This window comes from Microbulbifer guangxiensis, from assembly GCF_021729075.1.
Classification (GTDB): Bacteria; Pseudomonadota; Gammaproteobacteria; order Pseudomonadales; family Cellvibrionaceae; genus Microbulbifer; species Microbulbifer guangxiensis.
This window is the reverse complement of the sequence record NZ_JAJSAQ010000001.1, coordinates 823,926-881,249: the sequence shown is the minus strand read 5'-3', so window position 1 is coordinate 881,249 and position 57,324 is coordinate 823,926. Positions and strand designations below refer to the sequence as shown.

The following is a 57,324-nucleotide window of genomic DNA, read 5'->3' as shown; positions in this document are numbered from 1 at the left end:
GGCGGGATGCCTTCCTGAGCCTGCTGCTGGCTTATTTCGTTGCCGCCACCCTGTTCGTATTCGAACAGACCATTCCCTACGCGCTCTATGGTGTGCTTGCAACGGCGGTCGTGACCGCGGCGCTGGCGGCTCAGCTGGGCGGTTTCAGTGCCCGTCCGCGCCGGGCGTTCGGTCTCTCCCTGCGCCTGCTGGCGCAGTCGGTACCGTTGATGCTGTTGCTGTTTGTGGTGATGCCGAGGCTGGAGCCGCTGTGGGCGGTGCCACAGAACAGTGGTGGTGCCAGTACCGGTATCAGCGACTCCATGACCCCGGGGGACTTCACCCGCCTGTCGAAGTCCGACCAGCCGGCGTTAAGGATCGCTTTCGACGGCCCGGTACCACCGCCGGAGCAACGCTACTGGCGTGGCCTGGTCTATTCCCACTTCGACGGTCGGCGCTGGAGCCAGGGTTTTGGGGTGGATCCCCGCGAGGGCGCGCGGGTTTCCTGGAGGGAGAATGAGCAGCCGCTGCCGGAGGTGGGGCCACGGTATCGCTACCGGGTGATTCAGGAACCAACCCGCAACCAGTGGCTGTTTGCCATGGCCCGCCCCCATTCGGAAACGGACGGGGTGGGGGAGACCGGCGACGACCGCCTGGTGCGCTCCATCCCCGTTTACAGCCGTTTTGCCTATGACGTTCGCTCCTGGCCGCGCAGCAGCCTGACCCCATCGTCGGTACTCGGTGATTTCGAGCGCCGGCGCAACCTGCAGCTGCCGGCTGAGGGCAATCCGCAGGCGAGGGCGTGGGCCAGGCGCCTGGCGGAGGAGCACGGGGACGGCGACTCGATATCCGCGGCGGTGCTGGCGTTCTTCAACCGGAGCTTCACCTACACCCTCAAACCGCCGGCGCTGGGCGCCGACTCCGTCGACGAGTTCCTGTTCGAGAGCCAGCAGGGATTCTGTGAACATTTCGCCGGCAGTTACGTGTTCATGATGCGTGCCGCCGGTATCCCCGCGCGGGTGGTCGCCGGATACCAGGGCGGCGAGTGGGTGGAGCAGGAGGAGTACCTGCTGGTAAGGCAGTATGACGCACACGCCTGGGCGGAGATCTGGACGCCGGCGCGGGGCTGGCAGCGGGTCGACCCGACCGCTGCCGTATCCCCGGAGCGTATTCGCGATGGCCTGCAGACTGCCGCCGCGGAAGAATTCATGGAAGATGCCCTGCTGCCGCTGCACCGGATTTCTGTGCTGAATCGGCTGCGCCTGGAGTGGGACATGATCAACTACCGCTGGTACCAGACGGTGGTGAGTTTTGACAGCGACAGTCAGCAGAACCTCCTGCAGCGGGTGCTGGGAGAGGTCTCGCCACTGCGTCTGGCGATCCTCCTGCTGGTGCCGGCGGGCGTCGGGCTGGTGCTGCTGCTGGCGTGGCTCTGGTGGACCGGTCGCGGTGCACGGCTGCCGCGGGCACAGCGCCTGTACCTGCGCTTTTGCCGCAGGATGGCCCGCGCCGGGATCCCGCGCCGCCAGGGTGAAGCACCGCGGGACTATGCCGCACGAGTCGCCAGTGAGGCGCCCCGGCTGGCGGCGATGGCTGCGGCGGTCACCGCCGCTTACGAGCGCGCGGCCTACGCGGAGGAGCCCGCAGCTGAGCGGCAGCTGGCTCGGTTACTGCGTCAGTGGCGGCTGACGGCGACATCCCCGGTCGCCAGTGCCACTGCCACCCCCGGGCTGGACAGTGGTGGCACGCAGGCCTGAGCATTCCCCGGCGACTCTCCAATCCCATACGACCCGTTGGCAAAAAGGCACGATGACGGCAAGACTGACCAGATTCCTACTCGGCTATGGTGGCACCGCGCTGGCCACCGGACTGCAGGTGATCCTGTTGCCCTGGATCGCAGTTGCCGTGGTGGACTTGCCGGCCCTGCACCTGGGGTGGGTACAGGCCTCTGTGTTGCTACCGAACCTGGTTTTCCTGCTGTTCGGTGGTGTGCTTGCCGACCGCCGGGACCCGGCCCTGGTCGCAGGTCTCGCGTGCCTGGGGCTGGCACTCTGCCACGGTGCGCTGTTGCTGTATTTCGCTCACAGTGTGCCCAACCTGCCGGTACTGATGCTCTACGGAATCAGCCTTGGCACCTGCACTGCATTCCTGCAGCCGGCACGGGACAATCTCGTCCACCGCAGTGCACACCGCCCGGTGGCGCGGGGCGGACACAGCGGGGTGCAGCACACCGTGACCTGGATGATGCTGGCCCAGTATGGTGGTCAGGCGGTGGGCATGCTGCTGGCCAGTCGCTTTGACCAGTGGGGGGTGGAGCGGCTGCTGGGGATCCAGGTCACCGTGCTGCTGGTGGCGGCACTGCTGCTGTTCTCCCTGCGCCTCCGCTCAAGGGAGCGCCGTCCGCGGCCGCAGTTACCGCTGGCGTTGATCGTCGATGGCATGGTTCAGGCCTGGCAGCGACCGGCACTGCGAGAGTTGATCGCACTGGTGGCCTTCAACGGCTTCGTTCACATCGGAGTCTTTCTGGTGGTGCTGCCGTTGCTGGCAGAGGACTATGGCAGGGGAGCCAGTTATTACGCCACGCTGCAGCTGGCATTCATCGCTGGCACGGTGGTAGCGACGGTGACCATGCTGCGGCGCGGCCAGGGACAGGAGCCGGGGCGCGGTATCCTGATGTGTCTGCTCTACAGTGCTGTCCTGCTGGTGGCGATCAGCTTCGGTCCAACGCCACTGGGGCTGCTGTTGCTGTGTGCCCTGTGGGGCGTGGTGGCGGCGGCCTCGGCCGCGCTGGGGCGCGCGGTGGTGCAGATCCTGGCGCCTGAGGAGTACCGCAGCCGCATCATCTCCATCTACCAGCTGGCCCTGTTCGGCTCGGCCGCCCTGGGCGCACTCGCTGCCGGGGTGGTCAGTGAATATGCTGCGCCGTTCACCACCCTGCGCTGGGCGGGCATCGCCAGCCTGATCGCATTTGTGCTGCTGATCCTCAGTGGCGATTTGCGTCGCTACCGGGTCGAGAGCCATGAGAGCCACGATTGAGCCCGGCGAATCCCCCGCGCTTTACCAGCGGTTGGTAATCCACATGGTCTGGTAGGGCGCGAGGGTGATCTCCCCGATCATATCCTCGAACACCTGCCCACTGATGACGTCCTTCCACTGGTCGATACCGATCAGGTTCAGGCTCGACAGCAGCACCGTCTGTTCGCGGTCTGAAATATTGTTGAGGCAGAAAATGCTCTGGCGGCGGTCGAGGCTCTGGCGCCAGAATGCGAATATCTGTTCCCCCAGGTGGAGGGTGAACTGGGTGGCATTGGGATGAAACGCGGCCTGTTCCCTCCGTAACTGAATCAACTCGCGCAGACGGTAGAACACCCGGTGGTGATGGCTGCCGCGGTCGGCGAGTTTCTCATTGAGCTCCTCTTCCTGCCACTGGCGGCGGTTGATGGCGCGGTTGTGGCCGTGTTCCTCGACCCGTGCATAGTCATTGGTGGAGCCCACCAGACTGTGAATATAAAAGGCGGGGATACCTTCAAGAGCCAGCATGATGGCGTGGGCACAGATAAACCGCTGCAGCTGCCACTGGTCCTCGCCGGCGGTGGTGCCTTTAAGGGCATCGTAAAGTGCAATGTTGATTTCGTAGGGTTTTGCACTGCCATCATCCAGCGCGCGCCAGGAAATACTGCCACCAAAGTTTTCCATCGTCTGGATGAGGGCCTGCTGCTCATCGTCGCTGAGTAACCCCTCCACCGGGCGCAGGCCGATGCCGTCGTGGGAGGCGATAAAGTTGAAATAGGTGGTGCCGTTCTGTGCTGGCGGCATGCTCATGAGCCAGTTTTTCAGGTGGTGGCAGTTGCCACTCACCAGGGTGTGCACCAGTAGTGGCGGCAGCGAGAAGTTGTAGATCAGGTGCGCTTCGTTGGCATTGCCGAAATAGGACAGGTTTTCCCGGTTCGGAATGTTGGTCTCGGTGATGATGATGGCATTGGGATCGGCGTGCTCGATCAATGTGCGCAGCAGGCGCACAATCTCGTGGGTCTCTTCCAGGTTGATGCAGCTGGTGCCGATTTTCTTCCACAGGAACGCCACCGCATCGAGCCGGAAAATACGCACACCCATATCCAGGTAAAGGCGGATGATGTCCACCATTTCCAGCAGGACTTTCGGGTTGCGGAAGTCCAGGTCGATCTGGTCGTGGCCGAAGGTGCACCAGACACAACGGGTTTCCTCACCGTTCTGTACTGATCTCAAAAGCGGGGTAGTGCGTGGCCGGACCACCCCGGTCAGGTCCTCGTTCGGGTGCACGGTGAAGAAGTAATCCCGCCCCGGATCCCTGTCCTGCTGGAAGTTGAGGAACCACTGGTGCTGGGCGGAGCAGTGGTTGATGACCAGGTCCGCCATCAGGTGAAAGTCAGTGCTGATGCGCAGGATGTCACTCCAGTCGCCGAGGTCCGGATCCACCTGCCGGTAGTCGATCACTGCAAAGCCATCGTCGCTGGAGTAGGGGAAAAACGGCAGTATGTGCACGCTGTTGATCAGCATGGTGAAGTGGGTCTTGAGGAAATGGTGCAGGGTCTTCAGGGGATGCTGGCTGCCGTTCTGGATGGTGTTGCCGTAGGTGATCACCACCATATCGGTCTCGTCCCACAGGTTTTTGTGGTGCAGCGGTGTCTGGCAGTCCTCATGCAGGCGCATGACCTGCACCAGTTCCCCGGCCAGGCCGCAGTCCTGCAGGTGCGGGTAGATGACCTTCAGGTGGTCGCAGACTTTCTGTTGCAGCAGTTCCCTGATCGGTAGCTCGGTGCTGTGTTGACTGCTCATGGGGTTCTCTCGTTCAGGGACTGTATTCGTGGAAGTCCGCCTCGACCGCCTCGTTAAGCTCCAGCAAAAATTCCGGCGCGGCACTGGTAATCCGACTCCAGCTGGGAATAAATGGCGTTTCCATCGGGTTTTCCAGGAAGGTCTGGCCCGCCTTCATGAGGTTGCGGGCAAACAGCTCTACGGTCTGTTCTTCTTTGTGAATATCGAATGCGAGTCCGTTCATGATGGCATCGTTACGATAGGTCTCGACAAAATCCAGCGCGATGCGGAAATAGGTGGCCTTGATACTGCGGAAGATTTCCGAGGAGAACACGATGCCCTGGGTGGCGAGCTTGCGGAACAGGGACTTGGAGATATCGATGGACATTTTCGACAGCCCGCCCTGTTCGTCATGGAAGGAAACGGATTGGTGCTTGTGGTCGTAGGCGTGCGCGATATCCACCTGACACAGTCGGTTGGTGGAATAGTTGCGATACATTTCCGACAGCACGCCGATCTCCAGTCCCCAGTCGCTGGGAATGCGCAGGTCATTGATCACATCGCGACGGAAAGAGAACTCTCCGGCCAGTGCATAGCGGAAACTGTCCATGTAGTTCAGGTAGTCCGTGTGGCCGTAAATTTTTTTCAGGGTGCGGATCAAGGGAGTCACCAGCAGCCGGCAGACGCGGCCATTGATTTTTCCCGAGGCTACCCGGGAGTAGAAGCCCTTGCAGAACTCATAATTGAAGTTGGGGTTGGCAATCGGGTAGAACAGCCGCGCCAGCAGAGAGCGATCGTAGGTGACAATGTCGCAGTCGTGCAGCGCCACTGCCTCTCCCCGGCGCGAGGAGAGGATATAGCCGAGACAATACCAGACGTTACGCCCCTTGCCTGGTTCCAGAGGTGCCAGTCCGCGTTCCTGCAGTTTGGCGTCCAGGTTGCGCAGACGCGGCCCGTCGTTCCAGAGCACCCGCACATGCTGCGGCAGTTTGCTGAAAACACGCATGGCCTCCCGGTACTGGCTCTCATCGGCGCGGTCGAGCCCGATCACGATTTCGGAGAGATAGGGCACGCGGGACAATTCATCGAGAATCTTTGGCAGCGCCTCGCCCTCCAGTTCTGAATACAGCGAGGGCAGTAGCAGCGACATGGGGCGCTGGCGGGAAAATTCGATCAGTTCCCGCTCCATCTCCTCCAGTGGTCGGCGGGAGAGATTGTGCAGGGTGGTGATGCTGCCATTCTGGAAAAAGTCTGTCACATTGCGCTCCTGGGCTTTTAATGGTCCGGCTTTTCTTCTCTTGGGTTGGCCGGGGGTTTTCTCTCGAGTACGCGGTTTACTGGTGGTTATTGTTGTCTTGCGGTGGTGTCGGGAAAGACCAGGTCGCCGATGACCTCGCGCCAGCCCAGGGGGCCCTCGGCACTGCTGTGGATCACCCTTCGTCCGGGAATCGATTCCAGTTGAGGTGGCGGGCGGTCTGCCGCACGGATAATGACTGCCACATCGGCCACGGCCAGCATGTCCAGGTCATTCTCGCTGTCACCGGCGCAGATCAGGGGCACCTGTGCGTTGCTGTCCTGTTGGTAGCACCGGCGCAGTACTGTTGTCGCCTGCCCCTTGTCGGTAGGGCCCTGCAGGTGCAGGAAACGCCCACCCTGCAGCGTGGTCAGGCCCGCATCCCGTGCGCGCTGGCGAAAAGCGGCTCTTTCGTCATCCGTTCCCCGCCACAGCAGGGGCTCGGAGTAGCGTCGCTGTTGCGCCAGTTCGGCCTGCTCCGGGGAGAGGCCGGTCGCTGCGACAATATCCGCGGTAGAGGCCTGGGAGAAGGCGAGATAGGGCGCACCGTGCTTGATGGCGTCCGCCTGAAGATAGCGCACCAGCACATCGCGGGTTCTGCCGGTCTCCAGGATCAGCAGGCCGGTATTGCCGGGCTCGGGTTTCGCTTCGGCAGGAGGGCTGGAGAAGTAATCCTCGGGAATCAAGATGGCGGAGCCGTTTTCACAGATAAAGGGATGCCGGTTACCCAGTTCCTGTCGTAGGGCAAGCATCTCCGGAATCGTCTTGCTGCTGTTGAGTACCACCGGCACGGTGGCTCGATCCAGGGCCCTGAGCAGCGGATCAACCGGCTCGTGGGAGTAGTCGTGGTGGTCCAGCAGGGTGCCATCCAGGTCGCTCACAATCAGCCAGGGGTGGTCCGAAACCTTGTCTGCTCCGGGAGCACTTTGCCTGTTCGATGGATCCGCTGTCATCACTGCCCTGTCTGTGTGCGTCTTCTGTATCAGGTAATCCAAATTTAGTGCCAGAACCGTTTTGCGCGAAGAAATCCCCGCTGTACGGCGTGTATTGCCGCAAATCCCCCATGCCCCTTCGGAAGCCGCAGGTGGTGGCGGAGTTGTTGCCAGAGCGGTATTGGGGCCGCTACCGGTTGATGGCATTCAGCAGTGCACCGAATTGGTGTTCACTTCTCTGCAGGAAAACTCTAATGCGTCACGGCGGTGCAGGGGAGTTCGTAGACCTTACCGAGGTAGAAAGTGGCGCCACTGTGGTGCGGGCAGCGGATCAGAGGAGGATGGTGGGTACGACGTGGGATGATAGTCGGGAGCAGGATGGCGGTCGGGCAGGGAGAGGATGTGACGCCGGCCCGTATTCGGGCCGGCCTGGCGGCTGGTATCAGCGCGCGTGATCAGAGTGACTGGATCCAGGTGCCATCCGGCTGGCGACAGGCGGAGCCCTGGGTGGCCTGCGGCTGCCCGCCACTGATGACCTCTGCGGTGTAGGAGCGGCAGTATTGGTCTCCATGCTGCCGCACAGGACCGGGGGTCACTGCGTATTGCTGCTGCCCCTGGTCCCCCCAGGTGATGCGCTGCCCTTCCGGCGCAAACTCCAGTGCCTGGGCGACACAGGCCTGGTTTCGGGCGTCCATGCGCCGGCCCACCTCACCACCGATCAGGACACCGGCAATGGCGCCGCCGATGGTCGCCGCAGTTTTACCGCGGCCGCCGCCGATCTGGTGACCCAGTACGCCGCCGATCAGCCCGCCGAGAACGTTACCGACCCTCTCACTGTTACAACGGGTGCCGGTGGGTTGCGGCGCCGGTCGCCATTCAGGACGGTACTCCGGCTCGGGTGCGCGGTCGTCAAACCAGGGCGGCAGCACCACGACGGCATGCTGGTGGTGGCGGCGACTGGGGCGGCATTCCCGCTCCTCTTCGTAGCTTCCGTCGCTGTACCACTCGCGCTCTACCTTGCAGTTGCCGTCCCAGTATTCTTCCTCTGCTACGGAGTATTTATGGTGCTTGTGCTTGTGTTTATGCTTCTTCCAGCCCCGCCCCTCCGGCGGCTCTGCCACGGCCGCAACGGCAAGGCCGCAGGACAGCAATACAGCGGCCATTCTGGTCAATGTCTTCATGTCTTCCTCGATTCTTATGCTTCTGTCCGGGCCCGATCCGGCATGTGCCATCCGGCGGGGTGGACAGTTTACCAACTCGGCGAATACAGACAGCCTTTACTTCGAGAAGTTGCGATTGGCGTCACGGCGGGAATGTGGTGTGTGCAAGAGGGGCCCGGCGATGACCGGGCCCCGGGACAGGTCAGGGTGCCCGGCAGGGCAGACAGCGGGCATAGATGGCGCGGGGATCGCGGTAGCTCTGCAGTTCGGCCAGCGGTTGCAGGGCCGGCTCGAGGCTGCTGAGCCAGGCTCCCAGCGTCAGGTTGGCCTGGATGCTGGCCGCGATGCGGGCATCGACATTGTCCGACAGGGCGCGCATGAAGCGCTCTCCCGGTGACAGCTGGCGTTTGATCTCGATCAGTTCGTAGTCCTCGAGCTCGGCTAGCCTGGCAGCACCGGCGATAGCGTCGTTGAGGTTGCCCAGCTCATCAACCAGACCCAGCTGCTGCGCGGTACGCCCGGTCCAGACCTGCCCCTGGGCGATCTTGTGGACCTCCTCAGGAGTGCTGCTGCGGGCCTCCGACACAATGCGCACGAAGCGGTCGTAGGTGTTCTCCACACCCAACTGAAGCACCTCCGCCGCCGGCTCGGGCAGGGCGCGGTCGAGCCGCATGGTGCCGGCCAGGTCCGAGGTGCCGACGCCGTCATTGAAGATGCCGACGGATTCCAGGGACTCCTCGAATGTGGGGAAGGCACCGAACACACCGATGGAGCCGGTGATGGTCGACGGCGTCGCCCAGATCTCGTCACCGCCGGCGGCGATCCAGTAGCCCCCTGAGGCGGCCACGCTGCCCATGGAAACGACTACGGGGATTCCGGCTTCGCGGGTGGCCAGCAGTTCCTGGCGAATGGCCTCGGAGGCGAATGCCGAGCCGCCGCCGCTGTCGATGCGCAATACCAGCGCCGCCACCTTTTTCTCCCGTGCCTCGGCAATCAGGTTGCCGAGGGTGACACTGCCGATCTGGCCGGCGGGAGCCTCGCCGTCGACGATGGCTCCGGAGGCGCTGATCAGGGCGACCTTGTTGGTGCCGGGTTTGGGCGCGATCTCCGTCAGGCGCTGGTGGCGCAGGTAAGGCAGTGCATCGATGGACTTGTAGCTCTTGTCGTCTTCGCCAATGCCGATTTTTTCCTGCAGGTCTTTCACCGCCACGCGGCGGCTGGCGAGCTGGTCCACCAGCTGGTTGCTGAGCGCGACTTCAGCCCAGCTGCCGTTCTGTTGCCGCAGGTTCTGGGGCAGTTGCTCGATAAAAGTATCGACAGCCTGTGGCGGGAGGTTGCGCAGGCCAGTGACCTGTTCCGTGTACTCGCTCCAGAGTTCGTGCAGCCAGCGCTGGTTGTTTTCCCTGGAAGCCGGGGACATGTCATCACGGGTAAAGGGCTCGATGAAATCCTTGTAGTCGCCGACCCGGAACACGTGGAAATTGACCTTCAGTTTTTCCAGCGCGGACTTGAAGTAGTTGCGGTAGGCACCGAAACCGGTCAGGAGCACTGACCCCATGGGGTTGAGGTAGATTTCATCGGCATGACTGGCGAGAAAATACTGTGCCTGGGTGAAGTTGTCCCCGACCGCATACACCGGTTTGCCGGCAGACTTGAAACGCTGCAGGGCCGCACCGACTTCTTCGAGTTTGCTGAGGCCGCCTCCCATGAGGTAATCCAGCTCCAGTACGATGGCCGAAATGCGCTTGTCTTTCGCCGCAAAATCAATGGCATCCACCAGGTCCTTGACCCGCGTTTCCACCGGTCCGGGCGGGCCACCCAGGAATGCAGGCAGGCCGCTGGGCGGGGAGCGCTCATCCACCAGGAAGCCGGTCGGGGCCAGCTTCAGCGCCGCACCCTGGGGCACGATCAACCGTTCCTCCTTGCCGAAAATCGCGGCAAGGACAAACACCAGGATCAGAAGGAACAGCAGGTTGGTAAACACCCGCCGCAGCCAGGTGATGGCACCGCCAATGGCGCCAAAGAAGCGACGGATGAATCCCTTTTTATGTGTGTTGTCAGTCAAACCTCACTCCTTAGTGCGCGGGGATCTTCAGCCCGGGGCGCGTTGCTGCAATTGCGAAGCCGCGGCGCCTGCCACGGCCTGTGTCGTAGCGGAACTGCGTGTGGTCACTGCAGGCAGTCATGATCTGCAGTGGAAACTCTCTCAGCCAGCCCTCTGCCAACGGCTGGTCATCATGGCGGAAAAGAACAGAGTAAGGCTCAATACCAGCATTACGCCATGCTGCCAACCGCGTTGCGGGGCATTTACGTCGAAAACAATCGTGGCTGAGGCGAATATGTAGATCAGCAGGATAAAGCAGAGCCATAGCAGACTGCGCGGCCGGCCTTTCAGCATGCCCGGCAGCACCAGCAACAGCGGCACGGTCTGCAGAAGCCAGTGTGCGATTGTCCCGCCCGGCAGGAAAAGGTTCCAGGCTGCAAAAAGCACCAGCATTCCCGCGTAACAGATCCAGTTGAGCCGCCAGCCGAGCGCCGCCTTGCGCTGCATGTTGTTACTCACTGTCCGCCCTCCAGTTTCTGCGCCAGTTTGCCAATCCTTGCTCCCAGGGCGCGGCAGAGGCTGCGCTCTTCCTCGCTGAGCCCGGTCTCCCCGGTACCCGACCAGTGGGAAGCGCCATACGGCGTGCCGCCGGTACGGGTGTGCATCAGTTCCGCCTCGGAGTAGGGGATGCCGGCGATCACCATGCCCTGGTGCAGCAGCGGCAGCATCATCGACAGCAGGGTGCTCTCCTGGCCGCCGTGCAGGCTGCCGGTGGAGGTGAAGACACCGGCGGGTTTGCCCGCCAGGCTGCCGTCCAGCCACATGTCCCCGGTCTGGTCGAGAAAATAGCGCAGCGGCGCCGCCATATTGCCAAAGCGGGTTGGGCTGCCAAGCAGCAGGCCGGCGCAGTGTCGCAGGTCGTCATTGGTACAGTAGGGCGCGCCCTCATCAGGCACCGGTGGCAGGCTGGCCTCGGTATCCGGTGAGACACTGGGCACAGTGCGCAGTCGGGCGGGAATACCGGCCGACTCCACACCACGGGCGATCTCCGCGGCCATGCGCGCGGTGGCGCCGGTGCGGCTGTAGTAGAGAACGAGAACGTAGGCTTCCCCGCCTGCGCTGGATGACATCAGAGCAGCTCCAGCACGTTTTCCGGGGGGCGGCCCAGAACGGCCCTGTTACCACTGACCACGATCGGCCGCTGGATCAGCTTGGGGTGGCTGGCCATGGCTTCGATCAGTTGCGCATCGGACAGTGCATTATTTTTCAGGCCCAGTTCCCGGTAGGCATCCTCACCGGTGCGCAACAGATCGCGGGCGCCGATGCCAAGCTTCCCGAGCAGGTCCGCCAGCGTGCTGGTATCGGGCGGGGTTTCCAGATAGAGGATGACTTCGGGCTCGATGCCATTTTCCTGCAGCAGTTGCAGGGTCTGGCGGGATTTTGAACAGCGTGGGTTGTGGTAAATCGTCCACATATCAACGGTATCCTGTTAAGGTTTGCCGTATTCTAACCGAATAGCTGCAGCGAATTCACAGTGGACGGGTGACCTGTGAAAGGTGGGTCAAAGTCCCCGGCCCGGTGAGACCCGCAGGCGGGATTCCGGCGGTTGTGGAGTGTCGGGGGACAGAAAAGGATCAAACGGCCGGGCAGGGGGGTGGGCTGAGGTACCGCACCGCACTCCGGCGGCCCTGGAAGGGCAGGAAAAACGGAAGACACCATGACGGAGACCGTACAACGCTGGCGGCGCTTTCTCGTATCGCTGTGGGCACTCTTCAACGAGAAGAACTGCCGCCAGAGCGCAGCAGCCCTCACCTATATGACCCTGTTCGCCATCGTGCCCCTGGTGACGGTCAGTTATGCCATGCTCTCCCTGTTCCCGGACTTTGCCGGCCTGGAAAACAGGCTGCAGGAGCAGATCTTCTCTCACTTCGTGCCGGAAAGTGGGCGGGAAGTGCAGGAATATATCAGCAATTTTTCCGCCCAGGCGCAGCGCCTCACGGGGCCGGGTATCGCTATCCTGCTGGTGACCGCGGGGCTGATGCTGCGCAACATTGAAGATACCTTCAACGCGATCTGGGATATTCCCCGCGGGCGCAGCGGCGTGTCCAGTTTCCTGCTCTACTGGGCGGTTCTCAGCCTCGGTCCGATCCTGCTCGGTGCCGGGCTGGCAGCCACCACCTACCTGTTCTCCCAGCGGGTGTTCCTGGAAGAGAGTGACACCCTGGGGCTTCTGCCGATTCTGCTCGGTATCCTGCCGTGGATATTCAATGCCATCGCCTTCACCCTGCTGTTTATCGCCGTACCCAATTGCCGGGTGCCATTTCGCCACGGCATCGCCGGCGGGATCATCACAGCTTTCGCCTTTGAGGTGGCGAAACACCTGTTCGGCATCATGGTGGCTCGCAGTTCGGTACAGGCAATCTACGGAGCCTTTGCATTCGTACCACTGTTTCTGATCTGGATTTACCTGATCTGGATGATCGTGCTGGCCGGTTGTGTGCTGGTGAGGACCCTGTCTGCCTATCACGCCGCGAGCCAGGGGCGGCAGTATTCGGATGTGATGGCCTCGATGGTTCTCTTATGGGAGACCTTCAAACGTTATCAGCAGGGGCAGCCTTTGCGGGAGTCCGATATCTCGAGGGCGGGGATCAAGCCATCACAGTGGCGCCGGATCCGTAAAGTCCTGCAGGACGAAAAAGTCATGACCCAGACCGAGCGCAATGACTATGTGCTGCTCCGCGACCTGGACGCAATCGAACTGATGGACCTGGTCAACTGGCTGCACCCCAGCCCGATCTCCGGGCGCAGTCATCGGGATTTTCATGGCCAGCCCTGGTATGACGCCGTTGAGGAGCGCTTCAGCGAATCCCAGGATTTCGCTGATGAAAAACTCTCAGTGAAGCTCGGTGACCTGTTCCGCGAGGCGTGGGAGCAGGATGGTGGTTCTCCCGCGGCACCGCAGGAGCCGCCATCAGGCAAGAAAACAGCTCAGACAAAATCCAGTAAAACCGGTGATAACAAGCGTGGAGGAAGGAGTGGCAAGTCGAAGTCTGAACAGGACTCCGTTGGTAGTCTGTCTGTTGTTGGCCGCGGTGATAAGCGGCTGTGAGCGCGCAGATAACCCGGCGTTCCGCACCGTGTCCGGTGAAACTGTGGATACCGGCGGAAAGACGCTGCTGATCAATTACTGGGCGGAGTGGTGCAAACCCTGCCGGGAGGAGATTCCGGAGTTGAATTTCATTGCCGCAGAGCACGACGACGTGCTGGTACTCGGGGTCAACTACGATCCACTGACCGCAGAGGAAATTGCCGCACAGGCAGAAAAACTCGGTATTGAATTCCCGGTACTTGCCAACGACCCGGCCGGCCTGTGGCAGCGCCCGCGGCCGCAGGTGCTGCCCACCACTCTGGTGATTGGGCCCGACAACCGCTGGCGGGCGACACTGGTTGGCCCGCAGACGGCGGACTCGCTGGAGTCTGCACTGGGACTCGGGTCCGGAAAGGAATGAAATACGGGGCGCATAACGCTATAACCAATGTGTATTAAGTGGTCCGCGCCGTGACTGTTAGGATGCCCGCCAACATTTTTCTGCTCTCCCGGGAAGATCTTCAGCGGAATTGAATCCTATGCAACTCAGCTCCCTACTCTTGCTGGCCGCTTTCTTTGCCACATTCTGGCCGCTCTTTTTGTGGCAGCGCAGCCGGCAAAGCCTGGCGCCGGCAGTGTTCGCCGGTCTGTTGCTGGGGGTGTTGTTCGGCGCCCTGGTGCAATTCTCCCGCGAGTGGGGCCTGCGCCCGGAGGCGCTCCTGCCATGGATCGAACTGGTCGGCGAGGGCTATGTCCGCTTACTGCACCTACTGGTGATGCCGCTGGTTCTGGTGTCCATACTCGGTGCGGTGGTGAAAATGCACAGCGCCGAGTCCCTGGGCAAGATCAGCCTGTCGGTGCTGTCGATACTGCTCGCAACCACGGCCGTGGCCGCACTGATCGGCATCCTGATGGCCGAACTTTTCGGATTGAGCGCTGCCGGCCTGGTGGAAGGTTCCCGCGAAACTGCGCGGGCGGAAGAGCTGGGTGAGCGCATCGGCCGGGTCGAGGGAGTGGGTCTGGCGCAGATGTTACTGACCTTCATTCCGAAAAATGTTTTCCTCGACCTCACCGGGGCCCGCGATACTTCCGTCATTGCGGTGGTGATCTTTGCCGTACTACTTGGGCTCGCTGCCCTGGCGGTGCGTCGGGAGAGCCCCGAACAGGGCAAGGCCATCGAGCACTTCGTGAGTATTGCCCAGGTGTGGATCATGAAGCTGGTGCGCCTGGTGATGGCCTTTACGCCCTATGGGGTCATGGCGCTGGTAACAGTCCTGATTACGGAGTCCAGCTGGGCGGATATCCTGAATCTTTTCAGCTTTGTGGTGGCCTCTTTTGTCGCCATTGCACTGATGTTCGTGGTGCATGGTCTGTTGCTGCTGGTGAACGGTGTCAGTCCGCGACAATATTTCGCCCGCGTGTGGCCGGTGCTGATTTTTGCTTTCAGTTCCCGCTCCAGTGCGGCGACCATTCCGCTCAATGTGGAAACCCAGGTCGATAAACTGGGTAACAGCCCCGCCATTGCCAATTTCTCCGCCTCTTTCGGTGCGACCATCGGGCAGAACGGTTGTGCCGGACTCTATCCGGCAATGCTCGCGGTGATGGTCGCGGTGCCAATGGGGGTCGACGTGCTGGATCCGCTGTGGCTGCTGACCCTGGTGACGGTGGTGGTGATCAGTTCGTTCGGTATTGCCGGTGTGGGCGGGGGGGCGACGTTTGCCGCGCTGGTGGTGCTGCCGGCCATGGGGTTGCCGGTGACCATCGCCGCGTTGCTGATTTCGGTTGAGCCGTTGATCGACATGGCCCGCACTGCCCTGAACGTCAATGGCGCCATGACTGCGGGCACACTCACCCAGCGCTGGCTGGGCAATCCGGGAACCGATGGTCCCGCTACTCAGGAGACTGCCGATGGGCCCCAGCCTGGCTGAGCTGGCTGAGAAAGCAGCACTGTTTCGATAACGGTCAGAACCAGAATGAATACTGTCGACATGAGCGCGACTGAGGGCACGAAGACACCGCTGCACATGATTCCCGGAACCATGTGTGATGAGCGGCTGTGGGAATCGCTGTTGCCGGAACTTCCGGGTGTGGCGCCACATCATATCCCCATTCCCGCTGGGGATTCCGTGGCGGCACTGGTCGAGGGGCTGCTCTCTCGTCTGCCGGAGCAACCGGTCAACCTGTTCGGTTTTTCCCTCGGTGGCTACCTGGCCGCGGCCCTGGCGACAGCTTATCCGCAGCGGATCCGGCGGCTGTTCATCTGCTCTAACACGCCCTGCGCCCTGCCAGAGGAAGAACTGAATCAGCGGCGACAGCTGCTCAACTGGGTCAGGCGTCACGGTTATGGCGGCATCAGCGATCGCAAGATTGCCGCCATGCTCGGCCCCGAAAGTCGCGAGCGCGCGGATATCGCCCGAACGATGCGTGCCATGGATGCAACACTCGGCGAGGCGGCCCTCATTGCGCAGCTGGGGGGCACCTCCGAGCGGAAGGACCTGGCCGATGCCCTTGCGAGTCTGCCGCTACCGGTCACCTTCTGCTATGGCGAGCACGACACGCTGGTGACCCGCTCATGGCTACAGGGGCTGCGGCGCCGGCGACGGGATCTCACCGTGCGGGAAATCCCTGCCGCAGGGCATATGCTTCCCCTGGAGCGCCCCGGCGCGCTGGCAGATGCCATGCTCACCTGGCTGTCCTCACCCCTGGATAACTTTCCCGGATAACTTTTCCGGCGGATGTTGTCGGGCAATTGCTCCGGGCTGGCAGAAGCCGGCTGCGCAGTTCAGCTTTGATTCAGTGACGCCCCCCTAAAGTGCTCCCATTGATACCCGAAGGGAGACGATCCAATGCACCTGCACCGAAAACTGGCCGTCCCGGCGCTGCTGGCGGCCCTTGCCAGTGCCAGTGTCCAGGCTGGTGGCAGTGGCTACCACCACGATGGTGACGGCTACGATTTTGCCCGGGTCACCGATGTGACGCCGATTTACCGGGACATCCAGGTACGCCGCCCGCGCACCGAGTGCTGGGAGGAAACCGTCGCCTATCCGGGCCCCGGTTCTGCCGCCGGTACCGTGATCGGCGGCCTGATCGGCGCGGCTGTCGGTCGGGAGGCGGGGCACCGGCACCGGGGGCGCAATGCGCGGACACTGGCCGGGGCTGCTGTGGGCGCGGCTATCGGCCACGAAATCAGTCGTGCCGGCAAGGTCCGCTACGGTACCGAACAGCGGTGTCAGGTGGTGGACCAATTTACCACGGAGCGGGAACTGGTCGGATACGATGTTCGCTATCGCTATAATGGGCGGCATTATCTGACTCGCACGGATACACATCCGGGCGATAGAATTCGGGTGCGGGTCGACGTGACACCCGCTTGGTAACCGTCATTGGCCCTTTTTCTGCAATGCCCCCGGGAGCGCAACTGTGAAACTGACCGGTAAGTCCAAAAGTATTGCCACTCTGCTGGCTCTGGCACTTTGCGGTGTCGGCGCAGCCGGGGTGGCACCGGTACAGGCCGCTGCCTGGCAGCCACTGATGGAGCCGGTGCGGACGGCTGCGCTGCAGCGCTGGGCGCCGGCGCAGCGCGGGGAGGTGTCGCGGGATGAGGCGGCGGCCATCGTCAAACGGCGTTTCGGCGGCAAGATTCTCGCGGTTTCCGCAGTGGAAAAAAATGGTCGCCCCATGTACCGGGTAAAAGGCCTGTCGGATAAAAGTCAGGTTTACGTGGTCTACGTGGACAAGCGAAACGGACGCATCGTCCGCTAGATTCGGTTTTTCAGGGGGAGGGGAGCTATGCGCGCTCTGTTAGTGGAAGACGAGGTGCTGCTGCGCCAGCAACTGGCGGCATCGCTACGCGAAGCCGGCTACACCGTGGACGAGGCCCCGGATGGAGAGGAGGCTCTCTACCTGGGCCGTGAGTTTCCCTACGATGTGGCGGTGATGGACCTGGGGTTGCCGAAGATGGACGGCATCGAGGTCATCAAAACCCTGCGCGGCGAAGACCGCCACTTCCCAATCCTGATCCTGACCGCCCGCGGCCACTGGCAGGAGCGGGTCAACGGGCTGGAAGCCGGTGGCGATGACTATCTGGTAAAGCCCTTTCACACCGAGGAATTACTGGCCCGTCTCAACGCCCTGGTACGCCGCTCGGCCGGCTTCTCCTCACCGGTGGTCAAGGCCGGTCCTATTTCCCTCGATACCAGTTCCCACCGGGTTGCCGTGGGTGACGTGGAACTGGATCTCACTTCCTTCGAATACAAGGTGCTCGAATACCTGATGCTGCATCCGGACGAGGTGGTGTCAAAGACCGCACTCACGGAACATATTTACGAACAGGACTGTGACCGCGACAGTAATGTGATCGAGGTGTTTATCGGCCGCCTGCGGAAAAAATTCGACGTGGCCGGCGGACTCAAACCGATCGAGACACTGCGCGGCCGCGGCTACCGCTTCGTGGCTCCGGCCTGACCAGCGGCGCTCGTACTTTGGGCTTTTCCAGCTGGTTACACTCCCTCAAGGGGCGCCTGTCCCTGCTCACCTCTGCCGTGCTGGTGGTGTTCCTGTTACTCATTTCCGGTGCGCTGGAACACGCCTACCGCACATCTCTGGATGCAGCCAAGCAGCGTGAGCTGCAGTTGCATATCTATACCCTGCTGGCGGTGGCGGAGCTCGATGGGAATTCGCTGTGGTTTCCGCCGGTACTGAGGGAGCAGCGTTTCAACCAGCCGGACTCGGGACTCGTGGGGGCAGTGATCGATGCCCGCGGGCGGGTGATCTGGCGCTCGGAGTCGGCACTGACGCTGCCGCAGCTGCCCTCTCACCCCCTGCCGCAGGACCGCGAGGCATTCGGCACGGTGGGCATTCCCGGGGCCGGTGATTTCATGAGTTTGCGCCAGGGCATTGCCTGGGGACTCGACAACGAACCGCAGTTCACCTTCGTGGTGCTCGAGGATGCGGAACCCCTGCGGGGCCAGGTCGCCCAGTTTCGCGGCACCCTGTGGCGCTGGCTCGGCCTCGGTGCCCTGTTGCTGGTGCTGAGCCAGTGGCTGGTGTTGCGCTGGGGACTGGCGCCGCTGGGCCGGGTGGCGGCCTCACTGAAGGAGATGCAGGAGGGTGGCAGCGACCGGCTGGAAGGCCGTTTTCCGCGGGAGCTGAAACCGCTCACGGACAACCTCAACCTGCTGATCGAGAACGAGCGGCGGCAACGGGAGAAGACCCGCCACACTCTCGCCGACCTGGCCCACAGCCTGAAAACGCCGCTGGCGGTGCTGAAAGGACTCAATTTCAGCCGCGACCACCGCGCTGCCTATACCGCACTGATCGAGCAGGTGCAGCGGATGGACAGCATTATCAGCTACCAGCTGCAGCGTGCCGTGACCAGCTCACCGAAGTCCATCCTGCGCGGGGTACCCGTGGCGCCGTTGTTGCAGAAGATTCTCGATGCCCTGGAAAAAGTTTATCGGGACAGGCCGGCCGATGTGCGAGTGGAGTGCCACGGTGAGCCACTGTTTTACGGTGACGAGGGCGACCTGATGGAGCTGCTGGGCAACCTGCTGGACAACGCCTACAAGTACGGTAACGGCAAAATCCAGGTACGGCTCGCCAACGGCGAGGAAGGCCGCCGGCTGCATATTGACGTTTCCGATAATGGTCCGGGCATCGATGCCGAGGCCTGGCAGTCGATCACCCGCCGCGGTGTGCGGGCGGACCAGCAGCAGCCGGGGCAGGGCATCGGGCTGGCGGTGGTGGTGGATATCGTCTCCAGTTACGAAGGTGAGATTGCGGTGCGTGCTGCCGAACTGGGCGGGGCGCAGATCTCCATCACCCTCTGACTCGCGCCCGCCTCCCCGGGCCCGGTTTCGTCCAATAAAACTCCCGCTTCAGAACCAGGCGTCCTCCATGTCGTACGGGGTGCTGTTGCCCGCTGCCAGCAAGGCCAGCTGCGGGCCGACCTGTGGCAACTCCCACTCGCTGAAATAGTGCGCTGCCTGTAGCTTGCCGCGATAGAAATCCTGCTCCGAATGGCCGCTGGCTGATTCGAGGCCTCGCTGCGCCGCCAGCGCCTGTCGCAACCACATCCACGCCAACACCACGCGTCCAAAGGCATCCAGGTAGAGGCTGGCGTTGGCAAGGCCCCGGTCGACATCCGTTTGCAACTGACCCATCAGCTGCAGGGTCGTCTCGCCCAGCTGTTGCAAGGAGTGTTCCAGCGCCTCTGCCTGAGCCACCAGTGCCGGGCAGTCCCGCGCCTCCATCAGGGTCTGGCCGATTACCTCCTGAAGAAGCTGGAAAGCGGCCAGCCCGCCCGCGGGTATTTTGCGGCCGAGCAGGTCCAGCGCCTGGATTCCCTCGGTGCCTTCATGGATTGGGTTGAGCCGGTTGTCCCGGTAGAGCTGCTCCAGGGGATATTCGCGGGTATAGCCTGCGCCGCCCAGCACCTGGATGGCGAGATCGTTGGCGACGACGCCGTAGCGCGAGGGCCAGGACTTCACCACCGGCGTCAACAGGTCCAGCAGCAGGGCGGCACTTTCCCTCTGCGCCGCATCGGCAGCGGTGTGCGAGTCCTCGTGCAGGGATGAGGCGTAGAGGCAAAGTGCCAGTGCCCCCTCCACATAGGTCTTCTGGGCCAGCAACATGCGGCGCACATCGGCGTGACGGATGATCGGCACCTGCGGTGAGGACGGATCGCGGTTCGACGGCGGGCGGCCCTGGGGTCGCGAGCGCGCATAGTCGAGGGCGTGGTTGTAGCCCTGGTAGCCGAGTACCGTCGCCCCCATGCCGACACCGATACGGGCCTCGTTCATCATCTGGAACATGTAGGAGAGGCCGCGGTTGGGTTCCCCGACCAGGTAGCCCACTGCACCGCCGTGCTCACCGAAACTGAGCACTGTGGAGGTGGTGTTGCGGTACCCCATTTTGTGCAACAGGCCGGCCAGCTGCACATCATTGCGCTCACCGACCTGCCCCTGTTCACTGACCAGGAATTTGGGTACCAGGAACAATGAGATCCCCTTGAACCCGGCGGGTGCACCATCGATTCGCGCCAGCACCATGTGCACGATGTTGTCGGTCAGGGAGTGGTCGCCGCCGGAGATATACATCTTCTGGCCGCGCAACCGAAACCTGCCATCTTCAGTTGGTGTGGCAGTGGTGCGGAGGTCACCCAGTGCCGAGCCCTGGTCGGGCTCGGTCAGTGCCATGGTGCCGGCAAAACGTCCCTCCAGCATGGGCCCCAGAAAGCGGGACTTGAGTTCTTCCCCGGCGAATGAGCGGATCAGGTTCGCGGCACCGATGGTCAGGAAAGGGTAGGCCGCGGAGGCCACATTGGCGGCACTGATATAGGCCATTGCCGTGCGCAGGATCACCTCCGGCAGCTGCAGCCCGCCCTCTTCCTCGTCACAGTGGGCGGCGAAGAAGCCCGCCGCGGCAAAAGCGTCCCAGGCCTGCTTGGTCTCGGGTATCAGGTGTACCTTCTCGCCATCAAAGTGGGGTTCGTTGGCATCGCCACTGGCATTGTGGTTGGCGAAATATTTTCCGGCGATGGCGCGCGCGGTATTCAGGGTCGCATCGAAAATTTCCCGCGAGTGTTCCCGGTAACGTGGCCGCTGCAGCAGGGATTCGGTGTCGAGAAGTTCATACAGCAGGAAGTCGATATCCCGCTCGTTGAGTAGGGGTGTATCCATGTGCGCTCCACCGTTGATCGTCATTTCGCCGGCATTCACCCCGCGGCACGCGGGGTGAATCAGGGACAGACGTTAGCGGGGCAGGGGCCGGGCGGCAATGATGAATCGGGCCAGCGGGCGGGGCGGATACGGACAGTCAGTCCAGGGCTACTCCTGTTGCTTCGACGGCGTTGGTGCGGCGGCCCGGTACCACCTGCTCCCACAGACCATCCGCGAGCTCCCCGGCAGTTTGCTGGCGACCGGAAGCCAGCCACTGGGCAATGCTGCCCGCCACGTCGGGCCACTGGATCTGCACGCCGGTGGGTTGGCAGTCGAGCCAGCGACGAATACCGGTGGCATCAATCGCTGGCACCACCGTGGCCAGTTGCAGTTCGTTCAGTGCGCGGGCGTTTGCCTCCTGCTCGAACTGGCCACTCAGGGGGCGGGTGAGAATCGGTTTGCCCAGGGCCAATGTCTCCGCAATCAACTCGAAACCACTGTTGCAGATGACCGCGCGGGCACTGGCGAGGTCCCGCTGGAATCCATCGATTGAGGGTGCCTTGAGCTCGAGGTTATCCGCCGCCGGCAGCTCTTCAGGGGCGCCGTAGACGATAAATCGTTGTGGCAGCCTGGCGAGCTCCTTGAGCAGTTGCGAGTGGTTCTCGAATGGCAGGTAGACGAGGATGTGCTCACCGTTGTCTGGGCTGTGGTGAGGCTGGGCGATAGGAGGCAGTATCGGGTGGCCGAAGTGATACCAGTGCATGCCGAGGCTGTGTTGCGCGGGGGCAAAAGCCCGCATGATGGCCCGGGCCATCCAGTTGAAGCGCGGCGCGGGAATGGCGAAGTTGAATGCGTACTGATGGCCCAGGCCAAGGCTGGGGACGCCAGCCCGTTTGGCCGCCCAGGCGGTGACCGGTTCAAAGTCGGTGATCATCAGGTCGAAGTCCCTGACCGGCAGCTCGCGTATATCGCGGATCAGCTGGCGTGGGTTCAGCTGACGGGCAGTGGCGAGCTGGTCGATCCTGCCTCCACGGTGCACGAATGTCAGTCCCTCGCGCCACCAATAGTCCCCGAAGGGTTCCATGCCGAACAGTTTTTCCGGGCTGCGGCCGGAGAACAGCCATTGCACCTGCAGTTGCGGGTGAGATTGCAGGGCGCGGGCCATCGCCCTGGCGCGGGAAATATGGCCGTTTCCGGTGCCCTGAACGCCGTAGAGTATCTTCAAAGCATTGCTCCGCTGATCAACAGGCCTACGCTGGTGCCGAGGGCAGCACCGGCGCAGACATCGGTGGGAAAGTGAACGCCCAGGCCAACCCGGGAAGCACCCACCCCCGCAGCCCAAAAGTAGCCCAGTAGCCACAGGGGGCTGAGTAACTGGGATAACAGGGTGATGAACAGGAAGGCCCCGGAAGTATGTCCGGAGGGCAGGCTGAAGCGATCGCTGGCCACGACCACCGAGCGCAGGCCGGGAATTGCCTGAGGCGGGCGCAGGCGCCGGGTGGTGTTCTTGATGGTCCAGTAGAGGGAACGTTCCAGCGCGAAGGCCGTACCGCAAACGGTAAAGAACTGGGCCGCCGCACTGGCGGTGTTGGCCAGTGCCACCAGCAGCGGTGATATCAGGTAAAGCCAGCCGTCTGCAGACCTGGACAGCCACAGGAAGCGCTGTCGGGAGGCGGGGCGCGATGCCCGTTGTGCCATGTGCAGTACCAGTGACACATCGAATGCTTTCAGGGTGACGGGTAAGCTTTTCATGCCGCCAAGTTACGAACGCAATATTGCGCTGACTTGAACGATTTATGTCAGGAACATGAAAGATGGCGGGATTCGCGCCGGACGGCGCTGGTGCCCGGACAGGAACGGGGCTCCGGGCGCCTAGCGCGCCCGTCGAACTCTGCCCTGGTTGCGGGCGGTCAGTCGATACCGATCTTGATCATACTGGAGCCGGGCAGTCGCTCCACCAGCTCCCAGCCGCACAGCGCTGACGGGGTAAAGTAGCCGCCGTCGCCCTTGTAGCTCAGCAGGAACTCCATCACCGCCAGGGATCCGTGCACGGTGACGTCGTAACCGTTGGCGGTCTCCACGCGGCCGATCTTGCGCTCGCCGCGGCGGTCGTTGCGGATTTCGCCCCACACCCAGGTTTTCTGTCCGGCACGCTTTTCCTCGCTGGGACCCTGCACCGATTTGTCGACCTTCTGTTTCAGCCAGTTCTGCACCCAAGGCATTTTCAGCAGCCAGCGGAAGGCATTGAGACGCTTCAGCTTTTTGGCCCTGCGGGGGCTCATGGGAATGTATACCTCGATGTTGGGAATCCGGGTGGTGTAATAGGCGGTGGCCACATCCCCCCAGGGAATGGCGACGGCGAACTTCTCCCCGCGGCCGAAGTCGATGGTGCGGGTCAGTTCGCCGTGGCCGATCACCTCGATGGAACCATTGCGCCGCACGGCGCCGCCGACGCCCAGGCTCTCGATGGATGTCTTGGCTGTCCCCGGGCTCAGGCCGGAATCGGAGTCAAAGCCCAGGGTCAGGTGGGTGGCGGTGGGAATGGCCTCGTGCAGGGCCGCGGCCAGGCAGTCCGTGGGAATCACGTCAAAGCCGGTGCCGGGGCAGAGCACGATACCGGCTGCCCTGGCCTCTTCATGCAGGTTGTGGGCCCGCTGGTATACCTGCATCTCGCCGGTGATGTCCTGGTAGTGGGTGCCGGCAGCGATACAGGCGCGCATCATCGGTTCGGCAGTGGCAGAAAACGGTCCCGCGCAGTGAATCACCACGTCCATATCCCGCAGGGTGCGCTCCAGGGTTTCACTGGCGTCGAGGGAGATGGCCATGGCCGCCAGGCCCAGCTCCTGGGCCAGGGGTTGCAGTTTCTCGGCGCTGCGACCGGCCAGGATGGGCTGGTAGCCACGGGATACGGCCTCACGGGCGATCAGCTCCCCGGTATAACCGTAGGCGCCGTAGATCATGATTTTTTTATTGTTCACCGATGGGCCCTGCTCTCATTGGGGGTTTGGGGGTGGAAAATGGTGACGCAACCTTACTGGCGAGTCAGCGAACTAGTCAAATGCCTGTACCAGCGCAAAGCGCGGCTCCAGGGCACCGTCGCGTTCCACGGATCCGGTGAACATCGACAGCGGGCGCGCCCAGACACCGTATTCCCCGTAGAGTGCCCGGTAGACCACCAGCAGCTCGCCGGTCTCGCTGTGCCGGGCGACTTCCATGACTTCGTAGAGCAGGCCCTTGTAGTGGCGGTAGATGCCCCGCGGGCAGGTGCAGGTCGCCGTCATCGCCGGTCCATCGTCACGCCAGGTGGTGGGGGGACAGCTGCATCTGGGTGATACGCTGGCCGTGCAGGGTGACTACGCCGCTGTAGCGCCTTTCACCCGTGGAGGTGAACTCGAATTCGTAATTGCGCTGCAGCCGCAGTTGGCCGCGGTCGTCCCGGCGCAGGCGGGTGCGCACCAGGACGACGGTGTCGTCCAGCAGTTGCACACCCAGCTGCATACAGTGCCTCGCGGCGGCGCGGCGCACCTGTTCCTTGGCAGCCATGCCGTTCCACAGGTACCAGCCAACCAGAGCAAGCAGGAATAGCCAGAAAAGATCGCTCAATGAGTAAAGCATCGACACTCAGTTGTTATCATTCAGGGACGCGAGAATAACACGAAGGAGTTGTGATGCCGGGAACGATTCTGATTACCGGGTGCAACCGCGGCCTTGGCCTCGAGTTGACCCGCCAGTTTGCCGCCGATGGCTGGAAGGTCGTGGCGACCTGCCGCGACCTGGACCGGGCCGAGGAACTCAAGGCGCTGGAGCGGCAGTACCCGAAGCTGCAGGTCTACACGCTGGATGTGACCGATTACCGGCAGATGGCGCAGCTGGCGGAGCGCCTGAAGGACCAGCCTATCGATATCCTGCTCAGCAACGCCGGCTATTACGGCCCCAAGGGAACCCTGTTTGGACGGGTGGACCGGGACGAATGGCGCAAGGTGCTGGAGGCCAACACCATTGCCCCCTATATGCTGGCAGAGACCTTCTGCGCCAATGTCGCCGCCAGTGAGCGCAAGCTGATTGCTGTCATCAGCAGCAAGGTGGGCAGTATTGCCGACAACGCATCGGGCGGGGGGTATATCTACCGGACCTCGAAAACGGCAGTCAATCAGGTGGTGAAAAGCCTGTCGGTCGACCTGGCTGAGCGCGGCATTACGGTCATTGCCCTGCACCCGGGCTGGGTGCAGACGGATATGGGCGGCCCCAATGCGCTGATTTCCCCCGAAGAGAGTGTCAGCGGCCTCAAGCAGGTGCTGCTCACCACGAAGTCAGAAAAGAGTGGCTCCTTCCTGAACTATGACGGCAGCCCGATTCCCTGGTAGCAATGCCTGTCACGGAACAAAGTCGGATATTCAAAGCTAGGTCACTGTAATAATCCCCCTGAACCGGACGACAGAGCAGGTTGAGGTAGCGAAGGCTCACTGACCGGCCGCGTTACCGGATAGCAAATCAGCCGGTACCCGGTTGTGGGGGCTCAGTGGCACGGCACCGGAGGACAAACGGTGGTAGAGGATTCAGGCACCAAATCCGGGGAGGTGGGCCGCAATCTGGCACACGCCGCACAGGGAGAGGCGGCGCACCTGCAGGATCCCGTATACCTGGAAGAGCTGAGGCGACAGTTGCAGCGCTTTGCGGTTCTGCAACTGGGCGATGCGGACCTCGCAGAAGATGCGGTTCAGGAGGCCCTGCTCGGGGCGCTGAAGAGTGCGCGCAGCTTCAATGGCCGCGCGGCGCTCAAGACCTGGGTGTTCGCCATCCTGAAGAACAAAATCGCCGATCTCCTGAGGGCCCGCGGCAGGCAGCCTGACGCGCAGAGCCTGCTGAGCAGCGATGAGGAACACCGGGACCTGGACGAGCTGTTCAATGCCCGCGGCCACTGGCGACGCGATGAGCGCCCTGCGCACTGGGAGGATCCGGAGTCCGCTGTTCACGATCGCCATTTCTGGCGAGTGTTCGAGGCATGCCTCGACCGGTTACCGGGGCAGCAGGCACGGCTGTTCATGATGCGGGAATTCATCGAGCTGGAAACACCGGAAATCTGCGCCGCTGCGGAGATCTCGGTCAGTAACCTCAATGTCACCCTGCACCGGGCGCGCATGCGTCTGCGGGAGTGCCTCGAGAACAACTGGTTTCAGGCCGGTGAGGCCCGGGAGGAATCGTGAAGAACTGTCGAGAAATCACCCGACTCCTGTCAGAAGCCCAGGAGCGAGAGCTGAGCCTGTCCGAGCGCATGGGCTTGCGTATGCATCTGGCCATGTGCCGCGGTTGTCGCAACTTTGCCGAACAGATGGCCACACTGCGAAAAATATGCCGTGCTTACGCCCGTCGGGACGAGGGAAACTCCGGCAGGGAGTGAGCCCCGGGGTGTCACCCTCAACATCGTTCATAGCCCGGTTGTCCCGGCCTCGGGCAAGGTGATGTCACCGCGCACCAGCGCTTCTTTTCTGGCTTTCTGCCATTTCTTGATTCTCGCTTCCACCACCAGTGCCGTGGAGTGGTCCGGCAGTGCGCACTGGAATACCAGTTCCAGTGGGCCGCGCCCGCGCAGGGCCTTGGCCGCCTTCAGGCCACCGCCGCTGTGCTCCCTGAAGCGGCGCTCCACATCGCGGGTGATGCCGGTGTAGAGGGCACCCCGCCCGGTGCGGATCAGATAAACAAACCAGTCGCTCAATCGCCTGTCCTCCGTCGCCACATTGTCCGCAATTCGCCGTGCTTTTGAAAACACCCGGGGCGAATTGACGGAGGTTCTCTAGAACAGCGATTGCTGGTCGCCGGCCCGGGGTGGTAGGGCAAAGCGGCTGCAATCGAGATCGCGGCGGCGCCTGTTGAGGCCCAGCTGTCGGCAGGCAACACGAAAACGCTGTTGCAGCAGCTGGGCGAAAACCCCGCTGCCGGTTTGCCGCTGAGTAAAATCGCTGTCGTAGTCACGGCCGCCGCGGCTCTGGTTCACGAGACTCATCACATGGGTCATGCGCTGGGGATAATGTTCCTGCAGCCACTGGCGAAAGAGCGGCGCTACCTCGTGGGGAAGGCGAAGCAGGATATAGGCCGCTTGGTCGGCGCCCGCATCCCGTGCAGCCGAGAGGATCGCCTCCAGTTCACCGTCATTGATTGCAGGGATCATCGGCGCGGCCATCACCGCCACCGGGATGTCGGCACCGCTCAGTGCCTCGATGATACGCAGCCGTGCCGCGGGGCCGGCGGTGCGCGGCTCCAGCCGGCGCTTGAGTTCGCTATCGAGAGTCGTGACACTGATCGCCACCCGGCACAGGTTTTCCCGGGCCAGTTCTGCCAGTAGTGGCAGATCGTCGAGGATCAGCTGTCCCTTGGTGACGATGGTGACCGGCTGGCGGAAGCGCAGCATCACCTCCAGCAGCTGCCGGGTAATACGGTGCTGGCGTTCCAGCGGCTGATAGGGATCCGTGTTGGAGCCGAGCGCGATGGGGCTGCAGCGGTAGCCCGGTTTGCGCAGCGCCTGTTCCAGTAGTGCCGGTGCATCGGGTTTGAAGAACAGCCGGGTCTCGAAGTCCAGTCCCGGCGAGAGGTCCACGTAGGCGTGGGCCGGGCGGGCATAGCAGTAGATGCAACCGTGCTCACAGCCCCGATAGGGGTTGATGGACTGGTCGAAGGGAATGTCCGGGGAGCGGTTTGTGGCAATGATACTCTTTGCCCGTTCCGGCAGCGCCATGGTCTGCGGCCGTCCCGGCAACGCTTCCTCAAGATCCCAGCCATCATTCTCGAGGGTACTGGTAGAGGAGGCGAAGCGTCCGGCCAGGTTGCTGACCGCACCGCGTCCCCGATGGTACCGGGTGGGGTTGTCCGGATGGTCGTTGGCCAAGGCGTGCAGTCCTGAAATCTGTATGGATGTACAGTTTAGGTTGGGCGGGTCAGCTGGTGCAAGTGCGTGGACGCCACATACAATAGGGATTCGACAGACCAGGGAGCAGCGGAATGGACTTGAAGGCAGTTGCGGCGATACGAGCGTTTGCGATGCAGGTGCTGGAGGTTTTCGCACTGTTGTTCGCCTTCGCACTGGTGGTGCTGGTGCTCTATGTGCTCTACATGTACCTGTCGGACATCAGCCAGTCGAAACACGCCATCCGACGCAATTTTCCGGTGCTGGGCCGTTTCCGCTACAAGTTTGAGCACCTGGGCGAGTTTTTCCGCCAGTATTTCTTTTCCCTCGACCGGGAAGAGCTGCCGTTCAACCGCGCCCAGCGCAGCTGGGTTTACCGCGCGGCCAAGAATGTGGATTCAACCTCCGCTTTCGGCTCCACGCGCCCGCTGAACCAGCCGGGTGACGTACTGTTTCTCAACCATCCCTTTCCCACCCTGACAAAGGACGCGGTGCCACCGCGGGAGGTGACACTGGGAGAGGGCTTTGCGGAGCACCCCTATACCACCAGTGCTATCGTCAATATTTCCGGCATGAGCTTTGGCGCTCTGTCGGTGCCGGCGGTGACAGCCCTGTCTCACGGCGCGGCAAGGGCCGGGATCTGGCTCAACACCGGTGAGGGCGGACTGTCCGATCATCACCTGAGCGGAGGCTGCGACATCGTGTTCCAGATCGGCACCGCCAAATACGGCGTGCGCGACCTGAAGGGGAGCCTCAGCGATGAAAAGCTCCGCAGGGTGGCGGAATTGCGCCAGGTGAAGATGTTCGAGCTGAAGCTTTCCCAGGGCGCCAAACCGGGCAAGGGGGGGATTCTGCCCGGCATCAAGGTGACGAAAGAGATCGCCCGCGTGCGGGGTATTCCGGTGGGGCAGGATTCCATCAGCCCCAACGGTCACCCGGAATTCAGGGACGTCGATGGCCTGCTGGATATGATCCACCGTATTCGCGCGGTCACCGGCAAACCCACCGGATTCAAGTGTGTGATCGGCACCAGTGACTGGCTGCACGAGCTGTGTGAGCGCATCCAGCTGCGGGGCCTCGAATACGCGCCAGACTTCATCACCATCGACAGTGCCGATGGGGGCAGCGGCGCCGCACCCCAGAGCCTGATGGATTACATGGGGCTGCCCATCAACCGCAGCCTGCCACTGGTGGTCGACCTTCTGGCCCAGTACGGGCTGCGGGACCGGATCAGGGTGATTGCGTCCGGCAAGTTGCTGACGCCGTCAATGGTGGCCTGGGCCCTGGCGATGGGTGCGGATTTCGTCAACTGTGGTCGCGGCTTCATGTTTGCCCTGGGCTGCATTCAGGCCATGCAGTGCAACAAGAATACCTGTCCCACCGGCGTGACGACCCATAACCCGGACCTGCAGCAGGGTCTGGATCCGGTGGACAAGGCCGAGCGGGTCAGCAATTACGCCCGCAATCTCGCCTACGAGGTGGGCACCATCGCCCACTCCTGTGGTGTGCGTGAGCCGCGGCAGCTGCGGCGCCATCACGTGGAGGTCATCAACGAGCGCGGGCTGGCCACACCGCTGGCCGAGCTGGTGCCGGAGGTAAAGCCCAAATCGGTGATTGCCTCAGACCGGGGCGCCGAATAATCAGCGGGCCGCGACGGGAATTCGGGGCAGTCGGAGCAAAAGGGAGAAGGCAATGGAATCTGCCAATGGTGTGATCACGCTGGTTGGGCAGGGGCTTTACATGGCACTGGCCGCAGTGGTGGGCCTGGCACTGGCGCGGATCCTGCGTACGGACAACACCCTCGGTTGCCTGATTGCCGGAGTGCTCGCGGGCATGCTGCTGCCGGCCATCAATTTCGATACCGGCCTGCGCGCCCACAACATGCGTGAGCTGGTGTTCTTCGTGATCCTGCCGGTGCTGATATTCGAGGCCGCCTGGCAGATCGAGCCCGCCGTGCTGAAACGCTGGTTGGGTCCGGTGCTGCTGTTCTCTACCCTTGGGGTTCTCATCTCAGCCATCCTGATCGGACTGCTGACTTATTACGGTATCGATCGCCCGCAGGACTTTCCCTGGATTGCCGCCTTCCTGACCGGCGTGATTCTCGCCGCAACCGACCCCGTGTCCGTGGTCAACAAGTTGCGTACGGGGGAGTCTGGCGAGGACCTGATTACCCTGGTGGAAGGGGAGAGCCTGTTCAACGACGCCGCTGCCATCGTCCTCTACAGCCTTACCCTCGGCGTTGCGCTGCATACGGTGATGGAAGGCGGCGCAAGCACCGGTGATGCGCTTGAGGGATATGGCGCCGTGACGGTGTATTTCCTCGCCACTTTCTTTGGCGGGCTGGCAGTGGGGCTGGTCTGTGGCCTGCTGACGGCAATTGTGGTGTTGTTCCTGCGCTCCGCCGGCGCTGCTCTGGTGGTACTGCTATTGGCAGCCTTTGGCAGTTTTTACCTGGCGGAGCGTATGGTGCATGTCTCCGGCATTCTGGCGGTGATGACCTGCGGCATCGTGGCGCGAGCCTGCCTGCGGGAGCAGCGCGACACTTTCCTGGCCCATGCGGCGCCGACCTGGGAGTGGCTCAGCCTGATGTTCAGTGCCCTTATTTTTGTCATCATGGGACTGGTTATTACGTGGGAGATGTTCAGCGAGCGCTGGCTGGCGATGATCATTGCCGTCGCCGCCGCGGTCGGTGCCCGTGCGCTGACCATTTTCATGTTGGCACCGGCCGCGCGTTTTATCGGCCCGCCGATTCCCAAGGAGTGGCGCCTGGTGATGGGGTGGGGTGGACTGCGCGGAGTCGTGGCGGTTGCGCTGGTGCTGTCCCTGCCGGAGGAGTTGCCCTACTGGTGGACCATTCAATCCATGGTATTCGGGGTGGTGCTGTTCTCCCTGCTGGTGCAGGGCACCACCTGTCGCTGGCTGCTGAATAAACCTGCGGTCGGCGCGACCAGTAGCGAGTCGTCGAAAGATACCTAGAGACCGAGGGTAATCACCAGCTCGTCGCCCTGAACCTCTACCTTTCGCAGCACCATGCGTGCTGCCCGCTGGCGGATATCGCCGGGTTTCAATTCGTACAGGGGCTGAAGGGAGAAATATTCTTCGAGCGCTCTCTGAATGAGTGTGCGTACCCGCTCAAGGGTCGGCTCTTCCAGGTTTCCAAGTTCCAGCCGTTCGATCCGGGGCTCATTGAGGTAGAAGGTTCCACTGCCCGCTTCATATCGGACCAGCCCAGTCATATCCACGGTGCCTTGAATCTGCCGCGTTTTGTTCGGCGTGCGGAGTTCCACCTGGATATCCATGCCGGCGCCGATGCGTCCGGTCTCTTCCTGTAGCTGGACACGGGGATTTTCCAGCGTCACATCGAAAATCTTCAGATAGGTTTTTGTCAGCGGCAGGCGCTGTTCAAATCGTTGCTGAAGCCGTGCTTCGGGAATACGGATCTGGTGTTCGCGATTGGCGTAAAACAGATAGCCGACCGCTGCCAGTAGCAGCAGGGCGATACACAGGGTGACAAGACCGGTTTTCATATTGCGTCTTTCCATCCCGGCTTGCGGCTGACTTTGCCCGGCGTGCGTGAGGGGGTAGGGCAGTCTGCTACAGAAAAATGCAGCGCCATCGGCTTCAGATTGTGCGCCAGGTCAATCAAACCGCCGCCATCTACGACCTTGGTCGGATACTGCCCCGAGCCCATCCATGCCATTTCTGTCGGGTGGGAGGGCATTCGCTCCATAAGAGCCGGGTTGCCAACCCCGCGCAGAGGGACAGGACGCTGCCAGCGGTAGGGTTGCGCCACATAAAAATAATGAGAGAAAACAGAGGAAAACACCATGTCATACCGCTCACTGACGGTGCGCGCCGTCGGCATTATTGGCTTTCTGGGTTCATGGTTGCTGGCAACAGCCGGTTATGCTGCCTGCACAGACAATATCGTACTCGTGCACGGAAACTCCGGCTCGCCTTCCGACTGGGACAATACGGTGCAGGAACTGAAAAGCCAGGGTTTTTCCACTGGCCAGATCTACCTGCCGAACTGGGGTTCCAAAAGCTGTGCGGCCTGTAACGATCACAACGGCTCGGAGGAAACACCGGTGCGCAATGCGATCCAGAGCGCCATCGCTGCTTCCTGCACCGGCAAGATCGATGTCATCGGCCATTCCATGGGGGTGACACTGGCGGCGCAGCAGATCGTGAAAGCGGGTGTGAAGGACAAGGTCGATGCCTTCGTCGGGATTGCCGGTGCCTACCGCGGCCTCTGGAGCTGTGGTACCTATCCCTTCAATGTCTACAACAGCACCTGCGGCTACTACGGCCTCTCGGTATCCAGTCCCTTCCTCGACTGGCTGTACGGCAAGACCATCGCCAGTCGTGTCTATTCGATCAAGAGCTGGTCTGACCAGATCGTCTGTACCACCGGGGTGTGCACCGTAGGCGGGGTGCACTCGAGCCAGATTGCCGGGGAGCGTGCAAGTTACACCTACCCCTATGGCCACTTCGGACTGCAGTCGTACACCTATGATCGCCAGGTGTCCCTGATCCAGTGAGGGTTAAGCGCGCCGGGCTCATCGGCCCGGCGCCAGCACGGATCTGTCGGGAGCCGGCACACTCCGGCTTATCTCATCCCCGCTGGCCTCACGCTCGCCCTTGGTGCACTGCTGAATGGTGCCGGCAAGGGCCAGCAGGAGCACAGCGATCAACAGCGGGATGATGATGCGTTTCACTGCGGCTCTCCGCTTCTGAACTTCCCTAGCGCACCACGCCACAGGCGACCCGCGAGCCGCCGCCGCCCAGGGGTTTCGGTTGATCCGAGTAATTGTCGCCGCCGGCGTGAATCATCAGTGCACGACCCTTGAGGTCGGAGAGTTTCAGTCGCGGTGCCAGGACGGGGCTGGTGGCTTTACCGTCCATATCGACATAGAGCGCCGGCAGGTCACCCAGATGCCCGGTGCCCCATGGAAAACTGTGGCGGTTGGTCTTCTTGGGATCATAGTGTCCGCCGGCGGACAGGGCCGGCACCATCTTCCCTTCTTTCTCTGCGGGTTCACAGCTGGGATTCTGGTGCACATGGAAGCCGTGCAGGGTGCCCTCGGCGGGTAGGCCCTCAAGCATCGGAGTAAATATTACGCCGTACTTGGACTGGGTCGCGATCACCTTGCCCAGGGATTTGCCCACACCATCGGCGCTGACGGAGTGCATCTCGATGACAATGTCGGCCCGGGCCAGGGACGCGAGGCTCAGCGCTGCAGCGCCCAGCAGATAACGACAACTCAGTTTCATGGTGTGCTCCTCCGTGACGCCGGCCGATGCGGTTCACCGCATTGGGGTTGGCGCGTAAATTCGTGCTTGGGACCTGTTACCTGAGTCTAGAAGCAGTTGGGCCTGTTTGCCCAATTCCGCAGGATCCGGCGAATGCCGTTTCAATATCGGGGGAGGGGATGGGACAACCGCGCCGGGCCCACCTGCAGGTGAACCCGGCGCGAAGGACTTACAGCCAGTTGAGGATGACCTTGCCGGATTCACCGGAGGCCATGGTGTCGAAGCCTTTCTGGAAGTCATCGATGCTGAACTGGTGGGTGATGATGGGTTCCAGGTTGAGACCGGACTGGATCAGGCTCGCCATCTTGTACCAGGTCTCGAACATCTCGCGACCGTAGATCCCTTTTATAATCAGCCCCTTGAAGATCACCTGGCTCCAGTCGATGGCCATCTCGCCGGCGGGAATGCCCAGCATGGCGATCTTGCCACCGTGATTCATGGCCGACAGCATGTCGCGGAAGGCTACCGGCACGCCGGACATCTCCAGGCCCACATCGAAACCCTCACTCATGCCCAGCTCATTCATCACGTCGGTGAGCTTTTCGCGGCTGACATTCACTGCCCGGGTGGCACCCATTTTCTGGGCCAGCTCGAGGCGATAGTCGTTGATATCCGTGATGACCACGTGGCGGGCACCCACATGGCGGGCCACGGCAGCGGCCATGATACCGATGGGGCCAGCGCCGGTGATCAATACATCCTCGCCAACCAGGTCGAAGGACAGGGCCGTGTGCACGGCGTTGCCGAACGGGTCGAAGATCGAGGCCAGCTCATCCGGAATGTTTTCCGGTATCTTGAACGCGTTTAGGGCCGGGATGACCAGGTATTCGGCAAAGGCTCCCTGGCGATCCACACCGACGCCGTAGGTATTGCGGCACAGGTGGCGCCGGCCGGCGCGGCAGTTGCGGCAGTGGCCGCAGGTGATGTGGCCCTCACCGGAAACCCGGTCGCCGATTTCGAAGCCGGCCACTTCCTGGCCCATGCCCACTACTTCACCCACGTACTCGTGTCCGACCACCATGGGCACCGGAATGGTCTTCTGCGACCACTCGTCCCAGTGATAGATATGCATGTCGGTGCCGCAGATCGCGGTCTTGCGGATCTTGATCAGCAGGTCGTTGTGGCCCGGTTCCGGGACCTCCACGTCAGTGAGCCATATGCCCGGCTCCGACTTCAGTTTTGACAGTGCTTTCATGCGTAATCCCGTTTCTGGCGGTGATGGACCGGCCAGCACAAGGCCCGGGGTCCGCTCGTGACGGAACCCGGGCCGCGGTGAATGAATGGGTTAAATGATATTGAGCTCTTTGCCAACTTCCACGAAGGCATCGATGCAGCGGTCCAGCTGCTCGCGGGTGTGCGCGGCGGACATCTGCGTGCGGATGCGGGCCTGGCCCTTGGGCACCACCGGGTAGAAGAAGCCCACGACATAGATACCGCGTTCCAGCATCTTGTCGGCCATCTTCTGGGCGAGGGCGGCATCGCCCACCATCACCGGAATAATCGGATGATCGGCCCCCGCCAGGGTGAAGCCGGCCTCGGTCATGCGGTGGCGGAAGTAGGCGGAGTTTTCCTGCAGCTTCTCCCGCAGTTCGCCGCCCTCCATCAGCATGTCCAGCACCTTCAGGGAGGCGGTGACGATGGCCGGGGCCACGGAGTTGGAGAACAGGTAGGGGCGCGAGCGCTGGCGCAGCATGTCGATGATTTCTTTGCGACCGGAGGTGTAGCCGCCGGAGGCGCCGCCGAGGGCCTTGCCCAGAGTGCCGGTAATGATGTCGACGCGGTCGATCACGTCACAATGTTCATGGGTACCGCGGCCGTGCTCGCCGAGGAAGCCCACCGCGTGGGAGTCGTCCACCATGACAAGGGCGTCGTACTTGTCGGCCAGGTCACACAATGTCTTCAGGTCTGCGATCACACCGTCCATGGAGAAGACACCGTCGGTGGCGATCAGTTTGGTGCGCGCACCCGCGGCATCTGCTTCCCTCAGTTTGGCTTCCAGGTCCGCCATATCGTTGTTGGCGTAGCGGAAGCGCTTGGCCTTGCACAGGCGCACACCGTCGATGATGGAGGCGTGGTTCAGTGCATCGGAAATGATCGCATCCTCGGGGCCGAGCAGGGTCTCGAACAGGCCGCCGTTGGCATCAAAGCACGAGGTGTAGAGGATGGTGTCCTCGGTACGCAGGAATTCGGACAGGCGGGATTCCAGTGCTTTGTGGATGTCCTGGGTGCCGCAGATAAAGCGCACCGATGCCATGCCGAAGCCATACTGGTCCAGGCCCTCTTTCGCCGCTTCGATCAGGTCCGGGTGGTTGGCGAGGCCCAGGTAGTTGTTGGCGCAGAAGTTCAGCACCGGCAGTTCGTTGTTGACCTGGATTTCGGCTGCCTGCTGCGAGGTAATGATGCGCTCGCGCTTGTACAGGCCATCGGCCTCGATCTGCTTCAGCTCCTCGCGCAGATGCTGGAAGAATTGCTCAGACTTGGACATGGTGTTCTTGTTGGCTCCTCAGAGTTGCGCTTGTGGCGCCCGGCAGTGTATCCACAATTTGCCCGGACACACTGGCGAATACACAAGGTTAGCGTTCATCCCGCCATCTCACAGGCCTTGTGGGCCGTGACCGGTCTGTCACTGGTGCGGCAGGTGGTGGCGAATTCTAACGCTTCTTCCGCGGTGTCGAACAGCAGCTGCCACAGCAGTTGGCGGTCACCCTGTCGCACGGCGCGGACGGCGGTGCGGCTGCGCTGGTTGGCGATCTGTATTTCGACGAATACTGTGCTGGAATTCGGTGATTCGGACATGGTCCCTCCAAGGTAAAAGCTTTGGAGGGCTGACGTGGAAGCTGCGAAGCGCGGTTCGCGATTCCGGTTGGATTACCCGAGATTTTCTTGTGGAAAATCGAGTCCCATCCTCTCTCCCCGCGTTCGGCGGTGAGAGAGCAACCACCTTGCCCCGGTTGGCAGGTTGGCGTTGGCGTCAGCCACTCTCTTGATGTCGGGAGGAAAGATAGCGGGGCGGGAATGGACAGTCAACACGGCTGCCCCCGGGCGGGGGCAGCGCAGAGGTTTATGCCGGCATCTGCACGGATTTCAGTTCGATAAACTCATCGAGGCCGGCCTCGCCGAACTCGCGCCCGTTGCCGGAACGCTTGTAGCCGCCGAAGGGCGCATCGTAGTTGAACTCACCGCCGTTGACGAAGCACAGACCCGCCTCCAGGCGACGCACCACCGGCAGCGCGCTCTCGGCATCCCTGGCCCAGACCCCGCTGGAGAGACCGTACTCGCTGTCGTTGGCGATGGCGATGGCCTCGTCCAGGTCCTTGTAGGGGATCAGGCAGGTGACCGGGCCGAAGATCTCCTCGCGGGCGATGGCCATATCGTTGCTGACGTCGGCAAAGACCGTGGGCTTGACGTAGAAGCCCTTCTCCAGGCCCTCGGGCGCCTCGGCACCGCCGGTCACCAGGCGTGCGCCCTCACTGATGCCCTTGTCGATGTAGCTGCGCACGATATCGCGCTGGCGAGCGGAAGACAGCGGCCCCATAAAGGCATCGCCACCCTGGCCGAGCTGCACTTCCTCGGCCACGCGCTTGGCAATCTCCACGGCTTCTTCGTAGCGCTCTGCCGGTACCAGCATGCGGGTCAGAGCCGTACAGGTCTGCCCGGTATTGATGAACACATCTTCACAGCCCCAGCGCACCGCGGCTTCGAGATCCGCATCCGGGGTGATGATGAACGGCGACTTGCCGCCCAGTTCCTGGCACACGCGCTTCACCGTCGGTGCCGCTGCGCGGGCGACTTCCACGCCGGCACGGGTGGAGCCGGTGAAGGACACCATGTCGATATCCGGATGGGCGGACAGGGCCGCGCCGACGATCGGGCCGGCGCCGGGAAGCAGGTTGAAGACACCGGCGGGCAGGCCCACAGAGTCGATGATTTCCGCCATCACATAGTCCTGCAGCGGCGTCATCTCCGAAGGCTTGGCAATCATGGTGCAGCCGGCGGCGATGGCGGGAGCCACCTTGCCGACGAACTGGTGCAGGGGGTAGTTCCATGGGGTGATGAATCCACATACACCTACCGGCTCGCGCATGATCAGGGAGTGGCCGGCTTTCTCGGTCTCTTCCATCAGGTGCGCGCGCTTGGCATAAAAGCGGGTCGCGTAAATGGGGCCATCCACGTGCAGCCATTCGGTGATGTGCGCCGGGCAGCCCAGGGCGACTGAAACTGCCTGGATCAGTTCTTCCTTGCGGGCCTCCATGCCATCGGCAATGGCGTTCAGGAAGGCGGCGCGTTCATCAGCGGTGGTATTGCGCCAGGTCTTGAAGGCCTCGCGCGCAGCATTTACGGCCAGATCGACGTCCTCGGCCGTGCCCTGGACGACATCACAGATTTTCTCCTCGGTGGCCGGGCAGATGACGGCATGCAGGTCGCCGCCGCGGGATTCCTGCCACTGGCCATTGATATACAGCTTGTCGGTATGCAGTTTGCTCAAATCAGTCATAACACCATTCCGTCTGCGGCCCCTCAGGGCGCGGTGATTTCGATAAAGGTCGGTGTGTTGCGGCACAGCGCCTCAGCAATTGCCGGGCCCAGTTGTTCCGGGCGATCGATCCGGCACCCCTCGGCGCCGAAGGACTTGGCCAGTGCCACAAAGTCCGGGGTGCGCAGGTTGACGCCTTCCTGGGGCACCTGGGCATCATCCATGAAGTCGCGGATTTCGCCATAGCCAGCGTTGTTCCACACCAGGATCGGCAGCGGCAGTTCCTGTTCCACCGCCACGGCCAGCTCGCCGAGAGTAAACATCAGACCGCCGTCGCCGATCAATGCCACCACATCCCGTTCGGTGGAAAGGCGGGCGCCGATCGCCGCCGGCAGGGCAAAGCCGAGCGTGCCGTAACCGGTGGTGCAGGTCACATGGCTGCGAGCCCGGTACAGCGGCAGGGCATGATTGGTGTTGTAGGCCAACTGGGTGGAGTCGGTAACCAGCACGCCATCCTCGGGCAGGGCGGCACGCAGGGCCTGCACCCAGGGGAAGCGTTCCTCGGAACCCGGCCACCACTCCTTGCGGCACGCTTGCAGGATCTCTGCCAGCTCGTCGGCGGCCTGGTCCCGGCGCTCGGCGTTACCCTCGGGCAGGGCGCGGTTCAGCTGGGCCAGGGTCTCGGCCGCATCCGCACAGATGGCCAGGTCCGGGCTGGCGTTGCAGACCAGCTGGCCGGCATCGATGTCGACGCGGATCAGCTTGCCCTTGAAGTTGTAGTTCTCACGCACCAGATTGCGGTCCGTTTCCGCCAGCTCTGTTGCTACGGCGAGAACCACATCGGCGTTCTCAATCCGGTTACGCACGGCATCGAAGCTCAGGTTGGCGCCGCCGCAGAGCGGATGGCGCTCGTCGACGATGCCCTTGGCAGCGAGAGACTCGAACACCGGTGCCGCCAGCTTGTCTGCCAGTGCGGTGGCATCGACGGCACAGGCCTGAGCGCCGCCACCCAGCAGGATTACCGGGCGCTCCGCCTTCTGCAGCCATTCGGCAGCAGTAGTGACGGCAGCGTCGCTGGCTGCGGGCCTCGCTGCTGTGGGGGCCGCGCGGTAATCATCCATCGAGCCGGGCATGGGGGCGGGGAACAGGTCGATGGGGATTTCGATGTGTACCGGCCCCGGGCGCCCGGAATTGAGCAGCTGGAATGCGCGGTGCATGACTTCCGGCAGCTGCTCCGCCTGGGTCACGCTGTGTTGCCAGACGCAATAACCGCGGCTCACGTCACTCTGGCGCGGAAGTTCATGCAGGCGTCCGCGGCCCATGCCCAGGTCCTCGCGGCGGTTGACCGCGGAGATCACCAGCATGGGGATGGAGTCGGAATAGGCCTGGGCCATGGCGGTGGCGGCATTGGTCAGCCCCGGACCGGTGATCAGGAAGCAGACACCGATCTTGCCACTGGCGCGGGCGTAACCGTCGGCCATGAAGGCGGCACCCTGCTCGTGCCGGGGGGTTACGTGCTGCAGGCCACTGCCCGGCAGGCCCCGATACAATTCGATGGTGTGGACACCGGGGATGCCGAAAACTTTTTCAACTTGGTATTCGCGCAGCAGGCGCATCAATACCTGGGCACAAGTGGGTGCGGAGGACATAACTGCTCTTATTCCCTGTCTGTTGTTTGTTCGAATGAGGGCCGAGCCTAGCCGCACCGCAGGAAGCACGCAAGCGCCCGCAGACTCTGCACCTGGGGCGCGTGATTCACTGGAAAATACGGATTTACCCCGGCGACGGACAGAAAACTCTGTGCCAAAGGGCGTCTGGGAAAATACCGTGGAGGCAGTACACTTACGGCACAGCCAGAGAGGACGGAGTATTATGGAAATCGATCAGTGGCGCCGGGAGTATCTGCGCGGCGGTCTCAACCGGAAGGACCTGCAGGACGATCCGATACTGCAGTTTGAGCAGTGGTTGCAGGAGGTGGTGGAAACGGACCTGTCCGATCCCAGCTGTATGAGCCTGGCCAGCGTCGACAGTGACGGGCAACCCTCACAGCGCATCGTTCTCCTCAAGGGTTACGACGCGCGTGGTTTCGCTTTCTATACCAATCTGGCCAGCCACAAGGCGAGGGATATCGAGCAGAACCCCCGCGTATCGCTGTTGTTCCCCTGGCAGTCTGTGGAGCGTCAGGTCATCGTTTATGGACGTGCTGAGCGCCTGACCCGCGAAGAGGCCGAGACCTATTTCCACACCCGTCCGCGAGAGAGCCAGCTCGCAGCCTGGGCTTCTCACCAGAGTGCGACAATCGAATCCCGGACGCAGCTCGAGCAGGACTTCGAGGCGATGAAAAGTCGCTTTGGCGACGGAGAGATCCCGCTACCGGAATTCTGGGGCGGTTACCGGGTGGTACATCACGCAGTGGAGTTCTGGCAGGGCCGGGCCAGTCGTCTGCATGACCGTTTTATCTACCGCCGCCAGGACGACGACAGCTGGCAGGTAGAGCGCCTGTCGCCGTGAGTGGCGTCAATGCCCGCGCGCTCGGACACGACTGGGCGCAGCGGGGCTTTTCCTGTGATTTGTGGACAGACCCTCCCGGGCAGTGCTGGGAGGGATTCGTGCACGACGTCGATGAGTTGCTGGTACCGGCGGAAGGCGTGCTGGAAATCGAAATTGACGGTGACATCATGCGGCCGGAGATCGGGCAGGAACTGTTGATTCCCGCCGGCGCCGTGCACTCGGTGCGCAATCTTGGCGGCACCACGGCGCGCTGGTATTACGGCTATCGGAAACCCTGAGCCTGTGCCCGCCAACCGCAGGGCATCACCAATCCCCCCGCTGTAGCTGCCTTCCCGTTGCCCCTGTTCTCACAATGCCCGTTTTCGCATCATTTTTCTGCGGTATCTCAGTTCTCGATGACCGAGGGAGATGCACCATAAGCGGGCGCGCCGGCAAGTAAGTCAGTCATGTCAGGATGACAATCCGAAAAGCCTCGTCTGCCGTAGAAGAAAGTGCATGAATCGAGTGGTTTTCCCGACGAATTATCTTCCTCTGGTCACGACAGGGGGGTAATCTTGAGTGCGTCGGCTTTCAGTCGATGATGTTCAGCGCGGTCACTGGTCGGAGCTCCAATAACAACAATAAACGGGGCAAAGCAGTACCGATCGCGGTGAGTCCGTTGCTGCCAATAAAAATTTCAGTTGGCAATGGAGAGAGAACTATGGGACGTCAATTCAACAGTGGCAGTGTATCTGTCATGTTGTCCACCTGCTCGGTGGCCGCACTCTGGCTGGCCAGCGGCATCGGTGCAGCCCACGCGGCCGAAGGTGCAGTGGGCACCATCATGGAGGAGGTGCAGGTAACCGCCCGCAAGCGCGCCGAGGCAGAGCGGCTGCAGGAAGTTCCGGTAGCCGCCACGGCATTTTCCGGTGAGCAGCTGGAGGCACTGCAGACCAAGGACCTGCAGAGCCTGTCCTTCAAAATGCCGAATGTGCAGCTCGACGATATCGGCACGGTGAAAAATACCGCCAACTTTACCGTCCGCGGCCTCGGGGTTAACAGCTCCATTCCCTCCATCGACCCGACGGTGGGTGTGTTCGTGGATGGCATGTACATGGGCATCAACGCTGGTGTTGTGACGGATCTCTTCGACCTCGAGGGTATCGAGATCCTGCGCGGGCCGCAGGGTCTGCTGTTTGGTCGCAACGTCACCGGTGGTGCAGTGGTCATCCGCACCGCGCGCCCCACGGAGGAATTTTCCAGCAAGTTCAAAGTTTCGACCACTGATAATCTGGATTCCATCGCCGCGGCCAGTATCAACGGTGCCATTTCCGAGACCGTCAATGGCCGCCTGACGGCCTACTACAACAATGACCAGGGCTGGTTCGAAAACGTTTTCACTGGCGACGACGATCTCGGAGCTTCCGATACCTGGTTTGTCCGGCCGAGCTTCAGTGTCGCCTTGAGTGAGTCGGCCGAATTGCTGGTGCGCATGGAGCACGGCCGCATGGATTCCGATGGCGTCGTGGCACAGAACCGCGGGCAGCCAATCTTTGCTCCGGACGGTTCTCTGGTGGCGCCAGGGGCACAGCAGATTGCCGGTCTGTTCGGCGTGACCGACTGGGACAACAGCGATGACTCCTTTGAAGTGGCGCAGAACGAGCGCGGCTTCCAGGAGGACGAGTGGTCCCAGGTGATTACCGAGTTCAATCAGGATGTGGCCTTCGGTAACGGTACCATCACCAATATTCTCGCCTGGCGCTCGTACGATGCCGTCGGTCTCGGTGACATCGACTCCCTGCCGATCACTGCCTTCCATGCCAACACGCGGGTGGAACAGAGCCAGCTTTCCAACGAGCTGCGCTACGCCGGCCGCTTCGGTCCTACCGCATTGACGACCGGGGTCTACTGGTTCGATCAGGACCTCACTTATCTGGAAAACCGTATCCTGCCGCTTTCCGCGCCGGGTGGTCTCGACTGGACTGGCGGCGGCAACCAGGATCACCAGGCGATGGGAGTGTTTGCTCAGGCGGATATCGACCTGAATGAATCCTGGGTGCTGACCCTCGGTGGGCGCTACTCCACCGAGGACAAAGATGCCCAGATCGCCACGATCCCCGTGGACCTGTGTACCCTCGACGGCTGCGCTGCGTACGATTTCGACGACAGCGAGTCCTGGAATGCGTTTACCCCGAAGGTCGGGCTGCAATGGAACCTGGCAGACAATGCCCAGTTGTACTCGTTCTGGACCAAGGGCTTCCGCAGCGGTGGTTACAACATGCGCAATACGGGGCCGGGCGAACTGCCGGGCCCGACCGACCAGGAAGAACAGACCAGCTTCGAAATCGGCGGCAAGGCGGAGTGGTTGGATGGTCGCCTCCGGACCAACTTCGCGCTGTTCCATAACACCATCGAGGATATGCAGCGGGAGGAGAACCTGAGTAATCCCTTCGTGGGTGTTGTGCAGATCATCCGCAACACCGCCGACGCCACCATCCGCGGTGCGGAATTCGAGGCGATGGCGGTTGCCAGCGACAACCTGCTGTTCACCCTGAACGCCGGCTACGTGGACGGTGACTACGACAAGGTGCTCGGTGACATCAGTGGCGACGGTGTTGTCAACCAGGTGGATCTTGGCCTGGATATTCCGCGCCTGGCGCCCTGGACTTACGGCGTCGGACTTGTACATGACCTGTCGCTGGGTTCCGTGGGTACCCTGACGTCGCGCCTGAACTTCAATCACCGGGATGCGGCTCCGTATACTGACAATAATCGTGGCATGCTGTCCGAGGCCGACATGCTCGACTTCAGCATCGGTTTTGCTCCGGAAACCGGCGACTATCAGCTGGCGTTCTTCGGCCGCAACATGCTCGACGAGGTGACGGAGGGCAACAATACCCAGCTGCCCGCCAATCTCGGCGGTCTCGGTGCGAGCTTCACTCCGCTGAACAAGGGCCGGGTAATGGGCATCGAGTTGACCTACGACCTTTAACCCCGCCTAAAATGAAAGCCCGGCATCGCCGGGCTTTTTTTGTTTCTACTGATAGCAGCCTTGTCTTCACCCAATCTGGAGGTTCCATGCGCTATATCGAGTTGCCGGAGTACGGTGAGCCGGAAGTGATGTGTGTCGCTGAGATGGCAGTGCCACGGCCTGGCAAAGGGGAGGTACTGATCCGAGTCGCCGCAGCGGGTGTCAACCGGCCCGACATTGTCCAGCGGCAGGGACTCTATCCGCCGCCCCCGGGTGCTTCCCCGGTTCTGGGGCTGGAAGTCGCCGGTGAGATCACTGCACTGGGGGAGGGGGTTCAGCGCTGGCAAGTCGGCGATCTGGTTTGCGCCCTGACCAATGGCGGTGGCTACGCGGAGTACGTGACCGTGCCTGCGACACAATGTCTGCCGGTGCCCAAAGACCTGAGTCTGGCCGAAGCCGCCGCACTACCCGAAACGCTGTTCACTGTCTGGAGCAATGTATTCGATCGGGCACAGCTGAAATCCGGTGAGACATTCCTGGTCCACGGTGGCTCTTCCGGAATCGGCACCACCGCCATCCAACTGGCCAGTGCTTTCGGCGCGCGGGTTTTTGCGACCGCTGGCTCTGACGAAAAATGTGCAGCCTGTGAGAGCCTGGGGGCAGAGAAAGCCGTCAATTACCGCAAGCAGGACTATGTCGAGGTGGTGCGCGAGGCTACCGGCGGTCACGGTGCTGACGTCATTCTGGATATGGTCGGCGGGGACTACGTAGAACGCAACATTCAGCTGGCCGCCAGGGACGGCCGTATCGTGAATATCGCGTTCCTGCAGGGCGCGAAAGTCCAGTTGAACATGCTGCCCGTCATGGTGAAGCGCCTGAGCCTGACCGGTTCAACGCTGCGGCCGCAGCCGGCAGCGGTGAAAGCGGAGATTGCCCGGGCCCTTGAAGAGAAAGTCTGGCCGCTGATTGAAGCGGGCAGGGTGCGGCCTCAGATTGCGGCGACCTTTTCTCTCGAGGAGGTGCAGGCAGCCCACAGGCTGATGGAGTCCAGCAGTCATATCGGCAAGATTGTCCTGACACTGTAAACCGGCTGGCTGTTGTGCGGCTGGCAGGTTCCGTTGTCATGGCGATCTCACCTTCAGCGACATCGGTATAGGCCACATAGAGCCGGCTGATTTTGCGCACATAGGCGACAGGCTCTGCGCCGCGGGCATAGCCATAGCGGGCCTTCTCAAAGTAGCGCGGCTCGGACAGCTTCAGCATGGCCACCTCAACATTGTCGAACCACTTGTTCGGATCGAGCCCCAGCTGCTCCGCCAGTCGCTGGGCATCGTAGACATGGCCGAGCCCGGCATTGTAGGAAGCGAGGGTAAACCACAGTTTTTCACTGAGGGGGAGCGGATCCTTGAACCGGTTGCGAATCCATTCCATGTACTTCACGCCGGCTTCGATATTGCGGTCGGGTTCGAACAGGGGCGGAGGGTAACCCATGTCCGCGCCGGTGCGCGGCATTACCTGCAGAAGACCCTGGGCACCGACGGGGGAGACCGCTTTGGGGTTGAAGTTACTCTCCTGCCACATCTGCGCAGTGATCAGGCGCCAGTCAAAGTCGCGTTTGAGAGAGGACTTTTTCACCAGCTTGTCGAAGGGGGAGAGGTCTTCTCCCGGTACTACCCGGGCGCTGATACGCTGCACCAGGTGTTTGTCGGGCTTGAAATAAGCTGCCACCAGTCTGTCGAACTCCTCCCCGCGACTGAAGCGACCCATGAATCGATTCACTTGCTTGAGAAGGTCGCCGTTGCCTCGTTTGATCATCCACCCCTGGGGCAGTGGATCACTGACCTGCAGCCCGATCTGCAGTTCCGGCCGCAGTGCAGCCTGGATTTCGGCAATGTAGCCATCCTCAATGGTCGCATCGTACTCGCCAGAAGCGACCTTATTCAGCACCTCGGCAAAGGATTCCTCCGGCGGGGCAATTTTAATTTCCACGTCGAGGCCATTTTCCTGCAGCGTCTGTGCGGTATCGATGAAGGCAGAGTAGGCGCGCAGAACAATGGTTCTGCCCGCCAGGTCAGCGAGCGCTGCGATTTGTGGCTGATTGCGGTTACTGATGATGTTCTGTGGTGTCTCGATGAAGGGTTCACTGAAGTCGACCCCTTTTTTCTTTCGCGCGTCGGTGATGGTGGTAGACGCACCGCCGATATCAGCCTTACCCTGGGCAATCCATTCCGTCAGGTCCTCGTCATGGGGGACAACGATCACCTTCAGCTCCAGTTTGTGTTTGTCTGCGAATGCCTTGGCCATCTGATAGTCAAAGCCGCGCAGGGTACCCCGCCAGAGGAAGTAGCTGGTTGGACCGTTATAGGTAGCGAACCGCAGTACTCCGGATTTCTTGATCGCGTGCCAGTGGGAAGTGCGCTCCGGCAGTGCGGTCACCAGTGTGCGGGTGAGGAAGTTGTTGACCCGGGTCTTCAGTCGTTTGGCGTCGAGGCGCATGGCCCAGGCAATATCCAGGGGCTCACTGACAACCTCTCCAACTTTCAGGTCATCGCGGTATTGCAGGGTATCCTCAGCGATACTCTTGTGCAGCACAGTCACTGCATTGTCGACTTTGGTGACCATGTCGAAAAGCGTATCGCGTTCGTCGTTCAGGTAAACTTCCCGCACCCTGAGGTTGGCTTCAGGATTTTCGGCGACGAGCCGGTGGGCTGTCTCGGCGTAGGTGCTGCCGGCGAGCACGATAAACTCGGTGCCGCGCAGATTCTTCACGTCGCTGATATCAGGGCCATTAAGGCCGGTCACCAGCACGTCTGCGGTTTGTGTGATCGGCTGGCTGAAGGCAACCAGTTTTCGCCGCTCCTCGGTATCGGTCAGGTTCTCGGCGACAATGTCCGCGCGGCCCTCCTGTACCATCTGGATTGCCTGCTCGGGCGTCTGCGCGATGAGCCATCGGGGCTCAAGTTTCAGTCGCTTTGCCAGTCTCTCGGCCAGCTCCCAGTGTGTCTGGGTTACGATTGCCTTTCTCGGCAGGTAGCCTTGATTGTCCCCCGTCAGGCTGACAAAGCGGATGATGCCCCGCTCTTTCAGGGCATTCAGGTCGCCGGTCTCCACGTACGCCGTCTTCTCAACGGGCTCCTCCTGTGCAGGCTTCCCGGAGGCTGTGCCATAAAACTGCTCAGCGGATTCTTCCGCCGCGGTGGTAGCCGCTTCCCCGGGGAGCTCTTGTGGGCCATCACCGCTGGTTGAACTCGCCTCAGAGGGGGGGGCGGTTTCCTGCTGCACTGCTTCGACAGTGTCCCCTGTCTGCACTGGCGCCTGTGGAGAGGCTGTATCGCGGTCGCAGCCTGCCAGCCACAGAATCAGGGTCGCAGTCAGTGCAAATGCGAGAGCGCGGTGCAAAGTGCGTACAGATTCCATTTTGCCAGTCACCATATCTAACTCCGGCAACCTTCACGGGCTTTATCTTAAGGTGAGTGCGCCCCAGCCGGTGGAGCGGGTGGTTCACCACTTATGGTGAGCCCCTTTTGCTGAATGCCCGGGTCTGTGCTGGCGGGTATACCAGCGGACAGGCGGCGGGCTGTGAAGGCTGCAGGCCCCTCGGGCTTGCCCCCGGTGTGACTGATGTCGCCAGACCGGATCTGGGTGTAGGTTCGATACAGATCCCTGATGCGGCGGACGTAGAGTACTGGCTCCTCACCGCGGGCATATCCGTAACGCGCCTGTTCGAAGTAGCGTGGCTCGGACAGTTTCAGCATGGCGACTTCCACATTGTCGAACCACCGGTCCGGGTCCAATCCCAGTTTCGTTGCCAGCACTCTGGCGTCCTGCAAGTGCCCGATACCGGCGTTGTAGGCGGCCAGCGCGAACCACAGCTTTTCATCGGCCGGCAGATCCTCGTCGAGACGCTCTCTTACCCGGTTGAGGTACTTGGTTCCCGCATGTAATGAATCCTCGGGATCGAACAGGGGGGGCTTGAATCCCATCTCCTGGGCGGTTCTCGGCATGACCTGCATTAAACCCTGGGCGCCCACATGCGACTCGGCATTCGGCTCAAAGTTGCTTTCATGCCACATCTGGGCCACCACCAGGCGCCAGTCGAGGTCATGCTCCAGTGCAAACCGCTTTACCAGGTCGTCGTAGGGTGACAATGGTCCCCCTGGTTGAATCCTCGTCTGTGCTTTGGCAAGCAGTCGGGGGTTGGGCCTGAAATAATTCTCCACCATGGCCCGGTTCTCTTTTATCGAGAGAAATGACCGGAGGAACTGATTGGCCCGCTTGAGCAGACTGTCGTTGCCCTGCGCCACCATCCATCCCTGGGGTAGTGGTTCGGTGACTACCGCGCCGGCCACCAGGTTCGGGTGAAGAGCGGATTGCAGGCCGGCCAGGTTGCTGTCCTCGAGCGTTGCGTCGAACTCACCACTGGAAACACCGCTGAGGATGTCACCGAACGATAGATCCTGAGGAGCGACTTCAACCTTGACGTCAATACCTTGCTTGCGCAGTTTTTTGGCTGTGTCGACAAAGGCGGAGTTTGCCTGAACGGTCAGGGTTCGACCGTCCAGATCCCGCAGCCTTTCGATCGGGGCTGAATTCCTGTTACTAACAACTCGCTGAGCGGTAGCGAGTATCGGAGTCGTGAATTTCACTCCCTGTTTGCGGCGGCTTTCCGTCATCGTCGTGACCGCTGCAGCAATATCAGCTTGGCCGGATTCGAGCAATTCGGTCAGATCCATTTTCTCCGGTACGACGATTACCTCCAGCTCCAGTTGATTGTCTTTGGCAAATCGGCTTACCAGTTCATAGTCCAGCCCATAGTGCACGCCTTTCCATAGTAGGTAGCCGGGTCCATTGTGAGTGGCAAGACGCAGAACGCCGGACTTCTTGATGCTGTTCCAGTCGGAGTCCCGCACTGGCGTAGTGGTCACCAGTGTTCTGGTCAGGAAGTTGTTGATGCGTGTTTTCAGCTGTGTTGCATCTTTCCTGACAGCCCAGACCACAGCGACCGGCTCTCCGAGACTGTCACCGATCTTGACGTTGTCGCGAAGACTGGCCAGGGTATCGGCCCAGTTGCGGGGCATCAAAGTGACGATTGGCTCCTCGTCATCCAGTGAGTTCAGCAGCGCCGGCCACAGCTTCCTTGTGGGCATTTCACGCACGGTGATATTCGCAGACGGGTTTTCCCTGGCAAATCGGTTGATCCTCTCCGCTGGCAGGCTGTCAGCGAGGACCGCGATTTCGATATCCTTCAGCGCGTTGATGTTGCTGATGTCCGGCCCGTTTTTGCCGGTGACCAGGACTTCCTCGGTTTGCTGCAGCGGTTCGGTCAGGCCGAGAAGCTCGTCGCGCTCTTCGGTCGCGCCAAAGTTGTCAGCGATGACATCGGCTTTGCCGCTGACAACCATCTCCATAGCCTGCTGGGGAGTGACGGCAACAAGAAAATGTGCTTTGACACCGAGCCGTTCTGCCAGTCGCCGGGCCAGCTGGAGGTTGCTCTGGCTGACTATTTCTGTTCTTGGCAACATGCCCAGCGTGTCTTCTTCGAAGCGCACGAAGCGTATAACGCCACTTTCCTGAATCTCAGCGAGATCTCGCGCGGGGGAGTCATCTCGTGGCAAGCTGCGAGCGGAACCCGCTTCCCCGGTCTCTTTCTCACCACAGGCTATAAGAGCGGCCACAAGCAGTGCCGGGAGCATCGTCAGGAAAAGCTGGTGAGGACGACTGGCTATCCGGCTGGGATTGACAGTACCCATAGGAAACTCCCGTACCTTCACAACCGAACCAGCGGTCCGACGGTAACGGTGTTGAAAATTGCTGGCGGCGCACCGGACTCTGGATGGCGTGGATCAGATGCGGCGGCCTATCAGTAGACACAAAGAGTAGTGTGGCGGGTTTGGCCCTGCGACCCGGTGTCTGGGAGCCGGGCCCGGTGGGTGAGGCTAGTCCACTGTCGCTGACAGTTCGCCATCCGCCAGTTTCGCGTAGATTCGCTGGCCCGGGCGGACGGCATCCGCTCGCTTGATGACCTGCTGCTTTTCGTCACGGACAATGGCATAGCCGCGTTCCAGCACGGCAAGGGGGCTCACGTTGTGCAGCAGCTGAGCGTGGTGCGACAGTCGCTCGCCGCGCCGTTCGAGCTGCAAGCGGATATCCCGTTGCAACCGTTCATTAAGCGATGCCAGCTGCTGTTGGCGGTTGCGTAGCTCCCGCTCCGGATGCACATGGGCAAAGGCGCTGGTGACCAGCTGTAATTGCCGGCGGCGATTCTGCTGGCCCTGCCTCATCGCCCCCTTGAGGCGAAGCTCAAGGTGATCCAAGCGCTGGGCGCGGTTCTGCAGCTGTTCCCGCGGATGGCGGATACGGTTGCCGGTCAGCTGTACCTGCTGGCGCAGGTGTCGTAGCTGCAGTTGCAATCCGCGGTGCAGGCGCTGGCGGATTTCGTTGAAGGTCGCCAGCAATTCGGCCGCATTGGCGCTGGCGATCTCTGCTGCGGCCGATGGTGTCGGTGCGCGCAGGTCCGCCACCAGATCCGCGATGGTGGTATCGGTCTCGTGGCCCACGGCTGAAATGGTGGGAACCGGGCATTCGGCCAGGGCGCGGGCGACGATTTCCTCGTTGAAGGCCCACAGGTCCTCGAGGGAGCCGCCACCGCGGCCAACTATCAGCAGGTCATGGCGTCCGGACCGGCCCGCCTTGCGGATGGCATCGGCGATCTGCTCGGCAGCTCCCTGGCCCTGCACCTGCACCGGCCACAATTCGATGTCGGCAGCAGGATAGCGCCGTCCCAGCACCTGGATCATGTCGCGGACGGCGGCACCGGTGGGGGAGGTGACAATGCCGATATTGGCGGGCAGGTAGGGCAGCGGCTTCTTGCGCGCCGGGTCGAACAGGCCCTCAGCCTGCAGCCTGGCCTTCAAGACTTCCAGCTGGCGCATCAGGGCACCCAGGCCCGCTTCTTCCATGTGCTCAACGATCAGCTGGAACTCGCCGCGGCCCTCATAGAGGCTGACCCGGGCCCGGATCAGCACCTCGCGACCGTTCTCGGGCCGGAAGCGCACACTGCGGTTGCGGCCCCGGAACATGGCGCAGCGCACCTGGGCGCGGGAATCCTTGAGAGTGAAGTACCAGTGTCCGGAGCTGGGCGCTGCGAAGTTGGAGATCTCCCCGCTGATCCACAGCAGCGGCACACTGCTTTCGAGCAGGTGCTTGACCTCCCGGTTGAGGTCGCTGACCGACAGGACACTGCGCTGGGGGCCGGAGCTGGGCGGGGTCGATGGCATTTCTGACTCGCACGGATCAATTGGGTGGGCCAATATTCCATTATCCGCAATTGAGGTAAAGGGCTGTGCCAGTCGCGCCGCCAGACCGGTGCGGAATGGAGCAAAAATGGGCTTTCGTTGCCCGGGAACTTGCGGCTATAATCGCGCCGATACCCAATCCCGCACTTTCGAGGTTTGAGTGTCCATGTCTGAATCCGGTCTGCGCATTGCGCGCGAAGCTCTCACTTTTGACGACGTCCTGCTGGTCCCCGGCTATTCCGAGGTGACCGCGAAGGATGTTTCCCTGAAGACCAAGCTGTCTCGCAACATTTCCCTGAATATTCCCCTGGTATCCGCTGCCATGGATACCGTGACCGAGTCGCGCCTGGCCATTGCCCTGGCCCAGGAAGGCGGTATCGGTATCATCCACAAGAGCATGTCGATCGAGGATCAGGCGCTGGCAGTGCGCGCGGTCAAGAAGTTCGAGGCCGGCGTGGTCAAGGACCCGATCACCATCGAGTCCAATGCCTCGGTGCGCGAACTGATCGCCCTGACCACCCACCACAACATCTCCGGCGTGCCGGTCATGGAAAAGGGTAACCTGGTGGGGATCGTGACCAGCCGCGATGTGCGTTTCCAGACCGACCTGGATGCGACGGTCGCCAGCATTATGACCCCCAGCGAGCGCCTGGTAACCGTGAAGGAGGGCGCCGCCCCCGACAAGGTTCAGGAACTGCTGCATAAGCACCGTATCGAGAAAGTGCTGGTGGTCAACAATGACCTCGAGCTGCGCGGCCTGATCACGGTCAAGGATTTCAACAAGGCGGAGCAGTACCCGAATTCCTGTAAAGATGCCGACGGCCGTCTGCGTGTCGGTGCGTCCGTGGGTACCAGCCCCGACACCGATGACCGCGTGGCCGCACTGGTTGAGGCCGGCGTCGATGTGCTGGTGGTGGATACGGCCCACGGCCATTCCCGCAACGTGATCGAGCGTGTGCGCCGCATCAAGGAGATGCATCCCCAGGTGGACGTGATCGGTGGCAACATCGCCACTGCAGAAGCAGCCAGGGCGCTGATGGAAGCGGGTGCAGATGCAGTCAAAGTAGGCATTGGCCCCGGCTCTATCTGTACTACCCGGATCGTCAGCGGTGTCGGTGTACCCCAGATCAGCGCCATCGCCGAGGTGGCCAAGGCGCTGGAAGGCACCGATATCCCCCTGATCGCCGACGGCGGCATCCGTTTCTCCGGTGATATCGCCAAGGCCATCGTCGCCGGTGCCAGCTCCGTGATGATGGGCTCCATGTTCGCCGGTACCGAAGAGGCGCCGGGCGAGGTGGAGCTGTACCAGGGCCGTACCTACAAATCCTATCGCGGCATGGGCTCCCTGGGCGCCATGTCACGCACCCAGGGTTCCTCCGACCGCTACTTCCAGGATGCCAGCAAGGGCGCAGAGAAGCTGGTGCCGGAGGGCATCGAGGGACGTGTGCCGTACAAGGGGCCCATTGCCGCTATCGTGCACCAGATGATGGGTGGCCTGCGTTCCGCCATGGGTTATACCGGTAGCTCGACGATCGAAACCATGCGTACCCGCCCTGAGTTTGTGCGGGTTACCTCGGCCGGTATGGGCGAGTCCCATGTGCACGACGTGACCATCACCAAGGAAGCGCCGAACTATCCCATCGGCGGCCGTTGATGGCAGCGCCGTGACGACAGCCCTGTCGCGGTAGCATCTAATCTGTTTATTTGTAGGCGAGCGGACCCTTAGGGTCCGTTCGCAGTTTCTGGGTACAACCCCTGATCGACCGAGTAAGCCATGTCCCAAGATATTCATGCCAGCCGAATCCTGATCCTGGACTTCGGTTCCCAGTACACACAGCTGATTGCCCGCCGCGTGCGCGAACTGGGTGTCTTCTCCGAAATCCGCGCCTTCGACATGACGGAAGAGGAAATCCGCGAGTACAACCCGCAGGGCATCATCCTCGCCGGTGGCCCGGAATCCGTCCCGGAGGAGGGCTCCCCGCGGGCTCCGGAGGTGGTATTCGAGCTGGGCGTGCCCGTGCTGGGTATTTGCTACGGCATGCAGACCATGGCCCACCAGCTGGGCGGCGCCGTGCAGGGCAGTGATATCCGTGAATTCGGTTACGCCCAGGTGAAAGTGGAGGGCAGCTCCGCCCTGCTGCACGATATCAAGGATCACCTGGACGGCGACGGCCACGCGCTGCTGGACGTGTGGATGAGCCACGGGGACAAAGTAGTGGCCATGCCTGAGGGCTTCGAGTTGATGGCCTCCACGCCGTCCTGCCCGATCGCCGGTATGTACCACGCGGAGAAAAACTTCTTCGGCGTACAGTTTCACCCGGAGGTCACCCATACCCTGCAGGGCATGCGTATTTACGAGCACTTCGTGATCGAAATCTGTGGCTGTGAAAAGCTGTGGACGCCGGCCAACATTATCGAGGACTCTATCGCCAAAGTGCGTGAGCAGGTGGGCAGCGGCAAAGTGCTGCTGGGCCTTTCCGGCGGGGTGGACAGCTCTGTGGTGGCCGCACTGTTGCATCGGGCGATCGGCGACCAGCTGACCTGTGTCTTCGTGGATAATGGCCTGCTGCGCAAGAATGAAGGCGACCAGGTCATGGAGATGTTTGCCGAGAATATGGGCGTCAAGGTAATCCGCGCTGACGCCGAGGATCAGTTCCTCTCCCGCCTCGCCGGCGTGGACGAGCCGGAAGCCAAGCGCAAGATCATCGGCAACACCTTTATCGAGATCTTCGATGAAGAGGCGGCCAAGCTCAAAGACGTGAACTACCTCGCTCAGGGCACCATCTACCCGGACGTGATCGAGTCCGCCGCCGCCAAGACCGGCAAGGCTCACGTGATCAAGTCACACCACAATGTGGGTGGCCTGCCGGAAGACATGAAAATGGAGCTGGTGGAACCGCTGCGCGAGCTGTTCAAGGACGAGGTGCGTAAGATCGGCCTGGAGCTGGGCCTCCCCTACGACATGGTTTACCGCCATCCCTTCCCCGGCCCTGGCCTGGGCGTGCGGATTCTCGGCGAGGTGAAGAAGGAATACGCGGATATCCTGCGCGAAGCGGACGCCATCTTTATCGAAGAGCTGCACAAGGCCGACTGGTACCACAAAACCAGCCAGTCGTTCGTGGTATTCCTGCCGGTGAAGTCCGTCGGCGTGGTCGGCGACGGTCGCCGCTACGAGTACGTGGTGGCCCTGCGCGCCGTGGAAACCATCGACTTCATGACCGCCCGGTGGGCGCACCTGCCGTACGAGCTGATCGAAAAGGTTTCCAACCGCATCATCAACGAGATCGAGAATGTCTCGCGGGTGGTCTACGACGTCTCCAGCAAACCGCCCGCCACCATCGAGTGGGAGTGAGTGGCAGGCCCACCTCCGGCTGATCCGGCGGTGGGCAATTCACCGCCTGCCGGTACTGTGTCCGGCTTCACTTGCTTCTGCACTTCATCGCCCCTGTGCTTCGGCATCACTGCGAAAGGGAGCGGTGATATTCCTACCCGTGGTCTGGCCAGAAACCGGCACATCTTACGGAATATTTTGCGCCAAAAGAGCTCTCCGCTTGATGCGGGGCATTGACTTCCTGAGCCTGATTCCGCAAGCCTTTCCACAGCGCTCACTGGACCTTTCAATAGCTGAATTTAGCTTCAATAGTTGTCAAGACTGTTTTAGAGGATCGCCTAACTCATTGATTATTAAGCAACTATTTCTTTGATTAAAAATTCTTCACTCTAAGGTTACAACGGTGTCATGGGGGTTGGCGGCCTTTTCCCGGCAATTGCTCACAGAGATATCCACAGATTCTGTGGACGGCGTAGTCCCCCCTTCACTATCTGTCGAATAAAAAAACAAAGTCGGCGCGAAATTCCCCGAATAGTGGCCGCCGGCCATACCTGAGACAAAAAATACCCGGCCAGTGGCCGGGTAATCGAAGGAGCGAATGTCCCGAAAACGGGCTGTATTTACCGGAAGCGCATTTCCACGCGCCGGTTGGCTGCGCGTCCCTCGGCCGTGTCATTGGTGGCGACCGGCTGTGTCTCGCCGTAGCCATTGGCTGACAACTGCTCGGCGGCTACGCCGTTGCGGATCAGGAAGGCGCGCACACTGTTGGCCCGCTGCTGTGAGAGCCGCAGGTTAAAGGCATCATTGCCCTGGCTGTCGGTGTGGCCGGCGATTTCCGCACGGGTATCGGGCTGGCTGCGCAGCGCCTGCGCGACATCGAGAAGTGCTTCCTGTGCGGAGGGTTTGAGGTTGCTGGAGCCGGTTTCGAAGTGGATATCCGCCAGCGTGATGGTCTGGTTGGCGATCACGCAGCCGTCGCTGTCCACCTGGGCGCCGGGCAGGGTGTCGGGGCAGCGATCGTCCCGGTCCAGTACGCCGTCGCCATCGGAGTCCACCAGGTTGACTTCAACCGGCCCGCGGTCGACGGGAGCTTTTGCATAGACGGGAGGCGGGGGCGGTGGCGGGCAGCGCAGGGGAATGCTGATGCCGAAGCCAAACTGCCAGTCGTTCATGCCGTTCTCAAAGAAATCGTGCATATAGCGGACTTCTGCCCGCAGGCGGATGCCCCGGCGGGAGATCTCCTGGGTGGTGAGGCCTGCCGCCACGTTGATGAAAGCATTGGTTTCGTCCTGATCGTCGGGAAGGACGTCGTCGTATACCGCACCAAAGCCTGCGAGGACGTAGGGGGTGTACCAGTCGCGGTCGCCAAACTGGTAGGTGGTGTCGAAGCCGATGCCGGCCATGTAGAAGTCGGACTGGTCGGTGAACTCCCCGGTCTCGAAGACGTCCTCGGTTTCCAGAATGGCACCGAACACCTGTACTTCGGAGTACCAGGGACCGGTCCAGCCCCAGCCATAGGCGGCGCGCAGGCCGCCGTTCTGCAGTTCGGTATTGCGGTCGCTGTCGACCCGGGTGAAGTACGGCATCAGGTCCAGGTAACCGTCCTCCGGCCCCTCTGCCAGGGCGCTGGTCGCGGTGAGCACGGCAGTGGAGATGGCGAGCGAGTGAGCGAGAAATCGACGCATGGGTCTTCCTTGTTTTGTTTTATTCCTTCCGGGCGCCAGGGCACAACAACTTCCCTGTAATCCTTTTTGTTGGGATAGCGTTTCAAGCCTTATGTAGACCAATTGGGCGTCAGCGCCAAGTCGCTGGCGCAAAAAAATGTGTCTTTGGCGGGAATTGCATTGGCATTGGTGGCGCGCGACACCCGCGCTGTAGCGGCGGTGGTTCTACAGCTGGTGGCGGAAGCTGATCAGCGCAGCGGTGACGGCCACATTGAGGCTCTCGACCTGGTTTTGCATCGGGATGCGGACCAGTCGCGAGCACTGTCTGGCGACGTCCTCGCTGACCCCGCGCGTCTCGTTGCCGAGCACAAAGATGCTCGGCCCATGGCTCTGGATATCGGACAGCTGCCGCTCGGCATGGGAAGAGAGTCCATATACCTCAGCACCGGCGGACCGGAACTGTTCCAGTGTGGGAGCAAGGGCCTCGCAGCGCAGGATGCGCGTCTTGAACAGGGTGCCGGTACTGGCCTTGATCACCAGCGGATCGATCTGCGCGCAGCCCTTGCGGGGCAGCAGGATGCCGTCGATGCCGCCGGCACAGGCGGAGCGGATGATCATGCCCAGGTTCTGTGGATTGGTGATGCCATCCAGTGCCAGCAGCTCGTAGTCTTTCGTATTTTCTTTGAGAAAGCGTTCGGCGGTGCCGTAGTGGGGCAGCGCCAGGTCCAGTGCAACGCCCTGGTCCTGGCGGGCGTTCTTGGAAATACGCGACAGGCCCTTGCGGTCCCAGTGGGCAATCTCGATCTGCCGTTCCGTGGCCAGCTGCTCCATCCGTGCGATCAACTGGTCCCTGCGGTTGCTGGTGGCCAGGTGCAGTTTGTGCACCGGCAGGGACAGGTCCTCCAGCGCTTCCAAGACCGGCTTGCGGCCATAGATGGTCAGCAGACTGTCATAGAAGGCGCGTCTCTGCAGGTACTCGGGGGAATCTGTCACCGTGTGGTTCCGTTCAATATGGCCGTGAGTCTCTCCGCGGCATCATCATCGAGCGAGCCGCGGCGGGCCAACTCTACACAGGCCAGCCCCAAGTGGCGATAGTTGTCGGCCAGTAGCGGGGAAGTTTCTGCCAGGACCCGGAGCTGCTTACTGACCGTCATTGTATCGCCGCGGGCAATGGGGCCGGTTAGAGATGCCTCGGGACCCAGCTCCATGTTGTTGCGGGCGGTCTGCAGCACGATGGGTTGCAGTAGCGCCAGGGCATCTTCCTGTCGGATTCCCGCACGCTCCAGGCATTGCAGGCTGAGACCCATCAATACCGTGAGGTAGTTGCAGGCGAAGACCGAGCCCGCGTGGTACAGGCTTTTGTGTTCAGAGGCAATCGATAATGTCCTGCAGCCCAGCGCAGAAAAGGCATCCTTCAGGATCGCCACGGCATTCTCGTCACCCTCCATGGCCACGGCACTGCCGGACAGGGTTTCCAGCGAACGGGCCGGGTTGGCAAAACTGTGCACCGGATGGGCACTGGCAATGCTTGCCGGATGACAAACTTCCAGCACCTCGGAACCCAGGGCGCCGCTGCAGTGAAAGACCGTCGTTTGGGCGGACCGTGTAGCCAGGGTATCGAGGTGCGAAGCCAGCACTGCGGCCAGGCGCTCGATCTCGCTGTCTGGCGAGGCAATCAGCCAGCAGTCGGCGGCGGGCATGGAGTCGAGGGAGCTTCTGGCCTCACCGGCACCGATGAAATCCACCGCATGGCGGCTGCTTTCCAGTGAGCGATTGCAGACCCCGTGCACGTGAAAAAAGCTGCGCTCCTGCCACAGACGGCCGAGAGTACGGCCGAGTTTGCCGGCGCCGATGATATTCAGGGTTCTCATTGGTGCAGTCTTCCGCGAGCGGCCCCGTTGGGGCCCGCTGAAAATTTCCCCGTCCCCGCAATGTGGTT

52 protein-coding genes and 1 pseudogene (1 of these 53 cut by a window edge) are annotated in these 57,324 nt (G+C 61.8%); 22 read left to right on the top strand and 31 right to left on the bottom strand.

Translation table 11 applies throughout. The annotated features are described in order from the left end of the window. Positions 1–1,736 carry the 3' portion of a transglutaminase TgpA family protein gene (locus LVD12_RS03935; protein WP_237065787.1) on the top strand. 310 nt of this gene lie to the left of the window's left edge, so the window shows 1,736 of its 2,046 coding nt (coding positions 311–2,046); its start codon lies off the left edge, out of view; the stop codon is at positions 1,734–1,736. A gap of 52 nt (positions 1,737–1,788) precedes the next feature. After that, positions 1,789–3,015, top strand: coding sequence for an MFS transporter (locus LVD12_RS03930; protein WP_237065785.1), 1,227 nt, complete (start codon positions 1,789–1,791; stop codon positions 3,013–3,015). Between the two features lie 21 nt (positions 3,016–3,036). Here the strand turns inward: LVD12_RS03930 and LVD12_RS03925 are convergent, their stop codons facing one another. From LVD12_RS03925 to arsC, 8 genes are all read right to left on the bottom strand, one after another. Continuing rightward, entirely contained in the window at positions 3,037–4,794 is a 1,758-nt protein-coding gene (locus tag LVD12_RS03925) for a sugar phosphorylase (protein ID WP_237065782.1), read from the bottom strand. A 13-nt stretch (positions 4,795–4,807) separates the two neighbouring features. Continuing rightward, a complete protein-coding gene (locus tag LVD12_RS03920) occupies positions 4,808–6,031 on the bottom strand; it encodes a glycosyltransferase family protein (RefSeq protein WP_237065780.1) in 1,224 nt (407 codons plus the stop codon). 86 nt (positions 6,032–6,117) lie between these two features. After that, complete coding sequence (locus tag LVD12_RS03915; RefSeq protein ID WP_237065778.1) at positions 6,118–6,948, bottom strand: HAD-IIB family hydrolase; 831 nt, start codon at positions 6,946–6,948, stop codon at positions 6,118–6,120. A gap of 506 nt (positions 6,949–7,454) precedes the next feature. After that, complete coding sequence (locus tag LVD12_RS03910; protein ID WP_237065776.1) at positions 7,455–8,180, bottom strand: RT0821/Lpp0805 family surface protein; 726 nt, start codon at positions 8,178–8,180, stop codon at positions 7,455–7,457. Between the two features lie 181 nt (positions 8,181–8,361). Then, positions 8,362–10,224, bottom strand: a complete 1,863-nt coding sequence (gene sppA / locus LVD12_RS03905) for a signal peptide peptidase SppA (RefSeq protein ID WP_237065774.1) — start codon at positions 10,222–10,224, stop codon at positions 8,362–8,364. Between the two features lie 141 nt (positions 10,225–10,365). Beyond that, on the bottom strand, positions 10,366–10,722 hold the full coding sequence (locus tag LVD12_RS03900) for a DUF2069 domain-containing protein (RefSeq protein ID WP_237065771.1): 357 nt from the start codon (positions 10,720–10,722) through the stop codon (positions 10,366–10,368). Continuing rightward, positions 10,719–11,333 carry an NAD(P)H:quinone oxidoreductase gene (gene wrbA / locus LVD12_RS03895; RefSeq protein WP_237065769.1) on the bottom strand — a complete coding sequence of 205 codons (615 nt, stop codon included), beginning with the start codon at positions 11,331–11,333 and terminating at the stop codon, positions 10,719–10,721. The genes LVD12_RS03900 and wrbA overlap by 4 nt, the downstream gene beginning before the upstream one ends. Further along, on the bottom strand, positions 11,333–11,677 hold the full coding sequence (arsC, locus tag LVD12_RS03890; RefSeq protein WP_237065767.1) for an arsenate reductase (glutaredoxin): 345 nt from the start codon (positions 11,675–11,677) through the stop codon (positions 11,333–11,335). Before arsC ends, wrbA begins: the two co-directional genes overlap by 1 nt. Before the next feature lie 243 nt (positions 11,678–11,920). Here arsC and LVD12_RS03885 point away from each other — a divergent pair, with 243 nt between their 5' ends. From LVD12_RS03885 to LVD12_RS03850, 8 genes are all read left to right on the top strand, one after another. Continuing rightward, positions 11,921–13,312, top strand: coding sequence for a YihY family inner membrane protein (locus LVD12_RS03885; protein ID WP_237065764.1), 1,392 nt, complete (start codon positions 11,921–11,923; stop codon positions 13,310–13,312). Next, positions 13,296–13,712, top strand: coding sequence for a TlpA family protein disulfide reductase (locus tag LVD12_RS03880; protein WP_237065897.1), 417 nt, complete (start codon positions 13,296–13,298; stop codon positions 13,710–13,712). The genes LVD12_RS03885 and LVD12_RS03880 overlap by 17 nt, the downstream gene beginning before the upstream one ends. Before the next feature lie 118 nt (positions 13,713–13,830). Further along, on the top strand, positions 13,831–15,219 hold the full coding sequence (locus LVD12_RS03875) for an L-cystine transporter (RefSeq protein ID WP_237065762.1): 1,389 nt from the start codon (positions 13,831–13,833) through the stop codon (positions 15,217–15,219). Between the two features lie 45 nt (positions 15,220–15,264). Further along, on the top strand, positions 15,265–16,014 hold the full coding sequence (locus LVD12_RS03870) for an alpha/beta fold hydrolase (RefSeq protein WP_237065760.1): 750 nt from the start codon (positions 15,265–15,267) through the stop codon (positions 16,012–16,014). Between the two features lie 123 nt (positions 16,015–16,137). Beyond that, positions 16,138–16,668, top strand: a complete 531-nt coding sequence (locus tag LVD12_RS03865) for a glycine zipper 2TM domain-containing protein (protein ID WP_237065757.1) — start codon at positions 16,138–16,140, stop codon at positions 16,666–16,668. A 43-nt stretch (positions 16,669–16,711) separates the two neighbouring features. Further along, positions 16,712–17,053, top strand: a complete 342-nt coding sequence (locus LVD12_RS03860) for a PepSY domain-containing protein (RefSeq protein ID WP_237065755.1) — start codon at positions 16,712–16,714, stop codon at positions 17,051–17,053. Positions 17,054–17,080: 27 nt separating this feature from the next. Next, a complete protein-coding gene (locus LVD12_RS03855) occupies positions 17,081–17,755 on the top strand; it encodes a response regulator transcription factor (protein WP_237065753.1) in 675 nt (224 codons plus the stop codon). Between the two features lie 17 nt (positions 17,756–17,772). Next, complete coding sequence (locus LVD12_RS03850) at positions 17,773–19,119, top strand: ATP-binding protein (protein WP_237065751.1); 1,347 nt, start codon at positions 17,773–17,775, stop codon at positions 19,117–19,119. Between the two features lie 48 nt (positions 19,120–19,167). Here LVD12_RS03850 and LVD12_RS03845 read toward each other — a convergent pair whose 3' ends face one another. The 6 genes from LVD12_RS03845 to LVD12_RS03820 all read right to left on the bottom strand — a co-directional run bounded on the left by LVD12_RS03845 (position 19,168) and on the right by LVD12_RS03820 (position 24,564). After that, complete coding sequence (locus LVD12_RS03845; RefSeq protein ID WP_237065749.1) at positions 19,168–20,970, bottom strand: acyl-CoA dehydrogenase; 1,803 nt, start codon at positions 20,968–20,970, stop codon at positions 19,168–19,170. Between the two features lie 136 nt (positions 20,971–21,106). Next, complete coding sequence (locus LVD12_RS03840) at positions 21,107–22,174, bottom strand: MJ1255/VC2487 family glycosyltransferase (protein WP_237065746.1); 1,068 nt, start codon at positions 22,172–22,174, stop codon at positions 21,107–21,109. Then, positions 22,171–22,701, bottom strand: coding sequence for a phosphatase PAP2 family protein (locus tag LVD12_RS03835; RefSeq protein WP_237065745.1), 531 nt, complete (start codon positions 22,699–22,701; stop codon positions 22,171–22,173). Before LVD12_RS03835 ends, LVD12_RS03840 begins: the two co-directional genes overlap by 4 nt. Positions 22,702–22,859: 158 nt before the next feature. Then, positions 22,860–23,927: a saccharopine dehydrogenase family protein gene (locus LVD12_RS03830; RefSeq protein ID WP_237065743.1), complete on the bottom strand. Its 1,068-nt coding sequence runs from the start codon at positions 23,925–23,927 to the stop codon at positions 22,860–22,862. A 72-nt stretch (positions 23,928–23,999) separates the two neighbouring features. Beyond that, a complete protein-coding gene (locus LVD12_RS03825; RefSeq protein WP_237065741.1) occupies positions 24,000–24,230 on the bottom strand; it encodes a DUF1653 domain-containing protein in 231 nt (76 codons plus the stop codon). A 13-nt stretch (positions 24,231–24,243) separates the two neighbouring features. Beyond that, positions 24,244–24,564, bottom strand: coding sequence for a DUF3301 domain-containing protein (locus LVD12_RS03820; RefSeq protein WP_237065739.1), 321 nt, complete (start codon positions 24,562–24,564; stop codon positions 24,244–24,246). Positions 24,565–24,617: 53 nt separating this feature from the next. Between LVD12_RS03820 and LVD12_RS03815 the strand changes: the two genes are divergently transcribed. The 3 genes from LVD12_RS03815 to LVD12_RS03805 all read left to right on the top strand — a co-directional run bounded on the left by LVD12_RS03815 (position 24,618) and on the right by LVD12_RS03805 (position 26,347). Continuing rightward, a complete protein-coding gene (locus LVD12_RS03815; RefSeq protein ID WP_237065737.1) occupies positions 24,618–25,313 on the top strand; it encodes an SDR family oxidoreductase in 696 nt (231 codons plus the stop codon). Positions 25,314–25,493: 180 nt separating this feature from the next. Next, complete coding sequence (locus tag LVD12_RS03810; RefSeq protein ID WP_237065735.1) at positions 25,494–26,153, top strand: RNA polymerase factor sigma-70; 660 nt, start codon at positions 25,494–25,496, stop codon at positions 26,151–26,153. Continuing rightward, entirely contained in the window at positions 26,150–26,347 is a 198-nt protein-coding gene (locus LVD12_RS03805) for a zf-HC2 domain-containing protein (RefSeq protein WP_237065733.1), read from the top strand. Before LVD12_RS03810 ends, LVD12_RS03805 begins: the two co-directional genes overlap by 4 nt. A 27-nt stretch (positions 26,348–26,374) precedes the next feature. Here LVD12_RS03805 and LVD12_RS03800 read toward each other — a convergent pair whose 3' ends face one another. Further along, a complete protein-coding gene (locus LVD12_RS03800) occupies positions 26,375–26,662 on the bottom strand; it encodes a GIY-YIG nuclease family protein (protein ID WP_237065730.1) in 288 nt (95 codons plus the stop codon). Positions 26,663–26,740: 78 nt separating this feature from the next. Further along, positions 26,741–27,829 carry a PA0069 family radical SAM protein gene (locus tag LVD12_RS03795; protein WP_237065728.1) on the bottom strand — a complete coding sequence of 363 codons (1,089 nt, stop codon included), beginning with the start codon at positions 27,827–27,829 and terminating at the stop codon, positions 26,741–26,743. Positions 27,830–27,942: 113 nt separating this feature from the next. Here LVD12_RS03795 and LVD12_RS03790 point away from each other — a divergent pair, with 113 nt between their 5' ends. Together LVD12_RS03790 and LVD12_RS03785 are read left to right on the top strand one after the other, a co-directional pair. Then, a complete protein-coding gene (locus LVD12_RS03790; RefSeq protein ID WP_237065726.1) occupies positions 27,943–29,487 on the top strand; it encodes an FMN-binding glutamate synthase family protein in 1,545 nt (514 codons plus the stop codon). Positions 29,488–29,539: 52 nt separating this feature from the next. Next, positions 29,540–30,823: a cation:proton antiporter gene (locus LVD12_RS03785; protein ID WP_237065724.1), complete on the top strand. Its 1,284-nt coding sequence runs from the start codon at positions 29,540–29,542 to the stop codon at positions 30,821–30,823. Here LVD12_RS03785 and LVD12_RS03780 read toward each other — a convergent pair. Both LVD12_RS03780 and LVD12_RS03775 read right to left on the bottom strand, forming a co-directional pair. Continuing rightward, positions 30,820–31,374 (bottom strand): DUF1439 domain-containing protein, encoded by a 555-nt coding sequence (locus LVD12_RS03780; RefSeq protein WP_237065722.1) that lies wholly within the window; start codon positions 31,372–31,374, stop codon positions 30,820–30,822. The genes LVD12_RS03785 and LVD12_RS03780 overlap by 4 nt on opposite strands. Continuing rightward, positions 31,371–31,676 (bottom strand): hypothetical protein, encoded by a 306-nt coding sequence (locus LVD12_RS03775; protein WP_237065720.1) that lies wholly within the window; start codon positions 31,674–31,676, stop codon positions 31,371–31,373. Before LVD12_RS03775 ends, LVD12_RS03780 begins: the two co-directional genes overlap by 4 nt. Between LVD12_RS03775 and LVD12_RS03770 the strand changes: the two genes are divergently transcribed. Continuing rightward, a complete protein-coding gene (locus LVD12_RS03770) occupies positions 31,675–32,388 on the top strand; it encodes an alpha/beta fold hydrolase (RefSeq protein WP_237065718.1) in 714 nt (237 codons plus the stop codon). The two genes, LVD12_RS03775 and LVD12_RS03770, sit on opposite strands and share 2 nt — an antisense overlap. An 18-nt stretch (positions 32,389–32,406) precedes the next feature. Here LVD12_RS03770 and LVD12_RS03765 read toward each other — a convergent pair whose 3' ends face one another. The 7 genes from LVD12_RS03765 to LVD12_RS03735 form a co-directional block, all read right to left on the bottom strand. Beyond that, positions 32,407–32,565, bottom strand: a complete 159-nt coding sequence (locus LVD12_RS03765) for a hypothetical protein (RefSeq protein WP_237065716.1) — start codon at positions 32,563–32,565, stop codon at positions 32,407–32,409. Positions 32,566–32,590: 25 nt separating this feature from the next. Further along, positions 32,591–33,121 carry a superoxide dismutase [Cu-Zn] SodC gene (gene sodC, locus LVD12_RS03760; protein WP_237065714.1) on the bottom strand — a complete coding sequence of 177 codons (531 nt, stop codon included), beginning with the start codon at positions 33,119–33,121 and terminating at the stop codon, positions 32,591–32,593. Between the two features lie 208 nt (positions 33,122–33,329). Then, a complete protein-coding gene (tdh, locus tag LVD12_RS03755; RefSeq protein ID WP_237065712.1) occupies positions 33,330–34,355 on the bottom strand; it encodes an L-threonine 3-dehydrogenase in 1,026 nt (341 codons plus the stop codon). A gap of 90 nt (positions 34,356–34,445) precedes the next feature. Continuing rightward, positions 34,446–35,645, bottom strand: a complete 1,200-nt coding sequence (locus LVD12_RS03750; protein WP_237065710.1) for a glycine C-acetyltransferase — start codon at positions 35,643–35,645, stop codon at positions 34,446–34,448. 95 nt (positions 35,646–35,740) lie between these two features. After that, positions 35,741–35,956, bottom strand: coding sequence for a hypothetical protein (locus tag LVD12_RS03745; RefSeq protein ID WP_237065709.1), 216 nt, complete (start codon positions 35,954–35,956; stop codon positions 35,741–35,743). 265 nt (positions 35,957–36,221) lie between these two features. Further along, a complete protein-coding gene (locus tag LVD12_RS03740) occupies positions 36,222–37,655 on the bottom strand; it encodes an aldehyde dehydrogenase family protein (RefSeq protein ID WP_237065708.1) in 1,434 nt (477 codons plus the stop codon). Between the two features lie 23 nt (positions 37,656–37,678). Then, on the bottom strand, positions 37,679–39,283 hold the full coding sequence (locus LVD12_RS03735; RefSeq protein WP_237065707.1) for a 5-guanidino-2-oxopentanoate decarboxylase: 1,605 nt from the start codon (positions 39,281–39,283) through the stop codon (positions 37,679–37,681). A 223-nt stretch (positions 39,284–39,506) separates the two neighbouring features. Between LVD12_RS03735 and pdxH the strand changes: the two genes are divergently transcribed. The 4 genes from pdxH to LVD12_RS03715 all read left to right on the top strand — a co-directional run bounded on the left by pdxH (position 39,507) and on the right by LVD12_RS03715 (position 44,180). Continuing rightward, positions 39,507–40,145 (top strand): pyridoxamine 5'-phosphate oxidase, encoded by a 639-nt coding sequence (gene pdxH / locus LVD12_RS03730; RefSeq protein WP_237065706.1) that lies wholly within the window; start codon positions 39,507–39,509, stop codon positions 40,143–40,145. Next, complete coding sequence (locus tag LVD12_RS03725; protein WP_369413354.1) at positions 40,142–40,423, top strand: cupin domain-containing protein; 282 nt, start codon at positions 40,142–40,144, stop codon at positions 40,421–40,423. The genes pdxH and LVD12_RS03725 overlap by 4 nt, the downstream gene beginning before the upstream one ends. 422 nt (positions 40,424–40,845) lie before the next feature. Beyond that, a complete protein-coding gene (locus tag LVD12_RS03720; protein ID WP_237065703.1) occupies positions 40,846–43,116 on the top strand; it encodes a TonB-dependent receptor in 2,271 nt (756 codons plus the stop codon). Between the two features lie 86 nt (positions 43,117–43,202). Then, positions 43,203–44,180: an NAD(P)H-quinone oxidoreductase gene (locus tag LVD12_RS03715; RefSeq protein ID WP_237065701.1), complete on the top strand. Its 978-nt coding sequence runs from the start codon at positions 43,203–43,205 to the stop codon at positions 44,178–44,180. 238 nt (positions 44,181–44,418) lie between these two features. Here the strand turns inward: LVD12_RS03715 and LVD12_RS03710 are convergent. The 3 genes and pseudogenes from LVD12_RS03710 to xseA all read right to left on the bottom strand — a co-directional run. Further along, positions 44,419–46,512: pseudogene (locus LVD12_RS03710) on the bottom strand (MltF family protein); the annotation flags it as partial. A 47-nt stretch (positions 46,513–46,559) separates the two neighbouring features. Then, positions 46,560–48,845, bottom strand: a complete 2,286-nt coding sequence (locus tag LVD12_RS03705; protein WP_237065699.1) for a transporter substrate-binding domain-containing protein — start codon at positions 48,843–48,845, stop codon at positions 46,560–46,562. Positions 48,846–49,031: 186 nt separating this feature from the next. Beyond that, positions 49,032–50,372 carry an exodeoxyribonuclease VII large subunit gene (xseA, locus tag LVD12_RS03700; protein ID WP_237065697.1) on the bottom strand — a complete coding sequence of 447 codons (1,341 nt, stop codon included), beginning with the start codon at positions 50,370–50,372 and terminating at the stop codon, positions 49,032–49,034. 184 nt (positions 50,373–50,556) lie between these two features. Between xseA and guaB the strand changes: the two genes are divergently transcribed. Both guaB and guaA read left to right on the top strand, forming a co-directional pair. Next, positions 50,557–52,044: an IMP dehydrogenase gene (guaB, locus tag LVD12_RS03695; RefSeq protein ID WP_237065695.1), complete on the top strand. Its 1,488-nt coding sequence runs from the start codon at positions 50,557–50,559 to the stop codon at positions 52,042–52,044. Between the two features lie 120 nt (positions 52,045–52,164). Further along, on the top strand, positions 52,165–53,742 hold the full coding sequence (gene guaA / locus LVD12_RS03690; RefSeq protein WP_237065692.1) for a glutamine-hydrolyzing GMP synthase: 1,578 nt from the start codon (positions 52,165–52,167) through the stop codon (positions 53,740–53,742). A gap of 599 nt (positions 53,743–54,341) precedes the next feature. On the opposite strand, the gene LVD12_RS03685 is transcribed toward guaA, so the two are convergent. The 3 genes from LVD12_RS03685 to LVD12_RS03675 form a co-directional block, all read right to left on the bottom strand. After that, positions 54,342–55,406, bottom strand: coding sequence for an OmpA family protein (locus LVD12_RS03685; protein WP_237065690.1), 1,065 nt, complete (start codon positions 55,404–55,406; stop codon positions 54,342–54,344). 204 nt (positions 55,407–55,610) lie between these two features. Then, positions 55,611–56,378 (bottom strand): TrmH family RNA methyltransferase, encoded by a 768-nt coding sequence (locus LVD12_RS03680; protein WP_237065688.1) that lies wholly within the window; start codon positions 56,376–56,378, stop codon positions 55,611–55,613. Beyond that, positions 56,375–57,256, bottom strand: a complete 882-nt coding sequence (locus LVD12_RS03675; protein ID WP_237065686.1) for a Rossmann-like and DUF2520 domain-containing protein — start codon at positions 57,254–57,256, stop codon at positions 56,375–56,377. The genes LVD12_RS03680 and LVD12_RS03675 overlap by 4 nt, the downstream gene beginning before the upstream one ends. Positions 57,257–57,324 lie beyond the last annotated feature (68 nt).

Coding starts and splice junctions, on each gene's coding strand:
- LVD12_RS03930 (WP_237065785.1), top strand. CDS start 1,789: ATGACGGCAAGACTGACCAGATTCCTACTCGGCTATGGTGGCACCGCG.
- LVD12_RS03925 (WP_237065782.1), bottom strand. CDS start 4,794: ATGAGCAGTCAACACAGCACCGAGCTACCGATCAGGGAACTGCTGCAA.
- LVD12_RS03910 (WP_237065776.1), bottom strand. CDS start 8,180: ATGAAGACATTGACCAGAATGGCCGCTGTATTGCTGTCCTGCGGCCTT.
- wrbA (WP_237065769.1), bottom strand. CDS start 11,333: ATGTCATCCAGCGCAGGCGGGGAAGCCTACGTTCTCGTTCTCTACTAC.
- arsC (WP_237065767.1), bottom strand. CDS start 11,677: ATGTGGACGATTTACCACAACCCACGCTGTTCAAAATCCCGCCAGACC.
- LVD12_RS03885 (WP_237065764.1), top strand. CDS start 11,921: ATGACGGAGACCGTACAACGCTGGCGGCGCTTTCTCGTATCGCTGTGG.
- LVD12_RS03875 (WP_237065762.1), top strand. CDS start 13,831: ATGCAACTCAGCTCCCTACTCTTGCTGGCCGCTTTCTTTGCCACATTC.
- LVD12_RS03870 (WP_237065760.1), top strand. CDS start 15,265: ATGAATACTGTCGACATGAGCGCGACTGAGGGCACGAAGACACCGCTG.
- LVD12_RS03865 (WP_237065757.1), top strand. CDS start 16,138: ATGCACCTGCACCGAAAACTGGCCGTCCCGGCGCTGCTGGCGGCCCTT.
- LVD12_RS03855 (WP_237065753.1), top strand. CDS start 17,081: ATGCGCGCTCTGTTAGTGGAAGACGAGGTGCTGCTGCGCCAGCAACTG.
- LVD12_RS03845 (WP_237065749.1), bottom strand. CDS start 20,970: ATGGATACACCCCTACTCAACGAGCGGGATATCGACTTCCTGCTGTAT.
- LVD12_RS03835 (WP_237065745.1), bottom strand. CDS start 22,701: ATGAAAAGCTTACCCGTCACCCTGAAAGCATTCGATGTGTCACTGGTA.
- LVD12_RS03825 (WP_237065741.1), bottom strand. CDS start 24,230: ATGACGGCGACCTGCACCTGCCCGCGGGGCATCTACCGCCACTACAAG.
- LVD12_RS03820 (WP_237065739.1), bottom strand. CDS start 24,564: ATGCTTTACTCATTGAGCGATCTTTTCTGGCTATTCCTGCTTGCTCTG.
- LVD12_RS03815 (WP_237065737.1), top strand. CDS start 24,618: ATGCCGGGAACGATTCTGATTACCGGGTGCAACCGCGGCCTTGGCCTC.
- LVD12_RS03790 (WP_237065726.1), top strand. CDS start 27,943: ATGGACTTGAAGGCAGTTGCGGCGATACGAGCGTTTGCGATGCAGGTG.
- LVD12_RS03785 (WP_237065724.1), top strand. CDS start 29,540: ATGGAATCTGCCAATGGTGTGATCACGCTGGTTGGGCAGGGGCTTTAC.
- LVD12_RS03780 (WP_237065722.1), bottom strand. CDS start 31,374: ATGAAAACCGGTCTTGTCACCCTGTGTATCGCCCTGCTGCTACTGGCA.
- LVD12_RS03770 (WP_237065718.1), top strand. CDS start 31,675: ATGTCATACCGCTCACTGACGGTGCGCGCCGTCGGCATTATTGGCTTT.
- LVD12_RS03775 (WP_237065720.1), bottom strand. CDS start 31,676: ATGGTGTTTTCCTCTGTTTTCTCTCATTATTTTTATGTGGCGCAACCC.
- sodC (WP_237065714.1), bottom strand. CDS start 33,121: ATGAAACTGAGTTGTCGTTATCTGCTGGGCGCTGCAGCGCTGAGCCTC.
- tdh (WP_237065712.1), bottom strand. CDS start 34,355: ATGAAAGCACTGTCAAAACTGAAGTCGGAGCCGGGCATATGGCTCACT.
- LVD12_RS03750 (WP_237065710.1), bottom strand. CDS start 35,645: ATGTCCAAGTCTGAGCAATTCTTCCAGCATCTGCGCGAGGAGCTGAAG.
- LVD12_RS03745 (WP_237065709.1), bottom strand. CDS start 35,956: ATGTCCGAATCACCGAATTCCAGCACAGTATTCGTCGAAATACAGATC.
- LVD12_RS03740 (WP_237065708.1), bottom strand. CDS start 37,655: ATGACTGATTTGAGCAAACTGCATACCGACAAGCTGTATATCAATGGC.
- LVD12_RS03735 (WP_237065707.1), bottom strand. CDS start 39,283: ATGTCCTCCGCACCCACTTGTGCCCAGGTATTGATGCGCCTGCTGCGC.
- pdxH (WP_237065706.1), top strand. CDS start 39,507: ATGGAAATCGATCAGTGGCGCCGGGAGTATCTGCGCGGCGGTCTCAAC.
- LVD12_RS03720 (WP_237065703.1), top strand. CDS start 40,846: ATGGGACGTCAATTCAACAGTGGCAGTGTATCTGTCATGTTGTCCACC.
- LVD12_RS03715 (WP_237065701.1), top strand. CDS start 43,203: ATGCGCTATATCGAGTTGCCGGAGTACGGTGAGCCGGAAGTGATGTGT.
- LVD12_RS03705 (WP_237065699.1), bottom strand. CDS start 48,845: ATGGGTACTGTCAATCCCAGCCGGATAGCCAGTCGTCCTCACCAGCTT.
- xseA (WP_237065697.1), bottom strand. CDS start 50,372: ATGCCATCGACCCCGCCCAGCTCCGGCCCCCAGCGCAGTGTCCTGTCG.
- guaB (WP_237065695.1), top strand. CDS start 50,557: ATGTCTGAATCCGGTCTGCGCATTGCGCGCGAAGCTCTCACTTTTGAC.
- guaA (WP_237065692.1), top strand. CDS start 52,165: ATGTCCCAAGATATTCATGCCAGCCGAATCCTGATCCTGGACTTCGGT.
- LVD12_RS03685 (WP_237065690.1), bottom strand. CDS start 55,406: ATGCGTCGATTTCTCGCTCACTCGCTCGCCATCTCCACTGCCGTGCTC.
- LVD12_RS03675 (WP_237065686.1), bottom strand. CDS start 57,256: ATGAGAACCCTGAATATCATCGGCGCCGGCAAACTCGGCCGTACTCTC.